Raw genomic sequence first — 54,722 nt, 5'->3', positions numbered from 1 at the left:
AGAGCTGCTGGCGCCGCAGGCGGTGCCGGTGGTGGAGGTGCCGGTGCAGGCCCCCACGCGCAGCAACATCGCCGTGGTGGAGGCCGACGGCACCACGAGCAAGTTCAACGAGCCCGGCCCGGAGCTCACCGCGGACGAGGTCGCGGCGATGGAGCGCACCGCCGCCGACCTGGCCGGACGGGCGGACTGGGTGGTGACCTGCGGGAGCCTGCCCGCCGGATGCCCGGACGACCTGCACGCCCGGATCGCCGCCGCCGCGCGGCGCGCCGGGGCGATGGTCGCCGTGGACACCTCGGGACGCCCCCTGGAACTGGCTTGCCAAGCCCGGCCGGACCTGGTCAAGCCGAACCTCGCCGAACTCGCCGAGCTGGCCGGTGGCCCGCTGCGCGACCTCGGCGACGTGCTGGCCGTCGCGCACCAGCTGCGGGCCGGCGGCGTGGCGACCGTGCTGGTGAGCCTCGGCCAGCTGGGCGCGGTGCTGGTCGCGGAGACCGGCACCTGGCACGCCACGAGCATCGCGACCGAGGTGCGCAGCACCGTCGGCGCGGGCGACGCGATGCTCGCCGGATTCCTGCGGGCGGGCGGCAAGGGCCCGACCGCCTTGCGAACCGCCGTCGCGTACGGAACGGCGGCGGTCGGGCTGGCGGGCAGCCGCATGCCCGGCCCGGACGACGTCCACCCGCTGCGGGTGCGAGTGGACACAGTGGACAAATCAGTGAGCCTCAGCGGAGTGGCGGCATGACAACCGAACTGATCACCTCGGACCTCGTGGAACTGGACCTGGCCGGCACCGGCCGGCAAGCCGTGGTGCGCGACCTCGCCGAGCGGCTGGTGGCCGCCGGCCGCGTCACGGACCTCGAGCGGTTCCTGGCCGACGTCGAAGCCCGCGAGCAGCAGATGCCCACCGGGCTGGAGGGCGGCATCGGCATCCCGCACTGCCGCTCCGCGGCGGTGACCGCGCCGTCGCTGGCCTTCGGCCGCAGCGCCGCCGGCGTCGACTTCGGCGCCGAAGACGGCCCGGCCAAGCTCATCTTCCTCATCGCCGCCCCGGAAGGCGGCGGCGCCGACCACATGACGGTGCTCGCCGCGCTGGCCCGGCGCCTGGTGCGCGCCGAGTTCAAGCAGACGCTGCTCGACGCCACCGACGCGGCGCAGCTCGCCAAGTACGTGCGTGCGGAGGTCACGCCGTGAAGTACGTAGCCGTCACCGCCTGCCCGACCGGCATCGCCCACACCTACATGGCCGCGGAAGCCCTGGAGCAGGCCGCCAAGGCAGCCGGCGACGAGGTGCTGGTCGAGACCCAGGGATCGGCGGGTTCGACGCCGCTGCCCGCGGCGGACATCGCCGCGGCCGACGCGGTGATCTTCGCCGCCGACGTCGGGGTGCGGGACCGGGAACGCTTCGCGGGCAAACCGGTCGTGGAGGCCTCCGTGAAGCAGGCCATCAACGACGCGGCGGGCCTGCTGGGCCGTGCCAAGGACGCGGCGGCGGAGCAACCGGCGGGTGCGCACGAACCCGCCGGCGCGTCCGAATCAGCCGCCGAAGAGCCGGAACTGGCCAGCAAGGTCGTCGCCGGCACCGGTTTCGGCACCCGGCTGCGGCAGTGGTTGATGACCGGCGTCAGCTACATGATCCCGTTCGTGGCCGCCGGCGGTCTGCTGATCGCGCTGAGCTTCGCGCTCGGCGGCTACCAGATCACCGACGCGCCGCCGGTCACCGACACCTTCGACGCCGCGAGCCTGGTCAGCTGGGCCGCCCTGTTCAACCAGATCGGCACGCTCGCCTTCGAGTTCCTGGTGCCGGTGCTGGCCGGGTTCATCGCCTTCGCCATCGCCGACCGGCCCGCGATCGCCCCCGGCTTCGTCGGCGGCGCGGTGGCGGTGACCGTCGGCGCGGGCTTCCTGGGCGGGCTCGTCGCCGGTCTGCTGGCCGGTGCCGTGATCGCCGGGCTGAAGCGGATCAAGGTGCCGCGCGGAGTCGCCGGGATCATGCCGGTGGTGGTGCTGCCGCTGCTCGGTTCGCTGGTGGTGGGCGCGCTGATGTTCGTCCTGATCGGCAAGCCGATCGCGCTGGCCATGACGGCGCTCACCGGCTGGCTGACCGGCCTGTCCGGGGCGAACGCGGCGCTGCTGGGCGCCCTGCTCGGCGCGATGATCGCCTTCGACATGGGCGGGCCGATCAACAAGGTCGCCTACACCTTCGCCGTCGGCGGGCTGAGCATCGGCGCCACGGCGTCGCTGGAGATCATGGCCGCCGTGATGGCCGCGGGCATGGTCCCGCCGCTGGCGCTGGCCCTGGCTTCGGCGGTGCGCGGCAAGCTGTTCACCCCGGCCGAGCGGGCCAGCGGCCGGGCCGCCTGGCTGCTCGGCGCGTCGTTCATCACCGAGGGAGCGATCCCGTTCGCGGCGGGCGATCCGCTGCGGGTCATCCCGTCGATCGTGATCGGCTCGGCGACGACCGGTGCGCTGTCGATGACCTTCGGCGCCACGCTGCGCGCCCCGCACGGCGGGATCTTCGTGACGCCGCTGGTGGGCAATCCGCTGGCCTACCTGGCGGCGATCGTCATCGGCGTCGTGGTCGCCGCGCTGGCGGTGCTGTTCGCCAAGCAGCTTGGCCGCCCGGCCGTCGAGCAGCCGGCTCCCGAAGCCGCGGCCGCCGTCCCGGCCTGAAACCCGGCTTCGCCAAACCACATTCGGAGGAACAAGCCATGCAACGTCGAGTCCGCATCGCCTCTTCGGTGGGCCTGCACGCCCGCCCGGCCGCACTGCTCGCGAAGGCCGCTGCCGCGCAGGCCGCAACCGTCACGATCGCCAAGGTCGTCGACGGCGTGGCCGGTGAGACGGTCGACGCGGGCAGCATGCTCGGCCTGATGTCCCTGGGCGCCCAGCACGGCGACGAGGTCGAGCTGTCCGGCAGCGACGAGGCGGCCCTGGACTACCTCGTCGCCCTGCTCGAACAGGACCTGGACAAGGCCCCGGCCTGACTCGGCGCCGCGTGCCGCGAACTGGACCAGCCGGGCGGCGGGTCGCCGCCCCGGGATTAGGCTTGGGCGCTATGGCTACCGTCTCGATTGAGCAGGATCCATCAGTGTTCGCGGCCCGGCTCACCAAAGCCGCCGAAACCGCTGCCGCGGCGGAACTCGACGCGCTGCTGATCACGCCCGGTTCTGATCTGCGCTACCTCCTCGGCGCGGGCGGGGAGTCGCACGAACGGCTGACCTGCCTGGTGCTGCCGGCCGACGGCCGGCCCGCGCTGGTGGTGCCGAAGCTGGAGGAGCCCGGTTTCGCCGACATCCCGCTGGCCGAGCTCGGCATCGACGTGGTGACGTGGGTCGACGGCCAGGACCCGCACGCGATGGTGGCCGACCTGGCCCGCCGCGGCGGGGCGCCCGCCCGGTTGGCCGTCGCCGACGTGATGCCCGCGCTGCACGTGCTCCCGCTGCGCGCCGCCCTGCCCGGCGCCGAACAGGTGCTGGCCGGGACCGTGCTGCGCGAATTGCGGATGCGCAAGGACACCGCCGAGATCGAGGCGCTGCGCAAGGCCGGGGCCGCCATCGACCGGGTGCACGCCCGGATGGCCGAGTTCCTCAAGCCGGGCCGGACCGAGGCCGAGGTCGGCGCCGACATCTCCGCCGCGATCCTCGAAGAGGGCCACACCGAGGTGGCGTTCGTCATCGTCGGCTCGGGGCCGAACGGCGCCAGCCCGCACCACGACGTGTCGAACCGGGTGATCGAGCGCGGCGACGTGGTCGTCATCGACATCGGCGGCCCGAACGCCGAGGGCTACAACTCCGACTGCACCCGCACCTACGCGATCGGTGAGCCCGCGCAGGCGGACGTCCGCGAGACCTATGCGGTGCTGGAGGCCGCGCAGGGTGCGGCCGGGCGCGACCGCCGAGTCGATCGACGCCGCCGCCCGCGAGCCGATCGCCGCCGCCGGGTTCGGCGAGTTCTTCGTGCACCGCACCGGGCACGGCATCGGGCTGGACGTGCACGAGGAGCCCTACATCGTCGGCGGCAATGCCCTGCCGCTGGAGGCGGGCATGGCGTTCAGCGTCGAGCCGGGCATCTACCAGCCGGGGCGCTGGGGCGCGCGGATCGAGGACATCGTCATCGTCACCGAAGACGGTGTGGAGAGCGTGAACAACCAGCCGCACGAGTTGGTTGTGCTGCCGGCGTGAGCGACAGGTCCGCGACGCCAGGCGTCCTGGAAACCACCGACCGGGCCATCTTGCGCGAACTCGCGCGGGACGGCCGGTGCAGCTTCACCGATCTGGCCGAACGCGTCGGGTTGAGCGTTTCCGCCGTGCACCAGCGGGTTCGCCGCCTGGAGCAGCGCGGTGCCCTGCAGGGTTACACGGCCAAAGTGGACGGTGATCAGATCGGGTTGCCGCTGACCGCGTTCATCTCGCTGACCCCGATCGACCCGGCCGCGCCGGACGACTACCCGCAGCGGCTGGAGCACCTGCCGCAGATCGAGTCGTGCTACTCGGTGGCCGGCGACGAGTCCTACATCCTGCAGGTGCGGGTGGCCTCGCCGCTGGGCCTGGAGGAGCTGCTCCGGCAGATCCGCGAGGCGGCGAAGGTCTCCACCCGAACGACGGTGGTGCTATCGACCCCGTTCGAAAACCGCCCCCCGGCGATCTAATCGCCGATTCCAGGCTCGTTTTGGGTAGCGGTGCGGCTAGCGAGGGGGGATCAAGGGTGGGCTTGGGCGGCCGCGACGTGTTCCGGGACCGGCTTCAGGTTGCCGCGCTCGTCCGGCAGGCACATCGCCGTCGGGGCATCGGTGGCCATGAACTCGCCGAGGCAGTGGCCCAGCTGCGCGTGCCCGGCGGCGTTGGCGTGGAACGATTCCTGCATCGCGTGCGGCGCGCGCCGCTCGTCCTGGAGACTCGGCCAGTCGACCGTCAGCCGGGTGAACCACTCGCCCTCTGCCGTGCGCGGGTTCCCGGTGCACGCCTCGTGCCCGGAGCCCGCCCGGGAAAGGTCCAGGAACCGGGCGTCCGCCTGCCGTGCGACGTCCCGCAGCCCGGCCGACAACTGCGGCACCCCGGCGTCCCGGATCCACTCCAGGTCGCCGGTCAGGAACGGGCAGCCGGACAGGTCCTGCAGCTCGGGCTTGACCCCGGGGCCGACCGGCGAGGCGTAGGACTGCACGATCAGGGAGTAGCTGCTCGGCGTGTAACCCGCGCTGTCCATCGCCGCCCGGATGTCGTGCAACGTGCCCAGCACCTTCGGCTTCATCCGCGCCACGCGCTGCGGCCAAGCGGTGCGTAGCTGCGCCGCGCAACCGTCCGGGGCCTGCCGCACCCAGGCCTCTACGCACTGGTTGACGACTTCGGTGAAGCCCGGGTCGTCGTTCGCGCCGACCTGCACCACAACGTCGGTGATCCGGTAGCGCCGCGCCAGCTCGGCCAGCCGCTGCGACTGGGAACCCTCGGCGTGGCCGGGTTCCGGGTTCGCGCCCACCAGATCGGCCCGCGCGCCCGAGCAGGCAAGGTTGATGCGGGTCACGGTGGGCGGCAGCCGCAGCTGGTTGACCGGCGCAGCGGCCGAGCGGTGGCACCAGTTGTCCTGCTCGCCGTTGGTGCCGGCCTCGTAGTTGCCGCCGCCTTCGCCGGACATCGTGCTGTCGCCGAGGGTCACCACCGCGGCCGGGAGCTGCTTTGGCTGCAGCGGCAATCCCGGCAGGTACTGGTCGCTGATCAACACCGCGAGCGCGAGCACGGTGCCGACCAGCAGCAGGATCAGTGGTTTCGACTTGTGCGCCAGCATCGCGTGGAAGTCTATGGGGCCGCCGCGCGGCGGCCTTCATCACCTCTGCGGGTTTTGGGAGCATTTGCGGGGTCTGGTTCGTTGAACCGGGTGACTGCCACCGACAGGAGGTCTCCGCGCCGTGCAGATCCTCGCCCTTCTCCTCGTCGCCGGTGTGGTCGAACTCGCCGTGCTGGTCGCCATCGGTCAGGCGATCGGGGTGCTGCCCACCATCGGCCTGCTGGTCGCCGCCGCCGTGCTGGGCGGCTGGCTGCTGCGCTGGCAGGGCCGCCGGACCCTGCGGGAGTTCCGCGAAGCCACGCGCCAGCGACGGCCTCCGGAGAAGGAGCTCTCCGACGGCGTGCTCATCGCCGCCGCGGGCATTCTGATCATCCTTCCGGGGTTCCTCAGCGACGTGGCCGGCCTGCTGTGCCTGCTGCCACCGGTCCGCGCAGTGCTGCGCAAGCGGATGCTGCGCGCGGCGGAGCGGCGGTCGAAGGCGATGCAGGACCAGATGTGGCTGCACACCCAGCAGGCCTACCGCCGGCAGGGCGCGACCGCGCCCGGCGGCGACGTCATCGACGGCGAGGTGGTTTCGGTCACCGAGGACGACGAGCCCGCCGCGCCCGGCCCGGAATTGCTTCCCCCGCAGCGGTCTGCGCAGGCAGAACGACCGGACGGGCGCCCGCGCCGGTGATCGGTCGCCGTCGGCGTCAGCTGGTGCCGGGGGGCGGGTAAGCTCGCCAGAACGATCGCGGCCGGGTTCGCGCTGGGGGCCGGTTCGATCGCGGGATCGTGCGTCGACACCTTCGACCGATCTCGACCTGCGCAGATGGAAAACCCGGAACGGGGAAGCACGAAGGACATGTCCGAGACCACGTTGTTGCTCGGCGGGCGGATCCACTCGCCCGCCGACGCCGGTGCCACCGCGATGGCCGTGACCGATGGCACCATCGCGTGGGTCGGCACCGACGAGGCCGGCCGTGCGCTGCATCCCGACGCCGAGGTCATCGACCTCGAAGGCGCGTTCGTGGCGCCTGCCTTCGTCGACGCGCACGTGCACGCGACCTCGACCGGCCTGCTGCTCAACGGCCTCGACCTGACCGGATGCGCGTCGCTGACGGAATTCCTGCACGCGCTTCGGGATCACGTGGCGAAGTACCCGGGCACGCTGGTGTGGGGCCACGGGTGGGACGAGACGTGGTGGCCGGAGCGGCGGCCCCCGACCCGCGACGAGATCGACGGCGCCGCGGACGGCGCGCCGGTGTACCTGTCCAGGATCGATGTGCATTCCGCGCTGGTGTCCACGGCGCTGGTGGACCGGGCGCCGCTGACCCGCGGGGCCGAAGGCTGGAGCGAGCAAGGACCGCTGACACGCGTCGCGCACCACCACGTCCGCCGCGCCGCACGAGAAGCCCTCGGTGCCGCGCAGCGCCAGGAAGCGCAGCTGGCCTTCCTGCGGCACGCGGCCTCGCGGGGCGTGGCGTGCGTGCACGAATGCGGCGGGCCGGACATCTCCGGGGCGGATGACCTGGCGGACCTGCTGGCGCTCGCGGCGCAGGGTGGCGTGCCGGAGGTCGTCGGCTACTGGGGCGAACTGGGCGCGGTAGACCGGGCCCGCGAGCTCGGTGTCCGCGGCCTAGCCGGTGATCTCTTCGTCGACGGTGCGGTCGGTTCGCGCACCGCAGCGCTGCGCGAGCCCTACTCGGACGACCGGACCACGGCGGGCGTGCTCTACCTCGACGCGCACGCGGTGGCCGAGCACCTGGTTGAGTGCACGCGCGCCGGGATCCAGGCGGGATTCCACGTGATCGGCGATGCCGGAGTGGCTGAGGTCTGCGACGGCTTCCGCAAGGCCGCCGAGATCGTGGGTGTTCCGGCGCTGGCGAGCCTGCACCACCGGCTCGAGCACCTGGAGATGGTTGACGAGCACCAGGCCGCTGAACTGGGCAGGTTCGGCGCGGTGGCGTCGGTCCAGCCGTCCTTCGACGCCGCCTGGGGCGGTTCCCACGACATGTACGCGCGGCGCCTGGGCGTCGGGCGCGGCACCCGGCTCAACCCGTTCTCGAAGCTCGCCGCCAACGGCGTGCTGCTGGCGTTCGGTTCGGACGCACCAGTCACGCAGGTCGACCCGTGGCGCGCGGTGCAGGCCGCGGTGCACCACCGCACCGCCGGTTTCGGTATCTCACCGCGTGCCGCGTTCACGGCGCACACCCGGGGCGGTTGGCGAGCCGCCGGGGTCGACGACGGCGTCACCGGCACGTTGGTTCCCGGTGCGCCCGCGACCTACGCGGTGTGGGAAGCCAGGAATCTCGTTGTGGCGGCACCTGATTCGCGGGTGCAGCGGTGGTCCACCGACCCGCAGGCGGGCGTGCCGGGCCTTCCGGACCTCTCCCCGGACGCCCCGTTGCCGCGCTGCCTGCGCACCGTCCTGCGCGGGGAAGCCATCTACACCCGAGCCGCCGAGGACGACGAACTCGTCTAGCGGGCGAGAAGATCGCCTTCTCCGGCAGCCGAGGTGGGATCGGCCCGCCTGACCAGGCCCCGGACAGCCTTCGAGGGGCGCCGTGGGGGGCGCCCCTCGAAGGTTCGTCGCTGCGATCAGGCTGTGGGGGTCACACCGACGTCACTGCTGTCCCGAGATGACCCCGGCCCAGGCGGTCCAAGGCTATTCCTCGCCATCTTGCTGCTGCGGCTGCTGTTCCTGCTGCTGCGGCTCCTGCTGCTGCGGCTGCTGTTCCTGCTGCGGCTGCTGTTGCTGCTGCGGCTGCTGCGAATCAAAGGCAGGCAGGATCTGGAAGTCCGATTCGGCGGCGGGGCTCTCTTCGAGCCAGGTGTTGACATTGCCCGGCAGCTGGAAGGTGGGTTCCTCGTCGGCGCTGGCAATGCCCTGGGCGCCGAGAAGGAGGCCGGTCGACGCCGCAGCGGCGAGGACGAGCTTGGCAGTCGTACGCATTTGCTTCTCCCGTTTGTGAAGGGGTTGGTGCGACTGGGAATCTGCCGTGCCTGCGGCTTTCCGGCAGCGCCGGGGCCACCAATGTGTGTCACCCCTAGCCGACGTGCTTCGCGCCGTGATCGTCGGTGACCCGTTCGGACTGCCTACTTTGTCCCCCGGCCGCTGATCAGGGGAAGCCCCGGCTGCCCGGTGATCCGGGGGCCTGAAGAATGGGCGACCATCAGCTCGTCGCAGCCGCGTGCCGGAAACACCTGATGGCGTCGGGTGTGCCGCCCGGGCGGTACCACATCGGTCTCGTGTTGCACAATGGTTTCGGCGGCGCATGTCCGACCGCTGCGGTCTCCAGCCGATACCACCACTCTCGGGGTGAGAATTGTGCCCAGTCACGCCACGTCCGGCAACGACGTCGCGCTCCACCGGCCGGTCGAGGGCCGACGTGCTTGCCCGGTTCCGAGCGACCTGATCGCGGTGCGGGGCCCGTGGGGCACCCGGCGACCGAGGCGGCCGCTCGGCTCGACCGGCATCGTCACCGCCGACGTCGTCCGGGTCTGACCCGGCCCGGCTACCAGCCCAACCCGCGGAAGCGGCAGGACCGACCGGCTGCGTGGCCATTCCGGGGTCATGGCTGCTGGTGTCCGTTGCCGCCGTGCTCCGGGATCACGCGCGTCTGAGTGTGGAGGGCGCGGATGACGGTGTTCGCCGTGGCGACCAGCGGCACGGCCAGGACCGCACCGCCCACACTGGCGAGGGTGAAACCGGCCGTCACGCTGAGCACGACGGCCAGCGGGTGCAGCCGCACGGCGTGCCCGAGCAACAGCGGTTGCAGCACGTGCCCTTCCAGCTGCATCACGCAGACGACCACGGCCAGCAGGATCAGCGCGTTGACCACGCCGTTTGCGGCCAAGGCGACCAACACCGCCAGGCTGCCCGTGACGACCGCGCCGATGTAGGGCACGAAGGCGCCGAGGAAGATCAGCACGGCGAGCACGAAGGGCAGCGGCACGCCGAGCACGGTGGCGCCGATGCCGATCACGGCGGCATCGATGAACGCCACCGCCGCGGTCGCGCGAACGTAGGCGACGAGTGTGATGAACCCCTGCCGACCCGCGTTGTGCACGCGGAAGCGGATCGTGCGCGGCATCGTGACCCGCACCAGGAACGACCAGATCGAGTCGCCGTCGCGGAGGAAGAAGAACAGCGTGAACAGGCCGAGCAGCACGCCGGCGAGGAACCGCAGCAGGGTTCCGGTGGTCGCCAGCGCGGTCGTCGGCAGGCCGCCCCGGTCGATCCGCAGGGCTTCCGAAAGCTGTTGGAAGACCTGGTTGAGCTCCTGCTGGCTCAGGCTCAACGGCCCCCGGATCAGCCAGTCGTGGATCTGCTGGAAGCTGGCCACCAGTTGTTCGCTCAGCCCGGACAGTCCCGCCACGAGCGTGTTGATCACCACGGCAAGCACGGCGCCGAGCGCGGCGAGCCCGCCGACGAGCACTAGTGTGGTCGCCAGCGTGCGGTTCAACCCCCTGCGGACCAGCCAGTGCACCGCCGGGGACATCAGCGCCGCCAGCAGCGCCGCCACCGCCACCGACATCACTTCGCCGTAGAGCAGGTTGAAAGCCTGCCACAGTACCCAGAGAACGGCGACCAGCACCAGCAGCCGCCACCCCACGGCGGCGGCGACCCGCAGGCTGCGAGGTACCGCCCCTGCGACATCGCCCCGGCCGCCGGAATCGTCCACGTCCCGTGGTTGGCCCGCAACGCTGATCACCAAACGTTCCCGGTTCACGGGTTTGACCCGGCGCGAACCGGGGTATTAGCCGCGATGATCATCCAATGAGGACGGACGTCAGGCGGCGATCGCGAACACCAGCGCCCCGGTGCAGGCGGCGAGCATGCCGGTGCAGTTCAGGAACAGGTTCCGGCCGAAGTCGCGGGCGCGGATGTGCGATGCCAACGCGATCAGGAAGTAGCAGACGAGTGCCGCGCTGGTCAGGATCGCCAACGGGCGGAACCAGATGCCGATGACCAGCCCGGCGGCGGCCGCGAACTTCAGCAGCGGCAGAAGCCGCCAGTACCGCTCGGGGAAGCCCACGTCGACGAGGCACTGGCGGACGAACCCCACGGGCTTGATGCACAGCAGCGCATCGCCGAAGTGGATGAGGGCCAGCACGGCCAGTGGCCACCACGGTTCGATCATGTTCGCACCTCGTTCGGTCGGGTGATCCTTTTTCCCAACAGGACGAGGTAGCGCGCCGAGATGTGACAGGCCGCGTTTCAGGCCGGCGGCGTCTCCGATCGCCATTCCGCGAGGTGGTCGTGGAGGCCGCGCAGGGCGTCGTGCGAGCTGCGGTACGCCGCGTACAGGGGCGTGAGGCGGTCGGCGCCGGGGGAGGGGGTGAAAACCCGGTCCACCGCGACGGTGGTGGCGGCAGCGGTCTCGACGTCGGGGTAGGCACCTGCGGCGACGGCGCCCAGCATGGCCGCGCCGAGCACCGCACTGTCGTGCACCCGCAGCCGCTCGATGGGGCGTTGCATGACGTCCGCGTGGATCTGCGTCCACAGGTCGCTTCGCGCGCCGCCGCCGGAGAAGGTCAAGGACGGCAACGGGATTCCGCACGCCCGCTCCACCGGCTCAAGTACGTGCCGACCGGACATGGCCACGCCTTGCAGCACCGCCAGGGACATGTCGGCCGTCGACGTCGCCGAGCTCAGCCCGAAGAAGCTGCCGCGGACGTCGGAATCCCACAGCGGCGCGCGCTCGCCCATCAGGTGCGGGGTGAAGACCACTCCCGGCACACCGGTCGCCGCCGAGGCGAGCACCTCCTCGATGCTCAGCCCCGCGACCCCGCACCACCAGCGCAGCGCGTCGCCCGCGGCCTGCGTCGGCCCCGCGTGCACGAAGAGCCCGTTCCTCGGCGGGAACGTGACGACTTCCCCGACCGGCAACGACTCCCGCGATGCGCCCGCGACCACCAGCGACGTCCCGCACGACACCATGCCGCGACCGGCCTCGGTCGTCCGGGTGCCGAAGACCGCGCCGAACGCGTCCATCGTGCCCACCGACACCTCGGCGGAGCCGAGCGCGGCGTCCTTCACCCGTTCCACCGGCGCCTCGGGTTCGAGGATTTCCGGCAGCTTCTCGGCGAGCCCGTCGACGAGCCCGACGGCTTCCGGGAGGTATCCGGCGGAACCGGCGACGCGCACCCCGGAGAGCTGGTCCGTCGCCAACCGGCCGGTGAGCCTGGCGACCACGAAGTCCTTCGGGCTGAGCACCCACCGGGTGCGCGCCCACTGCGCCGGTTCGGTGCGGGCGAACCACTCCGCCCGCGCCCCGACGAACGACGCGTCGAGCACGATCGGCCCGCCCCAGATCCGGGTCTTCTCCGCCGGGGTGAACCGCGCGTCGAGCTCGCGGGCGACCTCGGCGCAGCGCTGGTCCTGCCAGATGATCGCCGGTGCCAGCGGCTCCAGCCGCTCGTCGACGAACACGTGGGTGTTCACCTGGCTGACCACGCCGACCGATCGCACTGCGCTCGCGGGGAGTCCGGCGAGCACGGCGCGGATGCCGGCCTCGCACCCGTGCCACCAGTCGAGCGGGTCCTGCTCGGCCCAGCCCGGCCGGGGCCGGGCGATCGGGTAGCCCGTCGTGTGCGCGGCGACCGGTTCCCCGTCCAGGCTGAAGGCGGCGACCTTGACGGCCGTCGTCCCGACGTCGATCCCCAACATCAGCTCTGGTGCGTGCATGAGCAAGAAGTACCAGGAGCTGCCGCGCGCCCGGAAACCGGCGTTCACCGTTCGGCGCGGACAAAACGCGATTTGAGGGTTGCCGACCAGCGATCGGGCAATTCGAAGGCATTATCTCAGAAAATCCTCAAAGGGTAGTTCAATGAGAAACTTCAAGGACCGATGCCAGGAAGGTTCGAGGAGGTCACCTGGTGGACGCCACCGCCATGACGCGCTACATCGAGGAGAACTTCGACGGGGTCCGAGCCGTCGAGAACTCCGGGGACAAGTTCTTCAGCTACGACCCGGACGGGGATCTCCCCGACGACCGCTGGTTCCCGTTCGCGACGATCGTGACCGGCGACAACTACGACTCGGTCTCTGATCTGAGCCGTCAGGGGGCCTACCGGATCAACATCGGGTTGACCAAGAGCGCCTACACCGAGCGGTTCGGTGCCGCGCCCACGCGCCGGGACGGGCGAGGCGTGCTCGACACGGGCTTCGACTACTCGGTGCGGGACCAGGTGGTGCCCCACCCGCACTACGCCTCCCAGCACTGGGTGTGCGTGGTGAACCCGGGCCCGGAAACCACCGACGCGGTTCGGGGAATGCTCGACGACGCCTACGACTTCGCGGTCCGCAAGCACGAGAACCAGCAGGCCCGGAAGGCCGAGTCCTGACCGGCGGTCCGGGTGCTGGGCAATGCCGCACCAGCACCCGGGCCTGCGGCAGGAGCGGTGTCAGCGGGCGGCAATTGCGCTACGCGCCGCCGGATTCGCCGTCGACCGCGGCGGCGGACCCGGTGAGGTGGAGCTTGCGCTGGACGCGTTGGTAGAAGGTGGTCCGGCCGAGCCGCACGACCCGGGCGGCGGCGGGCTCGACCGTGATGTCGAGAACGGTCCCGGCCGATCGGTGCGCGACGAGCTGGCCGTCGACCTCCACGCCGAGCTCGCTGCTCGCGGGCAGGATCCGCAGCGCAAGCCTCTCCCCGTGGGAAAGGAAGATCGCGCGGTTGAAGACCGAGTGCGGTGCCACCGGCGTGACCAGCAGCCCCTCGACCCTGGGGGAGATGATCGGGCCGCCCGCAGAGAAGCTGTAGGCGGTGGACCCGGTGGGGGTCGCGACGACGACGGCGTCCGCCGCGTAGCTGACGAACGGGTGCCCCTCGACCTGCACCTCGACCTCGGCCATGCCCTGGCCGGGCACCCGCACCAAGACTATGTCGTTGAACGCGACCACCTCATGGTCGGCGGTGGTGATGTGCAGCCCGGAGCGCGTCTCGACCGTGAAGCCGTCCTCGTCGATGGCGCACAGCGCCCGGTCCAGCTCGGGAACGTCGATCTCGGCCAGGAATCCCAGCCGCCCGAGGTTCACCCCGAGGACCGGGGTCTGGTGCTCGCAGCCGAGCCGCAGCGCCCGCAGCATGGTGCCGTCACCGCCGAGGCTGACGAGGAGGTTGGCGCGGCGGGCCAGCTGCGCGGGCGCGAGTGCGGTGATCGACTGGGCGTAGGCGGCGATCTCCGGCGGCGCGCCTAGTACCTCGATGCCCCTGGCCCGCGCCCAGTCCACGACCGTCTCGATCACGTCGGGGCGGTGCCGCCCGGGGTGCAGCACCAGCCCGACCGCCTTGATCAATCCCATGACCAGCCGCCCTTCGGTCCGGGTGAGGTCCGTGCCGGATCTCGCGTCCACTGTAGAGGTTGACGGGTCGGTAATCAGGTCCGGCGGAGCAGGCTGCCGACCGCGCCGAGATCTCCACCAGGTATTGAGATTTTCACGTTCTGGGGCTTGATCCACTGCGGGCGTGCCCCGATGCTGAACATGCGTCACCGGACCGGATGGTTTGCCTCCCGTTCTCCCGGCGGCGTCGGACATCCGGACTGCGGCGGTGCGATGATCGGAATCGTCCCGGCCCGCGACTCCGCGGGCGTTTCCTCGTCGATCTCGGGGCCCCGGTGCCGAGCCGGATGGCACGTCAAATCCGCAACGGCCAGATCGATCAACATCCCGAGCCGGCCGCTCGCCGCGCAGAACGAACGGAGATCCCTGATGACTTCGCAACTCGATCTCGGATCATCGATACCCGCGGCCCGTACCGCGGTCGGCCAGCGGACCGCCACCTCGCGCGTCGTGCACCTGGTGGGCTCGCTGCCCAAAGACCTCGCCCCCGATCAGCGGACCAGGATGCAGTGGGTGCTCGATCGCTCCGGCGGCGCCCGGTTGAGCGCGGTGCCGTGCGACGACGATCCGTCCTGGATCATCGAATACCTGCGCTCCCGGGCGCAGGTGCCCGCGTTCGAGGTGGTGCGGGACGGCGAGTGCGCCGACTACGCCGACATACCGGTCTACCGGGTGCGCCAGGGGCATCGGCTCACGATCGAGGACGTCTCGCTGGGCCGACCGGAGGAGGTCTACCGGGCGGTCACCACCTGGCGCGAGCTGGGCGGGCCCGCGGCGCTTCCGCCGGTGCAGGCCAGCGTGCCGTCGCCGTTGGACCTCGCGATGTTCACGCTGGGCGACCCGCCGCGGGTCTTGCGGCACTTCCCGGTGTTCGAGCGGATGATCGCCACCGAGGTGGCCGAGATCGCGCACCGCCACGGGCCGGGCGAAGTGGTGCTCCAACTGGAGTCCCCGGTGGTTCTCTACCTGCTGCACCGCGCGCCCCGGCCGGCGAGGTCGGCGATCGCGCACCTGCTGGCGCACCAGCTCGCGCGGGTGATCGTTTCGGCACCGCGCAGCGCGCGGTGGACGCTGCACCTCTGCTACGGCGACCTGGGGCACGTTTCCCTGTTCGGCCCGGAAGATCTCGGTCCGGCGGTGCTGGTGGCCAACGCATTGGCGGCGCACCTGCGCACCTACGGCCGCCGGATGCCGACCGTCCACATCCCGATGGCCCACGGTGATCAACCACCGCTGGTGGATGCCGCCGCCTACGCCCCGCTCCACGGGCTCGCGCGCGGCATCGGCGTGATCGCCGGATGCGTCGACGAGCGGCAACCCGAGCTGTCGGCGAAAGCGCTGTCGTTCGCCGAAACCGCGCTCGGACAACGGGTCGTCGGAGTCGCAGCGGCCTGCGGGCACGGTCGCCGCACCCCGACCGAGGCGGCGTTCAACATCGAGCTGGCCCGCCTCCTCGCCGGCAGCTGACGATCCGGGCGCCGCCCCGGGAACGTAGGGCCAGGTCGGCTGTCGCGGCCGACCTGGCCCGAAACATGTTGCCGGGCAACGTTTCCCCGGTCGGTCATTCATCGGTCAGCTCATCTCTGCTGCGCGGGTGGCATTCGGGGCAGCGGTTCCGCGCGCGTCCCGCCCCGCACGCGAGGAATCCCGCGATCACCGCGAACACCAGCACCGGTAACACCTGCACCAGCAGCGGCGTGTTCGCGACGGCGCTGAGCAACGCGGAGATCGTGCCGATGTTCCCGGTGAACGTCAGGGCGACCGCCACGTTCCGCCTCCCGGGCACCCGCTCGTCGTGGCTTCGGTCGTGTCGGTGCATCTTCGCCCCTTTTCCGTGTGCAGCGCCGGGACTGGCCGACGCTGTCCGAGTGCGTTCACGGAAACGGCGAAGCGTCAGGCCAGCGCGGACAACTCCTTCGCTGCCACGGCGAAGCGGTTGCAGTCCTCGCACAGCTCGACGGCGCACCACTGCGGGATCAGGCCCTGCGCGACCAGGTCGGCGAGCCCGGCGCGGAGGGCCGCGTCGGGGGCGACGGGTTGGCGCCGGAGGGCGGCGACCAAGACGGCGACGACCCGCGCGTCGAATTCCGCGGAATCGTCGGCGACTTGCTCGGGGTCGTGCGCGGGCAGGTTCGCCGCGTCGCCGCACTCCGGGGTGGCGATCGGCTTGTCGGTGCGCCGCGGCCTGCGGCCCATCGGCCGCTCGATGTAGCGCTCCCACCAGGTCACCTTCTCCGGTTCCGCCGGGGTGCCCGCGTTGACGCGGGTGCCGGATCGGCAGTGCCGCTCGACGAGAGCGACACCGGCCGCGACTTGTGCGCGGTAGTGCTCCGCTGCGCCGCCGAACTCCGCGGCGCAGCGGGTGGCGAGCCGGCGCAGCAGTGCTTCCTGGCTATCCAGCGGGGCCATCACGCCCGCCTCGTCCGCGAGGTACTCCAGCAGGGCGCGGTGGAACTCGTCGGGTAGGCCGAGGGCCATCGCGGATTCCCGGATGCGGTCGACCCGGGCTTGCGCGCCGACCTCGGTCCGCCGCCGCCGGATCCAGTCGTGGGCCGCCTTCTTGCGCAGGTGCACGCGCGCGGCGCCCAGCGGGTTCACGAGCTCGCCAGCCCGGTCGGCCAGGTGCCGGTGGCACTCCACGAGCATGTCGACGAGGAAGTCGCGGCAGACGCAGTCGCCGTCGAGCAGGACCGTGTCGTTGCGCTGCCGGTTCCGGCTGGAAGTGCTGATCCGCAGGTCGCAGCGGGTGTCGGGCAGGGCCCGGTGGATCGCCGCGCGGCTCGCACGCGTCTCGTGCCAGATCACGTCGAGCAGCTCGGGCACGCCGACCGCCTGCTGCGACCGGTCGCCGGTGGGGCGAAGGCCTGGAAGCACTGTCGTCATAGCACGAAATTTTACGAGAGCACAAAAATGCTCGTCACGGTTTTTTTCGATAAAATCGCGAACCTACGATGTGCCGGTCGAATGGAGTCGAGGAGGGTGAATGGGCCTGCTGCCCGCCGAGGTGCCGGATATCCCGGAGGCCAGGTCCGAGATAGTCCCGGCGAGACTCGCGCGGAAGCTCGGGCCACTGTTCGGCGTGCCGTGGGAACGCGGCCCGTTCGGCCCGCAGACCTGGGTCTCCGACTACAACAAGATCACCTTGTCGGAGATCGCGCGCGGGGCACCGCTGCGGACCCGTGGCCGGGCCAAAGCACCGGTCGCGGACCCCGACACGTGGGCAATCGTCGACCGCATCGCGGTTACCGGCCCGGGTGGATCCCTGCCGAACGAGATCCCGAACGCCACGCTCAACCGGTTCGGACCCGACACGAAGGCGGCGGTCGTGCTGACCGCGACGAACCGGCTGCTGGTCCCGGTCGTCAACGCCGTTGAGTCCGCGATGGGGCTGTTCGTCGCGGCCGACGGGTCGGAGCTGCCGGTCCGGTCGCGCCTCGCCGCGTGGGCCGCGCTGGTCCTCGAGGCCTTCCGGACGCAACCTGCCCTGGTTGCCGCGGCGATCCGGGCCCGAACCATCCAGCGCGAGCTGCTCGTCGACTGGTACCTGCCGCTCGCCGGGGCGTCCGCCGAGCTGCCGCTGACGCGTTGCGAAGTGGGCGGGCCGCACGCCGACGGCGGCGCGGGCACCTCGTCGCGGCCCCGCGACCTCCAACTGGCCGACCACACGGTCCGGCTGCTCGGATCGGATGTGCCGGGCGAGGTGGTGGACCGGTTCCTGCGCGAGCTGATGGCGATCGGAACCCAGCGGAGTTCCAGCCACCTCTGGCTCAGCGAGCGCCGCCCCGGCCAGCTCGTCGTGGAGGCGCTCGTCCCGCCCACCGAACAGGTCGACCGCTACGTCGAGCAGGTGGCGCACCTGCTCGACCGGGACTCGTCCCCAACGGGAGTGCTGCCGCGCATCCCGAAAGCGTCCGAGCTGGGCGAGCTTCCGGTGCTCGCGCGGCGGGCGGTGCTGATCGGTCTGCTCACTGTGCTGCGGCAGGTGCAGTTCGACGCCGAGGGGCGCGAGCAGACCAGGGGCGCGATCGTGCCGCTGCTCGCGGAGGTGGCGACGGTCGCGAGGGAGTGCCTGGGAGACGGCGATCCGTTGACGGTTCTCGCGCGGTGCCGCGCGGCCGACATGACCGTGCACACGCTGCGCCATGATCGCCGCAACGACCTGGCCGGAGCGGTCGAGGAGCTGATGGCGCAGGTCGAGCGGTGCATCGAGCTTGCCGAGGAAGGCGTCGTGGACCGGGGCGCCGCCGCCGAAGCGGTCTCATCGGCCAACGTCGAGATCAACATCGTGCGCCGGACCAACGCCGCCGATCCGGAAGCCAAGTTGCCGCCGCCCGCGGAACTGGACGACTGGCTGCGCCGCACCTGGGACGCCTACCAGCGCATCCTGCAGATCACCCCGGACTGGCCGACCGACCCGGATTCGCGGCTGGCCGTCGGGCACCACCTGCACAACTACGCGTCGTACCTGGCCTCCCACCCGGACGACGAGTCCGACCTGCTCGCCGCCGTCGAGCTCTTCGCCAACACCGTCATCCCCGCCCGCGAGCTGTACTGGAAGCGGACGCAAAGCTTCCTGCCGCTGCGCCAGTCGTTGCAGGTGGCGACCCGGGCGACGACGACGTTGAGCAGGCTCGCCGCCGAAGCCGGGCAGCCGGCGCAGGCCGCCCGCTGGGCGGAGTGCGGGCACGGCTGGATCTGCCAGGCGCTCGACGACCGGGAGACCGCCGCGCTGCTGGCCCGGCCGACCGAACCGGCGGCGCACTTCTGCTTGCTCGCCGTGCCCGCACTGCTTGCGGCCGTCGACGCCGGGGTGGCGGGACCAGACGAGGTCGAGCGGTCCGAGCGGTTGCTGGCGGTGGCCGAGGACTGGGTGCGGCGGGTGCTGGCGGTGGCCGAGGACTGGGTGCGGCGGGTCACCGGCGGCAGCGAGGCCAGCTACAGCCACTACCACCTGATGGCCGACCTCCGCCGCCGCCTCGACGCGATCTGGACCTAAAAGCTGTTGCCCGGCAATGGATTACTGGTGCAGCAGCTCGGGCCAGGGGCCCTTGTACCGCTCCAGCTGTCGGCGTGCCGCGTCCGGCGCGATGCCTGCGGCGTCGCCCAGCGAACGGTAGTTGTCCACCAAGCCGGTCTCGCCCCACTGCCGGTGCGGGCAGATTTCGTCCGCCGCAACGGGTTCCCGGGGCGTGGCCTGGGCCGACCGGTCCGCTTCCGGGCAGCACGGTTCGCGCAGGGGCCTCGCGGATCGCTCCACGAACTGCATCGGTGCCCGCGTCCCGTGCCGGGCGATGAGCTTGGCCTTGACGAGGACCTTGGCCGCGCCGTCGGTGCTGTCCTTCCTGGCCGCCGGCGTCAGTTCCGCCACCAGGTAGCGGGTGAGGGCTTTGACGGCGGGTGCCCGATCTGACCACAGTGGACTCAGTGCGTTCAGGGTGAAGTGGTGGACGCCGACCAGCGTGCACCCCTCGACGGCGGACGGGTCGGCGGCCGCGGCCAGCTCCGCGATCAGGTCCTCGAACTGGCCCCGGGTGATTCCCGCCGGTCGAGGTGGCCGGGCGGTCGCGAGCTCGTCGGCCTGCGCCAGGCGGCCGAGCCGATCGGTGGCCACCCGCAGCCTGCGCACCAGCACCGGCAAGTCCTTGGTCTTCGGGTATTCGCCGGGCTTGCTGCGCAGCCATGTCAGCAGCGGGTTCCGCGCGGCGGAATCCGCGTCCGCGAAGAGCTTCGCGACGAACCAGCCGGCCAGCTGCTCGACGTCGGAGAGCCGCTCGCCGTGGTCCGGTGCGCCGGATGACGGCTTCTGGTCGAGGTCGTCGACCGGCAACTGGTCCGGGCGTTCATCGAGGTGGAGCCGGTGGTTCAGCACGCGGTGCACGGCGTTGACGCGCTTGCCCGCCGCGCCGCCCCCGGGCGCGGCGCTCCCGAGGTGGACCGCGAACTGGTCGATTGCCACCGCCACATCGGATTCGTCGGGACCGCGCCGCATCCAGGAACCGGCCGGGCGCGTCATCGCCCTGTTCAGGATGCCCGCGAGCTCGGGCACGGACTTCGCCAGCTCGTCGAGCGGATCGTCCCCGGCCAGGCCACGGCGCTCCGCGATGGCGACGCGGTAGGCGGCGAGCCGGACCAGGAAGTCGGCGTTGCCGGTGACCGGGAGCGGATTGGCCGCGCTCGGGGTGGACAGCCCGGCCGCCCGGTACTCGGCCGTGAGCCGGGCGCCGCGCTCCAGCACGTCGAGGACGACGTCAGCCGCGTCGGCGTCGGAAACCGCCGGTTGCCCGGGGATTTCCACGAGCGCCTCGACGATCGCCGGTACCACCACGTTGAGCAGCAACTCCGGCTCGCCGACCGGGCGGGCCCCGGTCACCAGTCGCCGGATGCGCACGGTGCGGGCCAGCAGGGCGATGGTGCGGTCGTCATCGTCGGAGTCGACCCGGCCGACCCGGACCAGGACGTCGAGCGGGAGACCGGGGAACCGGCGGTAGCGACCGAATTTCGCCGCGGCGTTGCCGGTGTTGCGCTGCACACCGGAATGCCAGCGACCCCACGTCAGGCACGCCGCGACGAGTACGCCGCACTCGTCCGGCTTGACCGGCGCCTCGGCTTTCGCCAGCTTGGCAACCACTTTCCCCGCCCGCTCGACGACGACGTCCCGCAGCGCCCCCAGCGATCCGAGCTTGTGGACCAGCGCGTGCAGGTCGTCCGCGTAGATGCTGCCGAACAGCTCGTCCGCGGCCGCCGCCAGTTCGTCGCTTGAAGTCATGCCGGCCTCCGGCTCTCGGAGCGGAACCGCACGCCGACCGGATCGCCGGCGGCGACCAGCCGCGCGCGCAGGACACCGGAGGGATCCGGCTCGAACGTTTCCCAGTGCTGCGAGCCGTCGTCCGGGCCCGCCTGGAGCACGGCGTTCGCCGCAGCTCCGGCGGGCCGAACGGCCAGGTCGATTTCGACCGCACCCCCAGCCAGCGGTCGAATCGTCCACGTCACTTCGGGTGCCACCCCGACCGCGGCGGCGAGCTCGTCGGGCAACCGCCAGATCTCCTGCGCCGCAGGCGGATCCGGTTCCCGCTCGCCGGATTCCCCGGATCTGAAACGCAGTTCCGGGCCCCGCAGGGCATCGGCCCAGCCCGCCAGGTCCAGCCGCGTCCACAGCTCGCCCGCCCAGGCGCCCAGCGTGCCCCGGGGTGCTGGGACCGCCGGGTCCAGCGCCACCGCCCGGTACGGTGCCCAGGCCTCGGCGAGGCCGTCGACCTCGCCGAGGTCGAGTTCGAGCCAACCCCCTGGATCGCCCGCGGCTATCGCGTCGGCGACGGCCGCCGCCACGCGCGGGCCCAGCAATTCGGCCACGTCGTCCGGAATCCCGTTGTCGCGCAGCGCTACCGAGACGAACGTCGGCGGCCCATCCGGATCGGAGGTCACGAATCCGGCGACGAGACCGCTGCGCAACTGCACCTCCAGGGTCGGTTCCGCGGTCAGCAGCGTGACGGCGACCGTGCCGCGGTCCGGGAGGTGGTCGATCCGCAGGTGACCGTCCCAGGTGATGACGCCCATGAGCCTCCTCCGCGCTCACCGGATGTCCGCCGCACCGCGACGGCTCGCCATCCGGTCGTCCGGCCCCGGAAGGCCGATCCAGGCCCCACCCGAGGTCCGTGCCGGACCGATCGGAAGGAGAGCCGCCATGCTAGGTGGTTCTGACGACAACCCCTGACGGACGACCGGAACGGGCGGCGCCTTCGACCGCGGCGGACGCGCCCCCCGAGCGGTGGTCATCGTGCCGCGCGATGCCGGGCCCTCCCTCGTCCGTCAGTGCATGATCGCAAGCCCTCGCAGATGCGGATCGCAGATCATCGGAAGGCAGCCATGACCGACCCGACCCGCCGACGGTGGCGCATGGCTGTCACCGGGTGGCTGATCGTGCTCACGCTGCTGGTGGCCGACGCCTGCTCCTGGCCGGGCTCCGGGGAGCCGGGCGAGGAGGACGCCCACCTCGTTTCGTACTCCAAGGCCGCGTCCTGGCTGGCCGGGCTCGATCCGGCCGAGGCCGAGGAGCAGATCCGCGACTGGGCCAGGCTCGCGCTGGCGTCGTCGCTGGGCGTGGAACAGGACCGCATCGTCGATGCCCTGCACGACACGATGCCGCTGCGGGATCCGTTGTTCGACGGGCTCGTCGAGCAGCCCGTAGGTCCCGGCCGGTCGCTGTTCGACGGCCGCACGCTGCACCTGCTGGTGCCGGAGAACGACCCGCACCCGTCCCGCACCCTCGGTCGGCTCCTCGACCAGCACCGCGTCGATGCGGGCTCCGACCCGGTCGACGTGCAGGTGCACCGGTACCGGATGCGCCCGGAGAACCAGAAGGTTGAGCTGTACGCCCAACCCAAGACTCCCGCTGCGGAGTTCCGCGCGGCCAACGGCTACCGCGAGGCGCCGCTTGACCAGCAAGCGGACCTGGAAGGGTTCCTCGCGGACACCAATCACCTCTCGCGGCTGGAACTGCGGAACGGGCAGGTCTGGGCGGCCGGGTGGAACTGGCCGGACCTGCCCGATGGCAACGTCCGGCCGGAGGACGTTTCCGTGCTCCAGCGCGGCTACCGCCAGCATGGTGAACCGGGGCCGGGATTCTCCTTGGACCCCAAGCCGATTTCGAGCCCGGACGAGATCCGGGCCGCCATTCCAGACCTGGCACCCGAGCTCGTCGGCCGGGTCGCCAGCGGGAACTGGGATGCCGAGCTCACCGCCCTCATCGAGGGGCACCTGTTCCGCGGCGACCCGCCCGCCGATGCGCTGCGCGCCCGGGGCCTGCCTGCGGACCGGACCCAGTTGTGGGCGCTCCACAACCTGCTCAGCGGGCTCCCGGCGGTCAACGAGGCCCGCTACGAAGGCGAAACTGCCGGCACCGAGGTCGGCATGACCGCCTTCTACACCGACCTGGTGATGAAGGACTGGGTGGCCGGAGTGGGCGCGGGGGTTCCTTCCGGCGGAAGGGTTTCCGGGTTCGTGCCGAACCCGGAAGCCCCCACCCCAGCCGGGCTTTGCCCGCCGGCGGGGGAGCGGTCGCCGCCCGCGGAATCGGCGCGGCTGTGGCTGGGCCAGGCCGACGGCGCGTTCGACTACCGACCGGACGGCGTCGACATCGGCGCCCAGGCGACCCGGCTGTTCGTGCGCTCGCAGGGGCCCGGCGGGCAGGAGCTCGAAGCCACCTACCGCATGGGGCGCGCATCGGCCTGGTGGGATCGCCACTACGCGGACATCGCCGATTACGAATCCGAGTTCTGGCGCCTCGAGGAGCTGATGCGCTGGTCCGGGGCCCTCGAATGGCTCGCCGGGAGTGGGCAATCCCTGCCGCAGCTGCCGGACGACGAGATCAGGTCCGACCTGCGGTTCGCAGACTGGCACGAGCAGCACAGCGAGCTGCGCGAGCGCGCGCGCCCGGTCTCGGCGTCCCTGCCCGGACGGGCGGAGTCCGTGCTTACCGTTCCCTCGCCCGCGTTCTCCGACTGCGGTTTGTCCTATGTGTACGGTGGTGTCACGCTCGGCGATTCCCTGGCGCGGCATGGCGGTACACCCGCCGAAAACCCGCTCCCGCCCGGGATGCGGCGGGCCAAGCCGGTCGATCCCGCCGCCACCAACGTCGACCAGTCCACCGGAACGGCCCAGATCAGGCAGCTCGGCGACGCGGGGTCGCCGGAGGGCCTGACCCGGGGTGTCCGGCGCGGCCCGGATGGTGCGTCGGTGGTGACCGAAGGCGCGCCGCGCAGGGAGATCCCGTTCGGCGAGGCGCGATTCCGGGGCGAGGACGGACGCCTGGTCGAGATGGCGATGCGTTCCGGCGAGCACGGCATCTCCGCCGGTGTCCAGGCCCAGGGGCAGCCGTTCGGGACGGTGGCCGCGCTGCGCCCGGAGGCCAGCGGGGTGCGGCAGACCGACATCGTCGTGAATCTCGGTCTGCTCGGCCGGTTCCGGGATCTGGTCAAGCGGGATCGGCAGGACCCGGCGCACGGGTTGGAGAACGCGCCCGGCTTCCTCTACAGCTACCCCGAAGCGGGTGGGACTGGCTACCGCTTCGCCGATGGCTGGGTCCGGAAAACAATCGGTCAGGCGCCGAACCAGGCGGGCTTCGTCGCGGAGGTGGTGCCCGGCGAGTCCTACCTCAGCGTCCAGCGGCCCGCGCAGCTGCCAGGCATCGAGATGTCCAGGCTTCAGGAGATCTCGGAGCCGTTCACCACGACGTACGGCGAACTGCTCCGCCAGGTGCCCGCCACCGCCTCCGTCTACGTCCTGGCCGATCGGTCGACGCACCTGCCGCGGCCGATCGAGCGCAACGCTCGGGTGCGCGTCAGGATCGCGGAGCCGGTGGTGGTCCTCGGTCCGGGTGTCAGCCCGATCTCCGCGGAAGGGCAGGTCTGGTCGCTGCTCGACACGGGCACCGTCAGCGCCCTCGCCGCCCCCGACCAGGACATCGTGTTCGGTCGGCCGTTCGGTGGCGGGCCGGGCGGTGACTGGGGATCCGGGCCGTTCGGGGTTCCCCTGCCCGTCAGCCCCAGCAACCAGGTCGTGCTCGTGCAGCAGTGCCAGCCGAGCGACGGCCTGAATCCGCCGACGCGGGACGAGGAATGCGGCTCATGACCGGACCAGCGGAGTTCGCAGTGGACGCGGGGACGCCGCTGGCCGTGGCGCTCGGCGCGGCCTGGGAAGCGTTCGAACGGGAGGACGTGCCAGCGATGGACCGGTTGTACGGGCAGTCGGTTCGCCTCGCCTCCGGCAGTCCGGCGCTGGCCGCCGCGCTCGCCGCGGAGCACGTGAGCCGGCTCCGGGCCCTCGACGACAGCACGACCGCGTTGGCCCGTTGCGAGGAATACCTGGACAACGACGGGGAAAACCTCCAGCTGCGGCTGCTGCGCGCCGAGACACGCCTGGCGATGGGGGACAACTCCCGGATCGCCGCCGAACTCGACGAGATCGATCGGATCGCCGCCGGAGGGCACCTGCGGCGCGAGGACGAAGCCCACCTGGACCGGCTCCGGGGCCTCGCTGCCGCTCTGCGCGGGGATACCGGTCAAGCTCTGCGCCACCTCCGCGAGGTGCGGTTGGTATTCGCCGAGCTGGGAGACGAAGCCGCAGCGTCCAAAGTGGACCTTGACATCAGGGCGGTCGAAGGACGACGCGGCGACGCGTCGAAGGCGGTGCGCGGCGATGACGATTCGCCGCAGGCCAGGATGGTCCGGGCGGAAGAGCTGCGGATGGACGGGTGGTACGAGAAGGCCCTCGCCGAGCTGGCGCCGGCGCTCGCCGGGAAGCTGGATCCGGCCATCCGGTTCCAGTTCCTCTTCGCGAAGATCCGCCTGCTGCGCCTGTTGCACTCGACCCAGGCCGACGAGCTGCTGCCGGAGCTCTACGCGGCGGCAGAGCAGTCCCCGCAACCGGAGGAGAACCGCCTCGTCGCAGGGCGGCTGGATCCCAGCGCCGACAGCTTCAGCGTGGTGGGCATGGGTGGGCATCTGCTGCAAGCAGCCCGCGCCTACGCCGAAGCCGCGATGCGGCTCGCCGAGCCCGGACAACCCGACGAGGCCGAGCGGCGCGTCCTGGCCAAGCAGCGGGTCGACGAAGCGGAACGGCTCTTGCTCACCGAGCAAGCCCCACCCGAGACCACCGGTTGGCACGTCGCCGAATGGCACCTAGCCGCGGGCGAAATCGCCCTGGCGATCGCCAAGCTGGAACATGATCCGACCACCGCTGCGCAGGCGGTCCACCACCTGGAGGTGAGCGCAGCGACCGAGGATTCGCCGGTAGTCAACCGGATCACCGCACTGCGACGCCTCGGCGACGCCCACGAGCGGCTCCGCGAGCTGGGTGGCAGCGTCGACGGCCTGGCGAAAGCGGCGGAAGCCTGGGCCGAAGCGCACCGGCTCGAGGAGCACTTGGCGTCGCGGCAGGACGACGACGAGAACCGCATCCGGATGCTGCTGGCGAATCCGACGGAGTTCGACAAGCGGATCGAGGCGGCGGCCCGGGCGATCGAGCGCGGTGAGAAGCACGCGGCGGTCGCCGCCGTCGTCGCGATGGAAGCCGCCAGGGGTTCCGCGATCCTGCCGCGGATCCTGCCCGACGAGCAGCCGTTGGTGCGCGATCTGCCCGGACTCGGCGATCTCGCCGGCGCGCGGCGGTGGATTCGCCAGGCCGCGCGCGGTCTCCCGCGCAAGCAGCTGATCTGGATGCTGCACGCCACCCCGGACGGGGTCCACCACGCGTTCGTCTGGCGTAGGGGGCCATTCGGGGTGCACGTGCGGCACGCATCGGTGCGCGGCGCACCTGGCAGCACCAAGATCGACCTCGCGGAGGCGATCGGCGAACTGAAGGACTGCTGGGCGAACGGCGTCCGGCTCGAAGGGCGGCTGCGGAAGCCCAGGAACTCCGAGACGTGCCACTTCGATCAGAAGCTGCACGCGGTCGTACGCAGGTTGGGGATCGGTCGGCTCTGGAAGCTGCCCGGGCACATCGAGCGGATCGCTGTGGTCGCCGGGGGTGACCTCGCGGAGATCCCGTTCGCGCTGCTGCCCTGCCCGGGGCCGTCGGGCGAGCTGCTCGGCGGCAAGTACGCGCTGTCCGATCTCCCGTGCCTGTCCATCAGGCGACCGCTGCGCCGACGAGCCCGCGGGCAGCGGGGAACGTTGGGGGAGCAGATGTTGCTGGTGCAACCGGAAGCCGTGGCACCGGAGGCCGCCGGCGCCGCCGCCGACGAGGAGGAGGCGCTCGAGGCTGCCACGGAGGTGGTCGGCCGCAAGGTGCTGAGCAGGGCCGCGGCTACCCCCGCAGCCTTGCGCGAGGAGTTGGCGTCCGGGCAGTTCCGCCTGGTCCGCGTCGACGGGCACGGTGAGTTCCAGCCGGCTTCCGCCCCGGAATCGATCCTCTTCCTCGCGCCGAAGGGGGAATCCGGGCACCTGAGCGCACGCGAGTTCCAGGAGATGAACCTGCGCCGCACCGGCACGCTGATGCTGGGCTCGTGCGAATCCGGGATGGCCGAACGCATCGGCCGCGACGAGCGCACCGGTTTCGTCCGCGCCGCGTTCCTGGCCGGAGCTTCGTCGGTGGTGGCCGCCCGGTGGGACGCGCTCGACGTCGTCGCCGCCCGGGTGCTGGACGGCTTCGAGAAGAACCTGCGCCGCCACCCGCGCGACGTCGCGCTTTTCCGGGCGCTGCGCGAGGAACACGTGCAGCACCACGCGGACGGCCATCCGGCGCGCTGGGCGTTGTGGACGCTCTACGGCGACGTCGGGCACCAGAACTTCTGGTACGAGCCGCTTTCCCGGTGGTGGGGTGCGGTGCGTCGACGCTCCGGGGGAAGGGATGCGTGAATTGCGATCGGCAACCGGGCGGTGGGCCGCCAGGACCGCAGCGCTGCTGCTGGCCGGCGTGGTGCCGCTGACCGCGCTGCCACCAGCGTCGGCGCAGGACGCGCCGCCCGCGCTGCAGCCGGTGCAGATCGTGCTGCTGGTCGACCAGTCCGGGAGCCTGACCGAGCAGGACGTAGCCGCCGAGCGCGACGCCGCGCGGGTGATCGTCCAGGGCGAGCCGGCCCGGGATTCCACCGTGTCGGTGCTGGGTTTCGGCAGCGCGAACGCGCCTGGCCGGTCGGCGGTCGACCCGGTCTGCCCGCCGACGAAACCGGATTCGCCGCAGAGCCGGCAGTTCCTCGGCGACTGCGTCGGCGGCATCCACCGGCGCGCCCCGGCCGAGGGCGACGGCACGGACCACGTCCAGGCCCTGCGCCAGGCGCTGAGCTACCTCAGCCAGCCGAGCGCCGAGGGACAGCCCAAGATCGTCTTCTTGTTGACCGATGGCATGCTGGACGTGCGCGACAGCCCCGAGTACGGCAGGACCGCCGATGAGCGCAACGCCACCGCGCGGTTCCGGCTCTCCGGCGTGCTGGACGAGCTGAACCACGCCGGCGTCAGCGTCTGGCCGCTGGGATTCGGCCAGGCAGACCAGAAGCAGCTCGACGAGTTCGCCACCGGTGCCGCGCAGGACCGTTGCGGGCTGCGCACCGCGCCGCCGAGCGCGACGGTGATCAAGGAGTCCGCCGACCTTTGGGGGGCCATCGGCCGGGCGTCCAGCTCGGCCCGCTGCACGAGCGTCGGGGAGCCCGTGCCCGGCCAGCTGCCCTCCGGCGGGACGGTCGAGCTGCCCGTGGAAGTCCCGGCCATCGCCAGCGAAGGCACGATCCTGGTGTTCAAGCGCGACCCGCGGATCCTGGTCAGCTACCTCGACCCGAACGGCGGGAAGGTCCCGGCCAACGGCGACTTCGGCGGCTCCCACTTCGAGCTGGGCGGCCAGGACACCGAGGCCGAGGCGATGCGGATCCTCAACCCGACACCGGGCCGCTGGACCGTGCTGCTGGAGTCCCGGCCGGGAGTGCCGCCGCAAGAAGTCGGGGCCATGACGGTCTTCCAGGGGGCGGTCCGCGCGCTCCCGTACATCGCGCCGCAGACCCCGGCCCCGGGATCTGCGGTGCAGTTCTTCATGCGGGTGCGCGGCGCCAGGACGGCGATCAAGGACCCGGAGCAGCTGAAAGGCCTGACGTTGACCGCGGAACTGCGCGGGGACGGGTTCGCCCCGGTCCCGCCGGTCGAGCTGTCGGACGAGGACGGCGACGGCGAGTACCAGGGCCGGATCGTCGTGCCCGAGACCGCGACGGGGCGGCTGGACTTCGTCGGCGGCATCACCGGGGTCGGCGTGAGCGGCGACCACCAGATCTTGCCCACCCGGATCTCGTCCGGAGCGGGAGGAGTGCAGAGCGTGCTGAACCTCGATGACGCGGAAGCCGAAGTCGTCGCCGGAACCTCGCTGAACGGCAGCATCGACGTCAACAACGCGACCGGTCAGCCCAGGACCATCCGGATCGAGCTGACCGATCTCAGCCAGGGAGCGCTGGTGACGGCCTCGCCGGAGAAGCTGGTGGTCCCGCCGGCGGCGGGCTCGCAGCGGCTGGGTTTCACCCTCACCTTTGACCCGGCGACCGCGCTGGGATCGAACCAGGGCCGCATCCGACTGGTGGACGAGGCCACCGGTGCGGTGCTGCGCGATCCGGTGTTCGAGCGCGAAGTCGTGGCGCCGCCGTCGTGGTACGAATCCCTTTGGTGGCTTTGGGTCCTGCTCTTCGCCGCGGCCACCGCGGCGGTCGGCGCGGTCCTGCTGCGGAGGCGGCGGCGCAACGCCGAGCGCGACGTCCGCGGGATCCGGGTCGAGCTGCGCCGCCACGGACAGCCCACCGGCAACTCGGTCAAGGCACACCAGCACGGGGTGGAGTTCCGCTTCGGCGTCCACCGCGGCGAAAGCGCCGCCGACACCCGCATCACCGCGGGCTCCGGCGGGGATCGCTACCGGGTGCAGCGGGCAGCGGGCGGGCCGGTGTTGACCGGGCCGTCCGGCGAACCGCTCGGCCTGGCCCCGGGCGGGGTGCTCGAACTGGCCGACGGAGTGGAACTGGTCATCCACGACCGGCCAGCCCGGCGGCGCGCGGCGAAACCCGCCCGCGGCAAGGAAGTCCGAAGTGGACGAACGACGAAACCGAAGCGGTCGTACGACCCCTACGACCTCTGAAGTGAGGACCCCACCATGAAGATCCACCAGCCGATGCTGTTCCTCGGCCTCGGGGGCACCGGATGCCGCGTCGGCCGCGAGCTGGAGCGAGTGCTACGCGAGTCGCTCTGCGGCCCCGACGGCACCGAGCTCATCGCGCGCATGCACGGGCACGACTACCTGCCCTACCAGCTGCCGTCCTGCCTTCAGTTCGTGTACGCGGACCTCAGCATCGACGAGCTGAGCAAGGTGCTGCCGAACGTGGTGCCCAGCTCCGACCACCACGTCGCCGCACAGCACACCACGCACCTCATCGCGAACCTCGTCCCGCCGAACCACCACAACAGCGCGCAACTGGCCCAGGCGATGCGGATCACCCTGGACGAGCCCATCGGCTGGCTGCCCGGGCCGGAGACCGATCCCCGGGTGGCGCCGCTGAGCGCGGGCGCCGGCCAGCTCCCGACGGTCGGCCGGGCGGTGCTGTTCGAGACGATGCGCCAGGGCCACGGACCCGGCGCCGTGCTGCACGGCGTGACCGCGGCGATGCAGCGGATCAAGGCCTCCGGGGCGGTGCTGCACGAGCTCGGCGGGAAGCTGGGCAACGCCGTCGACGTGTTCGTCGCCTTCTCGGTGGCCGGCGGCACCGGCAGCGGCATCTTCTACGACTACCTGCACCTGATCGGCGAGCACCTGCGGCAGGCCGGGACGGAGGCCCGGATCTACCCGCTGGTGCTGATGCCCTCGGCGTTCAAGGAAGGCATGGGCGGCGGCCGGGCCGCCGTGCTCAACTCGGCCACCGCGCTCGTCGACCTGTTCCGCCTGATCGACGACCAGAACGCCCAGGGGGCCGGGGACGAGGTCGGCGGTGCCCAGGACGTGGGCCCGCTGTCGGTCTGGTTCCCCGGCGAACCGCGCCCGACCAGCCTGCGGCCCGCCACCGTGCAGACCGCCTTCCTGTTCGGCCGGCCGAAGGACGGGGTCAGCGGCGATGACCTGGTCCGCTCGATGGTCTCGCTGGTCACCACCCTGATCGGCGCCGGCTCCGAGGGCGATCAGTCCTTCGCCGACCGCTTCATCAACGACACGGCCAGCCGCTCGGCGTTCGCCGACACCGGCATCGGCCGGCGGGGCGTGTCGACGTCCGCGGTCGCCTCGCTGACCATCCCGCTCGCGGTGCTCGCGGACGTGGTCAGCTCGCGGCTGCTGGCCGAGGCGGTGCGGGTCATGCGGCAGGCACCGACCGGGGCCGGGGTGCGCAACCGCGACCTCATCGAGCGCTTCGACGTCGCCGCCGGGCTGGAGGGCTTCCTGACCTGCGCGCCGCTGGAGCCCTTCGCCGACGTCGAGGACGTCCCCGTCGGCTACGACTCGATCATCCAGGCGCTGAGCGCCCGGGCGCGGACCATGCAGGAGAGCCTGGACCGCAACGAGCGCCTGCTGGGCCCGCACCTCGGCCGGTTGGCCCGGGACTTCGACCCGGCCAAGGCCGCGGAGGAGCTGTCGCGCACGATCGACCCGTTCCGGCTGCGGCGGGTTCTGCGCGGCGATCCGGCCTATCCCGAGAAGCTCGACCGGGGCGGGTACGAGAAGATCCTCAACGACCGCAAGGAATCCCGGCGGGCGCCGGGCGAGTTCGGACTGCACCCGCCGCAGCCCGAGACCGTGCAGCGGCGGCGCACGTTGCGGCGGCTGCGCTGGCCGGACCAGGGCGTCCAGGAGGCGGTCGAGGACCAGGACGCCTGGTACCAGTGGCGGGTCCGGCGGCAGTGGCACGAGGCGTGGCGCAATAACGAGCGGGTCTGGGAGCCGCGCTGGCGCTCGTTCTGCGACCGGCTCACCGCCATCACCGACGAATTCGCGGATCACATCGCCGCAGACGACCGGCAGTTCTCCGAACGCGCCGCGCAGCTCTACGCGCCCCGGCTCGGGGTGTCCTACCTGCTGCCACCCGGACAAGGCGGGCTGGAGGGCTTCTACTCGCGGGTGCGCGAGGCCCTGGTGGAGCGGTTCCGCGACCGGCTCGGCACGAATTACACGGCGGCCGACATCGTCGGCCTGATCCTCGGCGAGGACGGCTGGTCCGGCGCCTACCGAGTCGGCCGGCAGCAGCCCGAAGCGGCGGTTCACCTGGTGCGCCAACGGATTCGCGGCGCCGTCTCGGAGTGCTTCCGGCCCGGCGGCGGCGAGCGGGCCCTCGTCCCGTCGATCCGGGACCTGCTCGCGGCGACCGTCGGCCGGGCCGACACGGCCATCGACGACGCCGACATCACGCACTTCCGCAAGCAGCTGGCCGGGCTGGTCCCCGGTGGGTACGCGCCCGCCGGCGAGGGAGACCTGAAGGTGCTCATCTCCTACCCCGGCAGCGCGCCCGACAACGCCGTGGAGACGTTCCTGCGGCGAGAACTGCTGCCGTCCGAGCACGCGCCGTCGATCGTGTTCCGGCCGAACGAGTCCGATTCGCTCGTCGTCGTCTTCTTCCGCACCGGCATGGGCATCACCCAGGTGCCCGAGATGCGCGAGGCCGTCCAGCTCGCGGCGGACGCCCGGCGGTACGAGCGGGCCGACGACCGGCTGTCGTGGCGCCAGCGGCTCGGCAGGGCACCGGGCTACCTGATCTCCACCCCGACCGACCGCGCGCTGATCCTGCAGAGCTTCCTCAACGCGATGTGGAACGGCCTCGTGGAGGTGGACCCGCCCGGACACGACCGCAGCCCGCAGCGGATCCGGGTGCACACCGGCCACACCGACGCCCCGCCGCTGGTCCTGGACCTCACCCCGTTCCGGGAGCTCTCCTCGTGGGGCAGCCTGCTGCAGGCCTACGAGGAGTGGGTGATCAGCAACGGCAGCGGCACCAATCGCGACCTCGCCGCGGAGCTGATCTCGATCAAGCCGCGCAACGTGGACCGCGATCCCGAGCCGCCGTCGCCGCTCTACACCACGCTCCACCAGCTCCCGGCGAAGGAAGCGCAGTTGCTCGACGAGATCCGCGACCGGCCTGGAATCGGCGCGGGCGAACAGCTCGACCTGATCGAGGAGTTCTGGACCCGGACCCTGCCCGCCGCGCTGGAACTGCCCTTCCGGGGCGTGCAGGCACCGTTCGCGAACCTGCGGGACATGACTAACTACTTCGACTATCGGTCCCCGGCGGTCGACCGGTGACCGCCCGCCGCGACGACCCCGTCCTCGTCGTCGACCTGCGCAATGGCGAGTGCGATGCCGAGCAGGCCGCAGGCGCGGTCCTGGTGCTCGACGACGCGGAGAAGGCCGCCGAGCACGACGACGTTTACCAAGCGCTGCTCGGGAATCCCGCGGTCTCCGGGGTGCTCTGCGTCGCCGTCGACGGCGGGCACGCCGACGGCGCGGTGCGGATCCGGCCCGCGCCGTCGCTGGCGCCCGTCGAGCGGGCGGCGACCGTCTGGATCGGCCACTCCGACGGGATCCGGTGGCGACCGGCCGAGCCGCTGGTGCGAGCGGTCGCGCGAGCCGCGGTCTCCGGCCTGGGACAGCTGGTCGACGCCCTCACCGATCCGGCGGTCTTCGCCGCCGTGGTGAAGGCCGTCAACACCCTGCCCTACAGCACGGCCAGCGCGGGCCTGGTCCTGGAGCGGACCAGCCTGCACGAGGTCGAGCTGCGCCGGGCGCAGGAGGAAGCCATCGCGTGGTTCACCGACCCGGACGCGGGCCGGGGCGGGGCGCAGGAACTGCCCCGGGACGAATTCCGGGCCGCTGTCCGGGAAACCATCGAGGTCGACTCCGCCGAGGACGTCCTGCTCCCCGGCGCGGAGCTGGCGGAGGCCCACACCCGCGCCGTCACGGCGCTCAACGCGGCCGACCACGCGCTCACCCGCGTCGACCACTTCCTCGCCCCGCTCCCGAAGCGGCCCCCGAGACCGGCCGTGGGGCCGGTCCTCGCCGAGGCGCGGGCGGCGGTGCGGGACTTCCACGACAAGGCCACCCAGCAGTTGCACCGCATCGACGAGAACCTGCGGGGACAGCGCGTCGGCAGGGACGTCGTCGTGCGACTCGGGGTGCGTGGCCCGGTTCCGGCGCGGCCGCGGGACATCCGCGACCGCTCGCGCCGGCTCGTCGAGGAGTGGCTCGGGCGGTACCGGTCGGTGGCGTGCCTGCTCCCCGACCTCGACGCGGAACGGGTCGGCCAGGAGCCGCAAGGTTGCTCGGCGGCCATCGCCGAGCTGGAGGGGCTGGCGCCGCCAGCCGGACCGGCACCGCGGCTCCCGACGTGGCCGCCGCCTTCGCTGGCGGTGCCGCTAGCGGCGGTGGCCGGTGGTCTCGCGGCGCTTGGAACCCACGCACTGGGCATCGCCACCGCGTTCTTCTTGCCCCTGCTGGTCTTGGCGTGGTTCGCCGCTGGTCTGGTGCTGCAGGCGCGGGAACCGACCGCGACCGGCGAGCAGGGCTTCGCCGAGGCCGCGCCGCCCACCGCGTTGTTCTGGGGATTGCCGGTGTTCGGCGGCTGGCTGCTGGTCTTCCTCGTTGTCGGTGCGGGAATTCCGGACTTGCTGGGCGCGGTCGCGGTTCTGCTCGCGGTGGTGCTGTCCGCCTGGACGATTGGGGTCGGCTGGCGGAGTTCGGTGCGGCAGTGGCGGCGCAAGCTCGACTTCGACGGGCTCCGGGACCGGTTGGCCGGGTCCGCGCAGCTGGTGGACGGGGTGATCCGGGCCGAGTGGCGGCCCTCGGCCCGGCGCGCGATGTTCGCGGAGGGGCTGCGCCAGGTGTCGATCGGCTTGACCGCCGTCCGGGAAGTGCTCGCCGGGCGCGCGGCCAACCTGCTCGGTTCTCCCGAGCAGCACGATGGAAACCACCCGTACGACCCACCGGACCGGGACGTCCACCAGGAGGTGTGTGAGGTCGTCGTCACCGACCTAGTCGACCTGACGATCGCCGCCCTCCGCCCGTGCTGGGCCGGGATCGACGCCGATCGGCCTGCGGCGCGTGAAGAACACGCGCGGGAGGCCGAGCGGCTGCTCACCGCCTACCGCGAACACCTCGGGCAGTACGGATTGCTCGTGCCACCGCCCTTCGCCCGCGAACGCGCCCATCGCGCCGAACTCGCCGCCCGGCTGTGGGACGACTCTCAGGTCGGCGACGCGCTCCGGTGCGACGTCGAAGCCGAGATGACGCAACTGTGCCACGCCCGGCAGCTCGGTGCCGTCAGCGGCATGGCCGACCGCGCACAACTCGTGCGGTTCGCACCCGTGTCGGTACGCGGCGGTCGGTGCGGGGATCTGTCGGGCGTCACCTGGACCGGCGAAGCCGAGATCGCGGGCACCGTGCGGCTCGTCCCGCTCAGGGAGGGGGTGTTCCAATGACGACCGAAGTGCGGTGCCGCGCGATCGACGGCACGCCGCGCACGATCCGGCTGGCGGTCGCCGGCGACGTCGGTGTCTCCGGTGGCGGCCTGCCGACCCGCCTGGTGTCGGTGGACGACGGCCCGCAGCTGCTGCAGAAATGGGTTCCCCGCGCCGATTCCGGTGGTCCGGGGCTGCTTCGCCCGCTGGACCGCGAGATCCGGGCCCTGCACCGCTTCGCGTGGGCGTTCCCGCACGACAGCTACCCGCCCGAGCTGCCGAGGCTGCGGTACTACGACGTGGACGGCGACGAGCCGTTCGTCCTCGTCGAGCCGTACCGGGGCGAACCCGTCGAGGGGCTGCTGCCGGAACTCGGGGCGCAGCACCGCTACCGGCTTCAGGTAGGCGTGCTGCGCGCCCTGCACCTCGCCGCCGTCGCCGGCGTGACCCACGGCCGGGTGGAGCTCGGGGCACTGCGGTGGGATTCCGGGAGCAGGACCGTGCAGCTCGTCGACTTCGAGCGGGCCGCCGGGATCGGCGAGCCGCGAGAGACGCCCGACGGCCGGCGAGCCGACGTCCGCGACGACGTCTGGGACGCGGGCCTGGCGCTCTGGCGCACGGTGCACCCGCACACCGGGCGCGGCGCGCCGGACCTCACGGTGGACGGCGGCGCGCTGAGCACGCTGCTCGACGGGGTTTTCGCCAACCCGCCGGAGGTCCGCCCGACTCCGGCGGACCTGCTGACCAGGCTCCGCGAGCCAACGGAAGTGCCGGTCCTCGTTCCCGGCAGCGCGCTGGTCCCGGGCGTCGAGGCCTACATGAACCTGTTGCGGCGCAAGCGGGGAAACGCGGCGGCGCAGGCGGTGCAGAGCGCCCCGTCGCGGTCCTGGCTGCCCTGGCGGCGCGCCTCGAAGTCCGAAGTGGACGAACAGCCCGCGCTGGTCCGCTGCCCGGTGTGCTTGGACTCCTATCCGCGTCCGCTGCCAGACGACGAGCTGTGGCGTCACGACGACGGGAAGTTCGTCGAGGACGACTCGTCCTCGCAGGACCCGCAGAAGCGGCAGTTTCGCAGCCTCAGCGGCTACCGCCGGTGCCCCAACCCGTCGGACGACGTCGCCGAGCATTTCCTGCCCGCGACGTACCACGACCACGGCCCGCCGCTGGTCGTGGCGATGATCGGCCGCCCATCGGCGGGGAAGACCCACCTGCTCGCCGCGATGGTCCGCGAGGTGGTCGATCGCGGCGGCCTGACGCCCTACGGGCTGACGGCGACCGCGCTGGACCTGCACCGCCACGACCGCTACCGGAAGCAGACCCTCGAACCGGCCCAACGCGGTGCGCAACTGCCGGCCACCCCCGAAGGCCTGACCGACCCGGCGGAGATCCTGCTGCTCAGCGGGCCGGGCGGAATCCGGCCACTGGTGTTCTTCGACGTGGCGGGCGAGGACCTGCAGGCGGTCGGCGACGCCCGGCTCGCGCGCTTCCTGATCGGCACCGGCTCCGTGATCTTCGTGCACGGGCTGGAAGCCGCGCCCGAGCGCGTCGGCAACCAGGCGTTCGAGATGTCCCTGGCCCGGCTCCGGGCGGTGCCGGATTTCGAACGACTGCCCGCGGCGATCGTCGCGACCAAGTCCGACCGGCTGCGATACCTCCCGCCGATCGACCGCTGGCTGCGGCACCGCAACGATGCTCTCGCGACGATCGATCCCGCGCTCCTGCACATGGAGAGCAGTTCGGTCTTCGCGTTCCTGCAGAACCGTGGGGAGCACGCCGCGCTGGCCCCGTTCAGCGTCTTCGACCGGTGCACCCTGCACTTCGTGTCGGCCAGCGGCAGCGAAGCCGCGCCGGGGCAGGAGCGGTTCCCGCGCGGGTTCGAGCCGGTCCGGGCGCTGGAGCCGCTCGTCGCCATCCTCGCGATGGCCGGGATGATCGAGGCGGACCGAGTCGGCACCTGAGCCGAGATCGATCAGGCAGTTGACCTCGATCTGGATCCGGCCATCCTGCTGACCCTCCCGCCGTCTACTCCGATCGGGCTACTGCGGACGAAAACTACCCAGTCGAGTGACAAGGCCCGGCTGTGCAGGGCCAACGCCGGTCGCCGCCGCCAAGCGGGCATCGAGGGTGCCTGGCGGCCGGAGCGGGATCCCGGGCGGCGTGCTGAGTGGCGCTCGATCAATTCGAGCAGCTCAGCGCGCTGCACGGGGGAGTGCCGGCGGCCGCATCCGACCGGGAAACGCCCCACCCGGGCTAAGGGGCGCTCCCCGGGCGGTGCCACGCGGGCCGCACGCCTGAGCGCGCATCGCTCGGCGCACGGGCATACCTTGGCCCGGAGTGATCGTGGACCTCCCCCAACACAGCCGCGGTACCGCGATCGCCCGCCCGTGGCCTGCTTCTTCGGCCTCCCCCCAAAATCCCTCCGAAGAAGCAGGCCACCTCATTGCCTCCCCGGCAACACGGCGATGGTTGCTCGGACAATATGGACCCGCAACCGCGCACCGCATGGGCATCACCCCACCGCTGCTCGGGGGTCAGCCCGAACCGGCCGCCGGCGACGTCGGGGAAGAAGTCCCGCGCGGCGGCCTCACCCAGGTATGCGGCGGTCGTGCCGGTCACATCTGTGCCATTCCGGTCCAAGCCACCGAGCGGGCGCTCGCTGCGGGTATCGGCTCCGCGGACCTTCGCGGTCAAATTGTGACTGCATTTCACGTAGTCATGATGGTAAATTTCCAACATATCTCCGAACGGGGGAGGCGATTGTTGGCGCTGCGAGATATGATTCAGACACGTGCGCACGAAATAGCCGATCGGCCGTCCTCGATCCGATTCGAGGACACGCAAAAAATGGGGGCGAGAGGTCGGGGGCCCGCTGCAACGCGAGTCCCCGGTCCCTCGATGGCCACGGAGTGGTCTCAAATGGATCTGTTCACGAGGTGCAGCGACCTCCCGTACGAGCAGTTGTGCGAGGAGATCAGGATTGCTGGGCGGGCGCGTAAGGAAGCTCTGGGGAGGGGTGCGACCGCCGACGTGGAAACGGCAGAGTCGGTGCTGAACTGGTTCCTGGAGGAACTGGCGGACCGGCTGAGGCAGGGGGTGCGCCGCGACGAACAGCCGCGGGGTGAGTCGGTTCCGCAGTGAATCGGACACGCGTCGTGGCGTCGGCCACGCGCGTGCCCGGCTTCCGCTTCCGGGACGTTTCAGCCGGTGTTGCGGGAGTTCAGCCGGGATCCGGGAGCTGCTAGTTGGCCGCGGGCGGTCACCAGGGCGGTTCGCGCGTCGTCGCGGGCGCCCTCGGCCAGGCGGTCGGCGGCGGTGCGGACCGCGGACGCGGCGTCGTCGGAGATTTCGATGTGCGGGTGCTGGTCCAGGAGGCCGACCGCGCGGGTCAACGCCTGGTGCGCTCGGTCGCCGGGATTGTGCTGCGCGGTGAGCAAGTCGATGAGTGCTGTGTCCACCGCGTCGCGCAGGGCTGCCTCGGTCGAGGTGTGCGGTACTGCAGTCACGGGGCGGAAGTCTATGCGCTGCAACGTATCTTCAGCGCCCTCGGGCATCACCCACATGGGTGGTCCTTGGCTAACTGAGTGCGTCGTCAGCACCCGTGTTCTGGATCTTCCGGCCTCGGGTGCGGTCAAGCGGCGTCGGGAAGCGGCAGCATCACCGCGTCTGAACCGCAGGGACTTTCGTCCCTAGAACTGCTCCGCAGCGGTGGTACTCAGAAGATGAGGCCGGATGGACGTAGGCGAGGAGGCGCTGACATGGATGGTGTCGTGAGCAACTCGCTGGATGCGTGGCTGTCCGACGCGGACACGCGTCGGCTGCTCCCGGTCGCGAACCGACCCTGGGTGCGCAACGAGGCGGAAGCCGAGCGCGATGCCCGGTCCCGCAGAACGACGGTGAACCTGGCGGTGCTGAGAGCTCCGCTCAACGGCGTGGACCTGGACAGCGAGGACCACGCGATGCTGACTTGGCTCGCCGATCGCGACGCCGACGTCGTGGCGGGCGTGCGCAGCCTCCTGGACCGCGCTCGCGCGGCCACGCCGATCCCCGAAGCGGAACGGGAATCCCTCTGACATCAGCGGGAGATCCGCGCCGCGGCGGGTGCAGCTCGCCGCGTATCCGCTGGCGTATCCGCTGGCGTATCCGCTGGTGCGCGGGTGCAGCTGACGGGGTCGGGCGTTTTTACCGGCCCGGTAAACGATTTACCGGCGAACAGCAGGTGTTGTTCTGGCTCTACACCACCGATGATGCACAGGCAGGCGTAGCGACGTTCCTGGAGAGAAGATCGGCGGTGTTCCGTGACGACTGAACTCGAATTGCGAAACGACCACCTGGCGGTGCAGTTGACGCCCGACCGGGGCGCGGACATCACCGCGCTGACCGATGCCCGGACCGGCGCGCAGCTGCTCTATCGCACGCCGTGGGCGGATTCGGCCCAGCCCGGGCCGTGGGCGCCGGAATCCCGCCAGTCCTGGCAGGCCTTGTACCAGGGTGGTTGGCAGCTGCTGTGCCCGAATGCCGGCGATGCGTCGAACGTTGCGGGCGGCACCTGGGGTTTTCACGGCGAAGCCTGCCTGCTGCGCTGGACGGTCGAGGAGTCCACTTCGGACTCTGCGACCCTTTCGGTGCGGTTGAGCCAGGCTCCGCTGCGGATTCGGCGGCAGGTGGTGCTGGACGGATCGGTGCTGAAGGTGGAGGACACGTTCCGCAACGAGAGTCCCGACCCGGTTTCGGTGGCGATCGTGCATCACCCGGCCTTCGGAGCACCCTTGGTGACGCCGGGGGCACGGATCGCATCGGGTGCGCAGAAGCTCACGGTGGACCCGACGTCCGGTCCTGTAGTGGAAGCCGGTGCGACGCTCGCGTGGCCGGTCTCGGAGCTGTCGACGCTGCCGCCCGGCGGCCCCGGTCAGGCCACGCTCGCGTACTTCGGGGATTTCACCGAACACTGGGTATCGATCACCAGCGCCGACGGCGACCTGGGCGTGGTCATGGCGTGGAACGGCGACGTGCTGCCGAACGCCTGGCTGTGGTTCGAAGGCAACGCGACACCCGGATTGCCCTGGTACCGAACGGAATACGTCTTCGCGGCTGAGCCCGCGTCGACGATCCCCGCGGGCGGCGTCGAGCAGGCGAGGGCAAACGGCGGGAACCTCGTCGAAATCGCCCCGCGCGGTTCGGTGTCCACTGCGGTGTGCCTTGCGGTGCACCACGATTCCCGGCCGGTCACCGGCATGGACCTGACCGGCCGGATCACCTTCGAACGAGACAACCGCTGACGTTCGAGTAACAATGACGCCCCGGTGCCACGCACCGGGGCGTCATACATTCAGCGGTCGAAACGACCCTGCTGCACCGCACGAACGAACGTGCTCACGTCAACAGCCAACGTCGCACCGTCCTGGTCCTTCGAATCGCGGATTGCGTCTAATGTGGTGGCGACTTCGACGCATTCACCGTTAACGTTACTGTATGAACTTTTGCGCCAGCGAATCTCGGTCATGACTACCGTGCTCCTCTACCATAATCTTCGCGATCAATTTTGCCGAGTCAGCAAAATTAATCGCATAACTACACATCGTATCGATCGCTTTGCGATACGTATCGATGTCGCCGGATTCAGTTACAAATACTTCTCCGCTGAAATGTTCAAAGTGTACGAACGGAGGTCCGTCTGGAAACTCGTAAATGGTAAATGGTCCTGCCGTGCCCGGGTGAAACGGCGAACGAATCGGCACCACCCTCAGCGTGATGTAAACATTCAGGTGCCTGAGTTGATCTCGGATTCTCTCCGCCGTGGCGGACTCGATGAACGTCTTCGCACCGCCAGCACCGTCAGGGCCGGCAGCAACCGCTGCCCATACAGGATTGCCCGCCCACCGTCTCCAGAGCCCGCCAGAGTCCGTCCACACGACCCCGCGAGGACTCGACTGTGAGGGTGAGCCGGTCAAGCACAACCCGAATCAGGCAAGTCAAGAACACGAGAGCGCGGCTCCTGGATAGACCGTCACGGCTTGGACAACCCGATGATCTCCCACCGGAAACCACGCCCTCGTCTCGCCTGGACAGAAACCCGCCGCAACCCTCAGATCAACCTTGCACACGCCCTGGAGCTCAACACCACAGGTGTGGGGCATCGTCAGCACCGACGCCCCACACCGACACACCCCGCACCACCACGGCAACGGCAACGGCAACGGTACGAATGTTGTCAGCTGTGCGTCATGAGACGATTGTTTACTTCTGTTTGTCCACACCGGACAGTCGAGGGGTGCCGCGAGGTAGGGTCGCCGGGTTAGTAGCCCGTTTCAATTGAAACTGCACACCCACGGGTCACAGGTGGGCGAGCAGCGATGCCACGAGGGCTGCTCGTTCGGGTAGGGAGGCCGCGACGATCTGCGCGGGGGAGCGGTGCTGACCCCGGCGGCGTGATCAGGGCTTGCGGCCGACGCCGGCGAGGCCGGTGAACCGCTCGGGGTGCTCGGCGACGTCGGCCGCGGCGACCGGACGCCACAGCGGCAGGGTCACGACACCCGGATCGATCAGTTCGAACCCGTCGAAGAACTCGGTGACTGCGGCGCGCGTGCGCATGGTCAACGGCGTGGCGGTGCGCTGCCGGTAGAGGTCGGCGTGCGACGGCGCCACATCGGGTCGCCCATCGGCGCTGGCGTGCGAGAGGATGAGGAAGCTGCCCGGCGCGAGCGCTTCGCGGTACCTGGCGACGATCTCGTTGGGCCGGGCCTCGTCACCGACGAAGTGCAGGACCGCGACCATCATCAGCGCCACCGGTCGGCTCAGGTCCAGCAGCTCCGCGACCTCGGGGGAGTCGAGCACCTGGTCCGGCTTCCGGAGGTCGGCGCGGACGATCGTCGCGTTCGGGTTGTCCCGCAACAGGTTCTTGCTGTAGGCGACCGCGACCGGATCGGTGTCCACGTAGATCACGCGGGAGTCCGGCGCCGCGACCTGTGCGACCTCGTGCACGTTGCCGACGGTCGGGATGCCCGAGCCGAGGTCGAGGAACTGGCGGATGCCCTGCTCGGCGCAGAACTGCACGGCCCGCCGCAGGAAGGCGCGGTTGGCCTGCATGATCAGCGGTAGCTCCGGCCACATCCGGATGGCCTCTTCGGCCATCTGGCGGTCGATCGCGAAGTTGTGGTTGCCGCCGAGGTAATAGTCGTAAACCCGGGCCGCGTTGGGCTTGTCGAGGTCGATGCTCTCCGGCTCGGTCGGCAGCTCCGACATCCATTCCTCCTCACGGCTGGGCGACGCGTCCCGCCGCCCAGCCGTGATGTTAACCCCGCCCGTTATGCCCTGTCTCCGGCCATCGGTCCCAAGGCGGGCTCGACGCTGCGGCCGAGCTTGACCACCACGCCGAGGGCGAGCAGGGCGACCGCCGCGCCGCCGGTCATGGTGATCGCCATCGCGGGGCCGTCGTTGCCGAGGAGCCCGACCAGCGGCGCGATCAGCGCGCCGAGGCCGAACTGCCCGGCGCCGAGCAGCGCGGCAGCCGTCCCGGCGGCCTCGCCGTGCCGGGACAGCGCGAGCGCTGGGGCGTTCGGCAGCACGAAGCCCATCGCGCCCAGCACCAGCCACAGCGGCACGATGAACCCGAACAGTCCGCCCGTCCCGGTGGTGGTCAGGGCCGTTAGCACCAGTCCGGCGGCGGTCGCCGCGATCAGCGCGCCGGTGACGATCTGCTTGGGCGTGTACCGGTTGAGCAGCACGACGTTGAACTGCGACGCCCCGATGAGCGCCACCGCGCCGACGCCGAAGACCAGGCCGAACGCCTGCTGGTTGAGGCCGAACTGCTCCTGCAGCACGAACGACGAGCCGGAGATGTAGGAGAACAGCGCCGACATCGCCAGCGCCGCCACGATCGCCAGCAGCACGAAGTCGCGGTCGGTCAGCAGGGACCGGTAGGTGCGCAGCACCGGGCGGAACTCCGCGGTCTGGCGGCGCTCCGGCGGCAGCGTCTCCTTCAGCGCGAAGATGGCGACGACCAGCAGGATCGCACCCAGGATCGCCAGCGCGCCGAACACGCCGCGCCACGAGCCGGCCAGCAGGATGGCGCCGCCCAGCGTCGGCGCGAGGATCGGTGCCACGCCCATCACCAGCATCAGCCGGGACAGGGCGGTGGCCGCCGCGCGCCCGCTGAACAGGTCGCGCACCACGGCCATCGCGACGACCATAGTCGCGGCCGCGCCGACGCCCTGCAGCGCGCGCAGCGTGCCCAGCACCGCGACGTTCGGCGCGAAGAGGCACGCCATCGACGCCAGGATGTGCACGGCGGTGCCCGCGATCAGCGGAGTCCGCCGGCCGACGATGTCGGAGAACGGGCCGATCAGCAGCTGGCCCAGGCCGAGCCCGAGCAGCGTGCCGGTGAGGGTCAGCTGCACGGCGGATGCGGAGGCCTGCAGGTCGTTGCCGATCGCTGGCAGCGCCGGCAGGTACATGTCGATGGTCAGGGGGCCGAGGGCGATGAGCGCCCCCAGCACGAGGATCACCCGGAACCGCTCGAATCCGGTTGGCTCACCGGCCACCGGTTGCGCACGGTGTGCCTCCGGTGGGCTGTGCACCGCAACGTTGTCCATCGTTACCTTTCGAATTCACCGCGGGTGGACTTGGGAAATCTGACTCGGGCTTCAGCGATCGGGGCGATCTCTTTGTTCCCGGTGCCGCGACGAATTCGCTGTGATGCGGGCTACATCGGCCGCGATCGGCCGGAAATCCGTTGAGCAGCGCCGGATTTCGACCGATTTATCTTAACGTTGCTAAATATCCATTGTGGACTGAAGTGGTGTTCGGGAAATGTCAACTGAATTTCCCGGTTCGAAACGGTGTCGCAACACCGGGTCGATCACCCGCCACTTCTCCCTCGGCGCCAGGACGTCCGGCCGCTGGCGATGAGATCCCGCCGCTCGCGCTCGCCCAGGCCGCCCCAGACGCCGTATGGCTCGCGGGCCTTCAGCGCATGGGCTCGGCACTGCTGCATGACCGGGCACTTCCGGCAGATGCTCTTCGCCCGGCGCTCGCGGTTGTCGCGGGCGTTGCCGCGCTCGTTCTCCGGGTGGAAGAACCGGCTCACGTTGACGTCGCGGCAGGCCGCTTGGAGCTGCCAGTGCCAGGCTTCGGTGACCGGTTTGGGCAACCGAGCTGTTGCGGTCACTGCTACCACCTCCGGTGATCTTGCGTTGGCGGGCACCCAGTCGCCTTACCCGCCGTGGTGCCCCGGTACACCTGCTGCCGCGAAACGAACCGGGGTTGATCGAGCAAGATTCACTTGTTGGGCCGCGCGCTCGGCCAACGGGTCGGGTGTCCACAGCGGACAGTGCTCGTCGATCCGGCCGCCCCGCTACCGGCCGGGGGTACCCTTTAGCCCGGACCGGCGGCGATGGGAGCGGAGATGCACGGATACACCCAGGACAAGGACAACTACCTGAAGCGCTTGGCGCGCATCGAGGGGCAGGTCCGCGGGTTGGCCCGGATGATCGAGGAGGACAAGTACTGCATCGACATCCTGACCCAGATCTCCGCGGCCACCAAGGGCCTGCAGGCGGTGTCCCTGCGGCTGCTCGACGAGCACCTCAAGCACTGCGTCGCCGAGGCGCTGTCCGAGGGTGGGAAGAACGCCGACGAGAAGGTGCGCGAGGCCAGCGAGGCGATCGCGCGGCTGGTCAAGTCCTGACCTGCGCCGGCGCCGTGCCGAAGTCGAGTGGTTGAGGGGCACCCGCGACCTGGATCGCGGGTGCCCCTCGCTCAGGAGCTGGTCAGCCCTGGGAGAGCAGGCCCCGCATGGTTTCGATCTCGGCTCGCTGGGTGTCGATGATCTGCTGTGCCATCTGCTTCGCCGCCGGGAACTGTCCGCTGGCGAGCTCGGTCTGCGACATGGCGACCGCGCCCTCGTGGTGCTTGATCATCAATGTCAGGAACTGCCGGTCGAACTCCGCGCCGCGAGCCTGTTCGAGCTGCTGCATCTCGGTGTCCGACATCATGCCGTCCATGTGGCCGTGCCCGACGGCGCCGTGGTCCATGCCGGGCATGGACGCCGGGGCGCCCCAGTCTCGCAGCCAGCCGGTGAGCGTCTGGATCTCCGGGCCCTGCGCGGCCTCGATCTGCCGAGCCAGGTTCTTGACCTCCTCGGACTGGGCCCGCTCCGGCGCCAGCCGGGACATCTCGATCGCCTGCTCGTGGTGCGGGATCATGCCCTGCGCGAACGTGACGTCGGCCGCGTTGTTCGCCGCCTGCTGGGTGGCGCCGGGCTGGCTCGCGCTGGTCGGTGCCCCGTGGCCGGGCATGTTGCTCATGTCGTCACCCCCGCCGCAACCGGCCAGGACGGCCGCTGCTGCGACCGCGCCGATGGCGGCGGTGAGCACGCGCGTGCGTTTCATGTGTTGTCCTCGTCTTTCGTGAGCTGAATCGGGCATGCGGAAGCAGGCCACGGGTTCCGTGGCCGCTTGGCTGCCGATCAGCGCCGAAGCACGCATAACACCGCTAACCGCCGGGGTACCGGGGTGGGCGGTCGGAAGTGGGTGAACGCCGTTATCGCGAGCGGCTTCGGGGACTCGGCCAAGGCGCTGGCGATGCGGTGCAGGAGGGGGAGCAGGAGCGCGATGAACCCGGCGGCGATCGCCAGGCACAGGTGCAGCAGGCCGTGGTCCGGCGCTGCGGGTGGTTCGCCGTGCCCCGCCGGCATCCCGGCGTGGTGCATGGCGACCGCAGCGGGCGGGTGGGACTCGTGGTGCTGCGCGGGCACGTGGTGCATCAGCACCACGCCGAGCGCGAGGACCACCAGGAGTCCCCACCGCACGAGCCTCGAACGCGCTTGCACGACACCGACCATACCGGGGCTGGGTTCAGGACTTGACGAGCCGGGCAATCGCGTCGCTGGCCTCGCGGATCTTCTCGTCGGCCTGCCCGCCGCCCTCGGCCACCGCCTCGGACACGCAGTGCTTGAGGTGCTCGTCCAGCAGGCCGAGGGCCACCGCCTGCAGGGCCTTGGTCGTCGCCGAGACCTGGGTCAGCACGTCGATGCAATACTCGTCGTTGTCGATCATCCGCGCCAGGCCGCGCACCTGGCCCTCGATGCGGCGCAGTCGCTTGGCGTAGTCGTCCTTGTTCTGGGTGTAGCCGTGCATCGCGGCCTCCTCGGGTACTCCGGCAACACCTCCGTTATACCCCCAGGGGGTAATGCGGGCAAGGTGGCCTCAGAGGAAGCCGTCCGGCCTGACCGGCTCCTTCGCGGACTCCGGGGCGTTGCGCTCGGTGCGCCGCAGCCACAGCACGCCGCCGAGCTGCACCAGCGCGGCGGCGCCGGTCAGCACTGCCGCGATGACCGAGAACGACGGCCAGTCGTAGATGATGCCCAGCACCACGGCGGCGACGAAGAAAAGTGCCGTGCGCACCAGCAGCACGGTGAGCCGACTCTTGTTGATCACTCCGGGCACCTTCCTGCAGACGTTCGCCACCGCGAGTGTAGGCGGCGCGAACCGCCAGCCGCGCTCCGCGCCAGATCAAGAAGTGCCTGCTGAGCCCGATGAACGACGTCGATGGCGGGTGGTTCACCCGGTGGTTGCGCCTCCCGCTACCGTGATCAGCGGACGTCTGGTGCGGCGGAGGTGGATAGAGGTTGCGTTTCCGCGGATTCCGCGGGAGATGTTCGTCTTCACTACCACCGAACGCGCCGACCTGCACACCGCCGCGCTTTACGCGTTCGGCGAAGCCAATGAGCGGCTTGAAACCGCGCTGACCTTCGACGACGTGCACACCAGGCTGAGGTCGGTCGGCTGGTTCGAGCCGGTCTCAGACGAGGAATTCGATGCCACGTTGTCCCGGCTGCGGCAGTGGGGCCTGGTCGATGTGGTGCAGAACCACGCCGCGCACTACACCACCGCCGAGGATTACGAGCGCAAGAACCTCCAGTACCTGCTCACCAAGCGCGGCGAGGCAGCGTTCGAAGGCGTTCAGCATGCGCTAACCGTCCTCGCTTCGAGCGGGGCGTTGCAGACCGCCGTGCTGGACGCGATCGCGGAGCGGCTCGGGGAGTTGCACAGCCTTATGACCGCAGCGGTCTCGTCCGATCGCCGCATCTACACCACGCTGATGGAGCTGGAAGGTCACCTCGACGCGCTGCGCACCAACACCAAGCAGTTCAACGGCGAACTGCAGCGGCTGCTGCGCGCGGATCAGCCGGACATGGCGACCTTCCAGGAAGTCAAGAGCGCCACCGTCGGGTATCTGCAGGAGTTCGTGACGAACCTGGACCAGCGGCGCCACACCATCCGGGAGGCAGTCGGCCTGGTCGAGGCGCTGGGCGTCGATGCGCTGCACCGACGCGCGGTGTTGGGCGCCGAGCTGCCGAAGCTCAACGCCTCGGATCCCGCAGCGGAATGGTTGCGGCACCGCGTCGCGAAATGGGCCGGGCTGCGCGGCTGGTTCCGGCCCGTCGATGGTGCCTCGCCACGGGTGGATGAACTGCAGGACATTGCCCGGCGCGCGATCGTGCAGCTGCTGCGCGCACTGGACCGGATGAGCGATGTGCGCCGCCGATCCACCAGCGCAGCGGCCGACTTCCGCGCCCTGGCGAAGTGGTTCGCCGCCAGCGGCAGCGAAGCCGAGGCGCACCGGTTGTTCAACGCCGCATTCGGGATGTGGCCGGCCCGGCATGCGCACCTCGCGCACGAGGACGGCGAGCTGATCTCCAGCGCCGAAAGCTGGGCGCAGGCACCTCCGGTGCCGATCTCGCCGCTGCTGCGCAACAGCGGCCGCACCGAGCGGATCGCCCGCACCGGCAAGGTCCGCGACGTCGACGAGGTGCGTCGGCTCCGGCGCGAGCAGGCCCGGCAGGAGCGCGCCGAGCTGGAGGCCGCCTGGCAGCAGCTGGCCACCCCGGGCCCGATGCGGCTGTCCGGGATAGGCGAGTTGGACCACGACAGCTTCCACCGGCTGCTGGAGTTGATCGGCCGCGCCGTGGCCGCCAGCGAGGACAGCACCGACGTTCGGCGGGCGATGACCTCCGACGGGCGCGTGGAGATCCTGCTGCGCAGCCCGCACGACGAGGCCACGGCCACGGTGCGGACGCCGCGCGGGGTGTTCAACGGGCCGGACTTCGTCATCGACATCCGCACCACCGGCTCGCGGTCGCGGGCCGAGGAGGCTCAATGAGCAACCTCAACAACCAGCTGGTCAGGCAGGAAACCGAGGAAGTCGCCCGGGGCATCCGGCTGCTGCTGGCCAAGCCGCTGCTCACCGCCGCCGCCGACGACGATGGTTTCGAGCTGGTGCGCCGTCGGCGCGATCCGATCGTGAAGTGGTTCGACTACTACTGCGGCTGGCGAGCGCATGTCGAGCCCCGGCTCGGCTACGCGCGGCTCAGCAAGGTCACCGACCACCCGGATCCGAGCCGCCCCGCGCGCAGGCTGCGCTCCTCGCGGGCGCCGTTCGACCGCCGCCGCTACACGCTGCTGTGCGTCGCCGCAGCGGAACTGCTGGCCGCCCCGGTGACCACGATCGGGCTGCTCGCGGACCGGATGGTGCAGGCCACCGCCGCAGAGCCGGAACTGCCGACGTTCGACCCCACTCGCCGCGACGAGCGATCGGCCTACGTGGACTCTTTGAAGTGGCTGGAGCGCTGCGGGGCGATCCGCCCGGTGGACGGAAGCACCGAAAGCTACCTGGACCACGCCGACGCCAAGGTGCTGTACCAGATCGACACCACGCTGCTGGTGCGGTTGCTGGCCGCACCGGTGCCACCGTCCAGATTGGACGAACAGGAAGTCGCTGCGCTGCTGGCCGAAAGCCGCTACGGCGACGCGTCGAACCCGGACGCGGCCGTGTCTGACAACCAGCGCAACCTGTGGTTGCGGCACTCGGTCATGCGCCGGCTGGTCGACGATCCGGTGGTGTACCGGGCGGACCTGACACCCGCGCAGCTCGGCTACCTCGCCTCGCCAACCGGTCGGCGAATCATCGCCCGCGGCATCCAGCAGGCCGGGTGCACCCTCGAGGAACGCTCCGACGGCTACCTGGTGATCGACCCAGACACGATCGCCACCGACACCAAGTTCCCGGACGACGGCTCACACCCCAAGGTCGCGGCGCTGCTGCTGCTGGACAAGCTCAACGAGGCCGAAGACTGGCTGCCGGCCGGCCAACTGGTGTTCGCCGCCACCGAACTGCTTGACCGATTCCGCTCCTGGGGCAAGGCATATCGATCCGACGGAGGCGCGCAGCGGCTCGCCCACGACGCGGTGGAGATTCTCTGCGCCTTCGGCCTGGCCGAGCGGCGCGATGACGGCGCGACCTGCGCGCGACCGGCGGCGGCCCGCTACGCCGTCGAGCGCATCCGGACCGACGAAGCAGGACACCGATGACCGTCACCGAACTCAACGCCAACCGCGATCAGCAGCAGCGCTGGCGGCCGACCCGCGCCGGGATCGTCAACATCTGGCGTTACTACGGGGAAACCTTCGAGTTCCACCGGGGGAGACTGCTGCTGCGCGGCCCCAACGGCACCGGCAAGTCCAAGGCGCTCGAACTGCTGCTGCCGTACTTGTTCGACGCCAGCCTGCGGCCGCACCGGCTGTCCACGTTCGGCAGCGGCGACCGGACGATGCACTGGAACCTGATGGGGGAGGGCAACACCGGCAGCACCCGGGTCGGCTACGTGTGGCTGGAATTCGGCCGCGTCATCGACGGCGAACCGGCCTGGTTCGGTTGCGGTGCCCGGCTGCAGGCAACCGCCAACACCAAGAACGTGACATCCACGTACTTCACCACCGCGCGACGCATCGGCTTGCCGGGTGGCGTGCGACTGGTCAACGACGCAGGCAGGCCGCTGATCAAGAACGATCTCGTGGCCGAGATCGGGGACACCGGCGAGGTGTACGGCTCGCCGGCCGACTACCGACGCGCGGTCCGGCAGACGCTCTTCCCCGGCGTGAGCGAACAGCGCTACGACGCGTTGATCACCGCGCTGCTGCAGCTGCGCACGCCGAAATTGTCCGAGCGGCTGGACCCCAGTGTGCTGTCCACGCTGCTCTCCAAGGCCCTGCCGCCACTGGACCACACCGACATCGCCGAAATCGCCGAAGGATTCGAACGCCTCGACCGACAGCGCGAAGAACTCAAAGCAATCGACGACGAGGTGATCGAGGCCGGAAAACTCGCCGTCCGGCAGAAGACCTACGCCCAGCGGGTCCTGCGGTCCACGGCGGCCGGACTGATCACCGCCACGTCGAAGATGACCGAGGTCACCCGCGCGGCCCGGGAAAGCCGCGAAGAACACACCAAAGCGCAGGCCGAACTCGCGACGGTGACCGAGCGGGACAAGAACCTCGCAGCGGAGAAGAGCCGGACCGACACCCGCATCGAAGGGATCGTCGACTCGCCCGCCTACCGAGAAGGCAGCCGACTGCCCCAACTGCGGCAGTCCGTAGCGGCGGCCGAGCGCCACGCCGCCGAGGCCGCCAGGCACGCGGCGAACCTGCATGAGCAGGCCGAGCGGGATGCCGAACGAGCGGCGGAGCTCGCTCGCGCGGCGCAGCAGGCCGAGCAGGAGACGGACCGGAGGGCCAGCGACGCCCGGCAAGCCTCGGAGCGAGTCAGCATGCCAGCGGTGTTCGAGGAGATCGCGCGAAGCGCGGACACCGCGAGCGGCCGAAGGCTGCTGCGAGCCGCCGTGGACAGCAAGGGGGAGCAAGTCACGCAGGTGCGGCGCGCAGCGAGCGCGCACCGCGCAGCGGTGGAGCGCCGCAGCACCGCGGAGCGGTGGGAGGAGGCGACGCGTGAGCAGCTCGCCGTGGCGGAAAGAGCCGCGGCAGCGGCTCGGCAGGCGCGGCAGCGGCGGTTCGAAGAGCTGGCGGCGGAGCTCGCGCGATGGGCGAAGGCGTGCCGGCAGCTGGAGATGCGCGAACCCGACCGGCTCGCCGAACTGGTTACCGACCGCGCTGCCGTGCTCGGGATCGTTCGCGACGCAGAGACCGTTGTGCGCGAACGCTTTTCCAGCACTGAGACCGAGCTGCGCGCCACCCGGGACGGGCTGTTGGCCGAGATAACCGGGCACGCGGCGGAGCGCGGCGAGCTGGAGCGGCACGTTGATCGCCCACCGCCCGCTCCGCGCACTCGCGACATGGATCGGGCGAGCGCCGACGGCGCTTCGCTGTGGCGACTGCTGGAGTTCCGATCGGAGGTGCCGGAGGATGTGCGCACTGCCGTGGAGGCCGGGTTGGAGGCCGCCGGGCTGCTCGACGCCTGGGTGCTGCCCAAGGGCACGCTCAGCGCTCCTGACCGGGACACCTTCGCCGAGACGCTGTTCTCGGTGGCCGCGCCCGGCCGTTCCCTGGCCGATCTGCTCGTCGTGGACGAGAACTCCCCAGTAGGCGCGGACCGCGTCCACCGGCTGCTGGCCGGGATCGCCTTCGGTGACACCGCACCGAACCACCCCGCGGCCATCGGCGGCGACGGCACCTGGCGGCTGGCCAGCGCGCACGGTCGCTGGCACAAGCCGGAAGCGGAGTACATCGGCGCGGCCGCCCGGGAACGCGCCCGCCGTCGACGCATCGCGGAGCTGGACGAGCTGATCGAGGTCCTTCGGGACAGCGTCGACGACGTCGGCGACCGGCTGCGGAGCGTCACGCAGCAACGCGAAGCGCTCGCCGCGGAGCTCGCGCAGCGGCCCGGCTTCGACGGAGTCGATGCCGCAGCGGACGAGCTCGCCAAGGCAGAACTGCTCTGGGCGGACCGCGCCGACGCGGTATCGGCCGCCGAGCATGACCGGCAGTCCCGGGAGGCAGAAGTCGCGGCGGCGTGGCAAGAGCTGGTCAGCGAAGCAGCCACGCACGGCTTGCCGACCGCCGAGGACAAGCTCGACGACGTCGACGCCGCGGTCCGGAACCTGCGTGCAGCAGCCGACCATTGGCTGGACATCCGCGCTGAGTCCCGCACTGCGGCAGACCGGGCGCGGGACGCGAGGCATCGGGCGGACGAGACCTCGGGCAACGCCGCAGCAGCGCAGGAAACCGCCGACGAGCGAGGCCAGGAAGCCGAGAACGCCGCGATCAAGCTGCGTACCATTGAGGAATCGGTCGGCACCGAGTTCCGGAAGCTGGACGAAGACCTCGCCGGGCTCCGGGGCCGGAGCTCGGAGATCGCCGTGGAGCAGCAGCGGTTGCGCGAATCCGAACGGCGGTTGGTCGAGCAGATCGGTGCGCTGGCCGAACGACAGCGCGAAGATGAGTCAAGGATGGCAGCTGCGACCGGGGCGCGGGACGGCGCAGAGGAGCGGTTCCGCGAACAGGTCGCGGGGTGCCTGCCGGAAGACGCGCGCGTCGAGCTCGACCCCGGGCCGCTCAACGGCAAGCGGTCCACGCTGGACGCGGCGCGCAAACTCGCCGAGCAGCTGTCCGGCGTGCTCCACGAGCCGAAGAACGTGCGCGAGGCTGAAGGACGGCTTGCCCAGGCCGTGCACGACGCCCAGCCGTTGCTGGTCGGCCGCGCCGATCTGGAACTAGAGCAGGGCGAGGAGATCAGCCTGTTCACCGCGACGGTGGACGGCGTGCGGCACGGCGCTGTGGCGCTGCTCAAGCTGCTGCGGGCCGACCAGGAGCGCACCGCCGAGCAGATCACCGCCGCCGAACGGGAGCTGTTCGACCAGACGTTGACCGGGGACACCCGGCGGCACATCGCCGAACGCATCCGGACCGCGAACGAGCTCGTCGACACCATGAACCACCGGCTGGAACGCGTGCGCACCGCCTCCAACGTGCGCGTCCGCCTGGTCTGGCAGGTCGATCCGCAGCTGCCGGCCGGTACCCGGGAGGCGCGCGAGCTACTGCTGCGCAACCCGGCGACGTTGGCGGAGCCGGAACGCGATGCGCTGCACCGGTTCTTCCGCGAGCGGGTGGACGAGGCTCGATCCGCCGACACCGCGACGGGCTGGGAGCAGCAACTGCTCCAGGTGCTGGATTACACGGCGTGGCACCAGTTCGTGGTGAAGGTGGAGCGTGGCCGGGGCGACGGTTGGCAGCCGGTCACCAAGCGCCTGCACGGCGCGCTCAGTGGCGGGGAGAAGGCGATCGTGCTGCACCTGCCGCTGTTCGCGGCGGCTGCCGCGCACTACCAGTCCACGCCGGTCGCGCCGAGGCTGATCCTGCTGGACGAGGTGTTCGTCGGGGTCGACAGCACCAACCGCGGACAACTCCTGGAGCTGCTGGTGGGCTTCGACCTGGACCTGGTGCTGACGTCCGACCACGAGTGGTGCGACTACCAGGAGCTGACCGGCATTGCCATCCACCAGCTCGTCACCAGCACCGACGACGACGCGGTGACGACCGTCCGGTTCACCTGGGACGGCCACGAGCTGCGCGCCGACGACGAGGAGCGGCTCGATGGCTGATGCGCGGGCCCGCTACGACATCCCGGAACTCGCGCCGCTGTGGCGTGCGCTGTGGGAACGGCTCTCCTCGGGCCGAGCAGTCAGCAGCGTGCGGTTGCGCGGTCTGGCTCCGGACCAGCGCGCCGCGCTCGCCGACCTCCTCGGGCTCGACCGGCTGCCGGAAGCGGATGCGTCAGCGTCGTTGCGGGTGTTGGACGAGGCGCTTGGATCGGCCATCGGGTTGACGGCTCGGGAAGTCGTCGAACTCGTTGTCGGCCGATTGGAGAACCGGGCGGAAATGCGGCTCGCGGCAACCCGCGCCCGGGCCGAGCTCTGGGCGTGGCTCGACGAGCATCCTGTCGTGCGCGCCGAGCCCGCGTTGGCCGGATGGGCGACCGGAATCAGGCGTGGTGGCTTGATCGACGGATCGACGGACAAGACCCGGGAGGTGGTCGCGCAAAGCCTTGTCCGTGCTGGTGGCGTTGCCTTCTGACGGACGCCCACTGTCCACATTGGCTGGTGATGTCTGCGATGACACGCACGCGCTCGACGACGGAACCCGGGCGTCCGCCCTGGTCCTCAAGGCGTTGGCGGCGATCCACGACGAGGACCCGCCGCAGAACGCTGAGGAACGACGAGCGTGCTGGGAGCGCGCGGGAGTCGAGTGCGACGCGCTGTCCACCTCCGTGCTCACCGCCGGTTTCCGGCCCGGCGGAACCGATCCGCTCTCGGCCACGCTGCGAACGTGGACCGACGCGGGTCACGCGGCGGTCGTGACGCTGGCCCAGCTCCGCGACTACGGCCCGCCGCGGGGCGCGACGGTGGTGCACGCGGTGGAGAACCCCTCGATAGTCGCGATGGCGACCGCCCGCTTCGGGCCGAGTTGCCCCGCGCTCGTCACGACGTCGGGCTGGCCGAACAGCGCTGTCACGCACCTGCTGCGCCAGTTGACCGAATCGGGCGCGCAGGTGCGCTATCACGGCGACTTTGACGGCGAAGGTCTCCGCATCGCAGCGCACGTCATCGCCCGCACCGGTGCGCAACCGTGGGCCATGTTGGCGGCTGACTACCTCGCGGCGGTTCGCCCCGGACGCCCGGAGCCCGGCAACATCACCGACGTCCCCTGGGATCCGGCACTGTCGACAGCCCTGCGCGAGCACCGCGCAACGGTGTCGGAAGAACACGTCGCCGAACAGCTCCTGGCAGATCTGGCCGCGTTCTGCGGGCTGGCCAGGCCCCGCGCGTACTTCGGGCCAGCAGACCAAAGCACGCACGGGCCACTGCCGGGCTAGACGAGTAAGTCTGAATACGGTCAGTGATCGTAGGCGGTGAGTGAGCGAGTGACTGGCTGGCCGGTGCGGAAG

General features: G+C 71.0%; 44 protein-coding genes and 2 pseudogenes. 26 read left to right on the top strand and 20 right to left on the bottom strand.

Annotation, left to right across the window (positions count from 1 at the left end):
* From SSPN_RS45745 to SSPN_RS0125305, 6 genes and pseudogenes are all read left to right on the top strand, one after another.
* Positions 1 to 742: 1-phosphofructokinase family hexose kinase (locus tag SSPN_RS45745; RefSeq protein ID WP_010310492.1), on the top strand; the 742-nt coding region annotated here is incomplete at its 5' end.
* The gene (locus tag SSPN_RS0125325) at positions 739 to 1,191 is read left to right on the top strand and encodes a PTS sugar transporter subunit IIA (protein ID WP_010310491.1); all 453 of its coding nucleotides are present in this window, start codon (positions 739 to 741) and stop codon (positions 1,189 to 1,191) included. The genes SSPN_RS45745 and SSPN_RS0125325, both read left to right, overlap by 4 nt.
* Positions 1,188 to 2,669, top strand: a complete 1,482-nt coding sequence (locus SSPN_RS0125320) for a PTS fructose transporter subunit IIC (protein WP_010310490.1) — start codon at positions 1,188 to 1,190, stop codon at positions 2,667 to 2,669. The genes SSPN_RS0125325 and SSPN_RS0125320 overlap by 4 nt, the downstream gene beginning before the upstream one ends.
* A 38-nt stretch (positions 2,670 to 2,707) precedes the next feature.
* Positions 2,708 to 2,983: an HPr family phosphocarrier protein gene (locus tag SSPN_RS0125315; RefSeq protein WP_010310489.1), complete on the top strand. Its 276-nt coding sequence runs from the start codon at positions 2,708 to 2,710 to the stop codon at positions 2,981 to 2,983.
* 164 nt (positions 2,984 to 3,147) lie between these two features.
* Positions 3,148 to 4,180, top strand: a pseudogene (locus SSPN_RS45740) (M24 family metallopeptidase).
* A gap of 26 nt (positions 4,181 to 4,206) precedes the next feature.
* A complete protein-coding gene (locus SSPN_RS0125305; RefSeq protein ID WP_101377415.1) occupies positions 4,207 to 4,647 on the top strand; it encodes an Lrp/AsnC family transcriptional regulator in 441 nt (146 codons plus the stop codon).
* 50 nt (positions 4,648 to 4,697) lie between these two features.
* Here the strand turns inward: SSPN_RS0125305 and SSPN_RS0125300 are convergent, their stop codons facing one another.
* Positions 4,698 to 5,777, bottom strand: a complete 1,080-nt coding sequence (locus tag SSPN_RS0125300) for a GDSL-type esterase/lipase family protein (RefSeq protein ID WP_010310486.1) — start codon at positions 5,775 to 5,777, stop codon at positions 4,698 to 4,700.
* 121 nt (positions 5,778 to 5,898) lie between these two features.
* Between SSPN_RS0125300 and SSPN_RS0125295 the strand changes: the two genes are divergently transcribed.
* Positions 5,899 to 6,453: an FxsA family protein gene (locus SSPN_RS0125295; protein WP_010310484.1), complete on the top strand. Its 555-nt coding sequence runs from the start codon at positions 5,899 to 5,901 to the stop codon at positions 6,451 to 6,453.
* A 168-nt stretch (positions 6,454 to 6,621) separates the two neighbouring features.
* A complete protein-coding gene (locus SSPN_RS0125290) occupies positions 6,622 to 8,241 on the top strand; it encodes an amidohydrolase (protein ID WP_029535708.1) in 1,620 nt (539 codons plus the stop codon).
* Between the two features lie 183 nt (positions 8,242 to 8,424).
* On the opposite strand, the gene SSPN_RS57830 is transcribed toward SSPN_RS0125290, so the two are convergent.
* Complete coding sequence (locus SSPN_RS57830; RefSeq protein WP_010310480.1) at positions 8,425 to 8,712, bottom strand: hypothetical protein; 288 nt, start codon at positions 8,710 to 8,712, stop codon at positions 8,425 to 8,427.
* Positions 8,713 to 9,087: 375 nt separating this feature from the next.
* Between SSPN_RS57830 and SSPN_RS57030 the strand changes: the two genes are divergently transcribed.
* On the top strand, positions 9,088 to 9,264 hold the full coding sequence (locus tag SSPN_RS57030; protein WP_010310478.1) for a hypothetical protein: 177 nt from the start codon (positions 9,088 to 9,090) through the stop codon (positions 9,262 to 9,264).
* A 67-nt stretch (positions 9,265 to 9,331) separates the two neighbouring features.
* On the opposite strand, the gene SSPN_RS45730 is transcribed toward SSPN_RS57030, so the two are convergent.
* From SSPN_RS45730 to SSPN_RS0125265, 3 genes are all read right to left on the bottom strand, one after another.
* Positions 9,332 to 10,474 (bottom strand): AI-2E family transporter, encoded by a 1,143-nt coding sequence (locus SSPN_RS45730; RefSeq protein ID WP_158309644.1) that lies wholly within the window; start codon positions 10,472 to 10,474, stop codon positions 9,332 to 9,334.
* Positions 10,475 to 10,552: 78 nt separating this feature from the next.
* Entirely contained in the window at positions 10,553 to 10,903 is a 351-nt protein-coding gene (locus tag SSPN_RS0125270; protein ID WP_010310475.1) for a DoxX family protein, read from the bottom strand.
* Between the two features lie 77 nt (positions 10,904 to 10,980).
* Positions 10,981 to 12,498, bottom strand: a complete 1,518-nt coding sequence (locus SSPN_RS0125265; protein WP_010310473.1) for a xylulokinase — start codon at positions 12,496 to 12,498, stop codon at positions 10,981 to 10,983.
* A 143-nt stretch (positions 12,499 to 12,641) separates the two neighbouring features.
* Here SSPN_RS0125265 and SSPN_RS0125260 point away from each other — a divergent pair, with 143 nt between their 5' ends.
* Positions 12,642 to 13,109 carry a DUF6194 family protein gene (locus SSPN_RS0125260; RefSeq protein WP_010310471.1) on the top strand — a complete coding sequence of 156 codons (468 nt, stop codon included), beginning with the start codon at positions 12,642 to 12,644 and terminating at the stop codon, positions 13,107 to 13,109.
* A gap of 79 nt (positions 13,110 to 13,188) precedes the next feature.
* On the opposite strand, the gene SSPN_RS0125255 is transcribed toward SSPN_RS0125260, so the two are convergent.
* Positions 13,189 to 14,070: an NAD(+)/NADH kinase gene (locus SSPN_RS0125255; RefSeq protein ID WP_101377414.1), complete on the bottom strand. Its 882-nt coding sequence runs from the start codon at positions 14,068 to 14,070 to the stop codon at positions 13,189 to 13,191.
* A gap of 408 nt (positions 14,071 to 14,478) precedes the next feature.
* On the opposite strand from SSPN_RS0125255, the gene SSPN_RS0125250 reads away from it, so the two are divergent.
* Positions 14,479 to 15,576, top strand: a complete 1,098-nt coding sequence (locus tag SSPN_RS0125250) for a hypothetical protein (RefSeq protein WP_143539726.1) — start codon at positions 14,479 to 14,481, stop codon at positions 15,574 to 15,576.
* 94 nt (positions 15,577 to 15,670) lie between these two features.
* On the opposite strand, the gene SSPN_RS0125245 is transcribed toward SSPN_RS0125250, so the two are convergent.
* Together SSPN_RS0125245 and SSPN_RS0125240 are read right to left on the bottom strand one after the other, a co-directional pair.
* Complete coding sequence (locus tag SSPN_RS0125245; RefSeq protein WP_010310466.1) at positions 15,671 to 15,928, bottom strand: hypothetical protein; 258 nt, start codon at positions 15,926 to 15,928, stop codon at positions 15,671 to 15,673.
* A gap of 74 nt (positions 15,929 to 16,002) precedes the next feature.
* Complete coding sequence (locus tag SSPN_RS0125240) at positions 16,003 to 16,992, bottom strand: hypothetical protein (RefSeq protein ID WP_029535706.1); 990 nt, start codon at positions 16,990 to 16,992, stop codon at positions 16,003 to 16,005.
* 100 nt (positions 16,993 to 17,092) lie between these two features.
* Here SSPN_RS0125240 and SSPN_RS45725 point away from each other — a divergent pair, with 100 nt between their 5' ends.
* A complete protein-coding gene (locus tag SSPN_RS45725; RefSeq protein WP_010310464.1) occupies positions 17,093 to 19,105 on the top strand; it encodes a hypothetical protein in 2,013 nt (670 codons plus the stop codon).
* Positions 19,106 to 19,126: 21 nt separating this feature from the next.
* Here SSPN_RS45725 and SSPN_RS0125230 read toward each other — a convergent pair whose 3' ends face one another.
* Complete coding sequence (locus SSPN_RS0125230; RefSeq protein ID WP_010310462.1) at positions 19,127 to 20,875, bottom strand: hypothetical protein; 1,749 nt, start codon at positions 20,873 to 20,875, stop codon at positions 19,127 to 19,129.
* Positions 20,872 to 21,663: a hypothetical protein gene (locus tag SSPN_RS57025; protein WP_010310461.1), complete on the bottom strand. Its 792-nt coding sequence runs from the start codon at positions 21,661 to 21,663 to the stop codon at positions 20,872 to 20,874. The genes SSPN_RS0125230 and SSPN_RS57025 overlap by 4 nt, the downstream gene beginning before the upstream one ends.
* A gap of 339 nt (positions 21,664 to 22,002) precedes the next feature.
* Between SSPN_RS57025 and SSPN_RS0125220 the strand changes: the two genes are divergently transcribed.
* The 7 genes from SSPN_RS0125220 to SSPN_RS55365 all read left to right on the top strand — a co-directional run bounded on the left by SSPN_RS0125220 (position 22,003) and on the right by SSPN_RS55365 (position 38,129).
* Positions 22,003 to 24,735, top strand: coding sequence for a hypothetical protein (locus tag SSPN_RS0125220; RefSeq protein WP_148272036.1), 2,733 nt, complete (start codon positions 22,003 to 22,005; stop codon positions 24,733 to 24,735).
* Positions 24,732 to 27,461, top strand: coding sequence for a CHAT domain-containing protein (locus tag SSPN_RS0125215; RefSeq protein ID WP_029535704.1), 2,730 nt, complete (start codon positions 24,732 to 24,734; stop codon positions 27,459 to 27,461). The genes SSPN_RS0125220 and SSPN_RS0125215 overlap by 4 nt, the downstream gene beginning before the upstream one ends.
* A gap of 1 nt (position 27,462) precedes the next feature.
* Entirely contained in the window at positions 27,463 to 29,706 is a 2,244-nt protein-coding gene (locus tag SSPN_RS0125210) for a vWA domain-containing protein (RefSeq protein WP_158309643.1), read from the top strand.
* A 15-nt stretch (positions 29,707 to 29,721) separates the two neighbouring features.
* The gene (locus SSPN_RS0125205; RefSeq protein ID WP_010310457.1) at positions 29,722 to 32,844 is read left to right on the top strand and encodes a tubulin-like doman-containing protein; all 3,123 of its coding nucleotides are present in this window, start codon (positions 29,722 to 29,724) and stop codon (positions 32,842 to 32,844) included.
* The gene (locus tag SSPN_RS0125200; protein WP_010310455.1) at positions 32,841 to 35,015 is read left to right on the top strand and encodes a hypothetical protein; all 2,175 of its coding nucleotides are present in this window, start codon (positions 32,841 to 32,843) and stop codon (positions 35,013 to 35,015) included. Before SSPN_RS0125205 ends, SSPN_RS0125200 begins: the two co-directional genes overlap by 4 nt.
* A complete protein-coding gene (locus SSPN_RS49265; RefSeq protein ID WP_010310453.1) occupies positions 35,012 to 36,949 on the top strand; it encodes a hypothetical protein in 1,938 nt (645 codons plus the stop codon). The genes SSPN_RS0125200 and SSPN_RS49265 overlap by 4 nt, the downstream gene beginning before the upstream one ends.
* Positions 36,950 to 37,907: 958 nt before the next feature.
* Positions 37,908 to 38,129, top strand: a complete 222-nt coding sequence (locus tag SSPN_RS55365) for a hypothetical protein (RefSeq protein WP_101376953.1) — start codon at positions 37,908 to 37,910, stop codon at positions 38,127 to 38,129.
* Between the two features lie 59 nt (positions 38,130 to 38,188).
* Here SSPN_RS55365 and SSPN_RS0125185 read toward each other — a convergent pair whose 3' ends face one another.
* A complete protein-coding gene (locus SSPN_RS0125185) occupies positions 38,189 to 38,551 on the bottom strand; it encodes a hypothetical protein (RefSeq protein WP_010310449.1) in 363 nt (120 codons plus the stop codon).
* A gap of 207 nt (positions 38,552 to 38,758) precedes the next feature.
* Between SSPN_RS0125185 and SSPN_RS45715 the strand changes: the two genes are divergently transcribed.
* Entirely contained in the window at positions 38,759 to 39,061 is a 303-nt protein-coding gene (locus tag SSPN_RS45715) for a hypothetical protein (protein ID WP_148272034.1), read from the top strand.
* A 225-nt stretch (positions 39,062 to 39,286) separates the two neighbouring features.
* Positions 39,287 to 40,267 carry a DUF4432 family protein gene (locus tag SSPN_RS0125175; protein ID WP_010310445.1) on the top strand — a complete coding sequence of 327 codons (981 nt, stop codon included), beginning with the start codon at positions 39,287 to 39,289 and terminating at the stop codon, positions 40,265 to 40,267.
* 50 nt (positions 40,268 to 40,317) lie between these two features.
* Here SSPN_RS0125175 and SSPN_RS51900 read toward each other — a convergent pair whose 3' ends face one another.
* From SSPN_RS51900 to SSPN_RS0125155, 5 genes are all read right to left on the bottom strand, one after another.
* Positions 40,318 to 40,491 carry a DUF397 domain-containing protein gene (locus SSPN_RS51900; protein WP_010310442.1) on the bottom strand — a complete coding sequence of 58 codons (174 nt, stop codon included), beginning with the start codon at positions 40,489 to 40,491 and terminating at the stop codon, positions 40,318 to 40,320.
* A complete protein-coding gene (locus SSPN_RS62920) occupies positions 40,454 to 40,726 on the bottom strand; it encodes a Scr1 family TA system antitoxin-like transcriptional regulator (RefSeq protein ID WP_420188303.1) in 273 nt (90 codons plus the stop codon). The genes SSPN_RS51900 and SSPN_RS62920 overlap by 38 nt, the downstream gene beginning before the upstream one ends.
* Before the next feature lie 694 nt (positions 40,727 to 41,420).
* Entirely contained in the window at positions 41,421 to 42,230 is an 810-nt protein-coding gene (locus SSPN_RS0125165) for an SAM-dependent methyltransferase (RefSeq protein WP_010310440.1), read from the bottom strand.
* Positions 42,231 to 42,292: 62 nt separating this feature from the next.
* Positions 42,293 to 43,579: a multidrug effflux MFS transporter gene (locus SSPN_RS45710; RefSeq protein WP_010310438.1), complete on the bottom strand. Its 1,287-nt coding sequence runs from the start codon at positions 43,577 to 43,579 to the stop codon at positions 42,293 to 42,295.
* A gap of 266 nt (positions 43,580 to 43,845) precedes the next feature.
* On the bottom strand, positions 43,846 to 44,154 hold the full coding sequence (locus SSPN_RS0125155; RefSeq protein ID WP_010310436.1) for a WhiB family transcriptional regulator: 309 nt from the start codon (positions 44,152 to 44,154) through the stop codon (positions 43,846 to 43,848).
* A gap of 237 nt (positions 44,155 to 44,391) precedes the next feature.
* Between SSPN_RS0125155 and SSPN_RS0125150 the strand changes: the two genes are divergently transcribed.
* Positions 44,392 to 44,673, top strand: coding sequence for a metal-sensitive transcriptional regulator (locus tag SSPN_RS0125150; RefSeq protein ID WP_010310435.1), 282 nt, complete (start codon positions 44,392 to 44,394; stop codon positions 44,671 to 44,673).
* Between the two features lie 82 nt (positions 44,674 to 44,755).
* Here SSPN_RS0125150 and SSPN_RS0125145 read toward each other — a convergent pair whose 3' ends face one another.
* From SSPN_RS0125145 to SSPN_RS45700, 4 genes are all read right to left on the bottom strand, one after another.
* A complete protein-coding gene (locus tag SSPN_RS0125145; RefSeq protein ID WP_010310434.1) occupies positions 44,756 to 45,376 on the bottom strand; it encodes a DUF305 domain-containing protein in 621 nt (206 codons plus the stop codon).
* Between the two features lie 77 nt (positions 45,377 to 45,453).
* Positions 45,454 to 45,795 carry a hypothetical protein gene (locus SSPN_RS45705; RefSeq protein ID WP_143539721.1) on the bottom strand — a complete coding sequence of 114 codons (342 nt, stop codon included), beginning with the start codon at positions 45,793 to 45,795 and terminating at the stop codon, positions 45,454 to 45,456.
* A gap of 46 nt (positions 45,796 to 45,841) precedes the next feature.
* Positions 45,842 to 46,123, bottom strand: a complete 282-nt coding sequence (locus SSPN_RS0125135; protein ID WP_010310432.1) for a metal-sensitive transcriptional regulator — start codon at positions 46,121 to 46,123, stop codon at positions 45,842 to 45,844.
* A gap of 69 nt (positions 46,124 to 46,192) precedes the next feature.
* A complete protein-coding gene (locus SSPN_RS45700) occupies positions 46,193 to 46,423 on the bottom strand; it encodes a hypothetical protein (RefSeq protein WP_010310430.1) in 231 nt (76 codons plus the stop codon).
* 217 nt (positions 46,424 to 46,640) lie between these two features.
* Here SSPN_RS45700 and SSPN_RS0125125 point away from each other — a divergent pair, with 217 nt between their 5' ends.
* The 4 genes and pseudogenes from SSPN_RS0125125 to SSPN_RS62915 all read left to right on the top strand — a co-directional run bounded on the left by SSPN_RS0125125 (position 46,641) and on the right by SSPN_RS62915 (position 54,650).
* The gene (locus SSPN_RS0125125) at positions 46,641 to 48,149 is read left to right on the top strand and encodes a TIGR02677 family protein (RefSeq protein ID WP_010310429.1); all 1,509 of its coding nucleotides are present in this window, start codon (positions 46,641 to 46,643) and stop codon (positions 48,147 to 48,149) included.
* Positions 48,146 to 49,357 carry a TIGR02678 family protein gene (locus SSPN_RS0125120; protein WP_010310428.1) on the top strand — a complete coding sequence of 404 codons (1,212 nt, stop codon included), beginning with the start codon at positions 48,146 to 48,148 and terminating at the stop codon, positions 49,355 to 49,357. The genes SSPN_RS0125125 and SSPN_RS0125120 overlap by 4 nt, the downstream gene beginning before the upstream one ends.
* Complete coding sequence (locus SSPN_RS0125115) at positions 49,354 to 53,379, top strand: TIGR02680 family protein (RefSeq protein WP_010310426.1); 4,026 nt, start codon at positions 49,354 to 49,356, stop codon at positions 53,377 to 53,379. Before SSPN_RS0125120 ends, SSPN_RS0125115 begins: the two co-directional genes overlap by 4 nt.
* Positions 53,372 to 54,650, top strand: a pseudogene (locus SSPN_RS62915) (TIGR02679 family protein). The gene SSPN_RS0125115 and the pseudogene SSPN_RS62915 overlap by 8 nt, the downstream one beginning before the upstream one ends.
* Positions 54,651 to 54,722: the final 72 nt, after the last annotated feature.

Origin of the sequence: Saccharopolyspora spinosa NRRL 18395 (genome assembly GCF_000194155.1) — a bacterium.
Classification (GTDB): Bacteria; Actinomycetota; Actinomycetes; order Mycobacteriales; family Pseudonocardiaceae; genus Saccharopolyspora; species Saccharopolyspora spinosa.
Note: the sequence above shows the minus strand (reverse complement) of the source record. Positions and strands in the feature narration are given on the sequence as shown.

Coding starts and splice junctions, on each gene's coding strand:
- SSPN_RS0125325 (WP_010310491.1), top strand. CDS start 739: ATGACAACCGAACTGATCACCTCGGACCTCGTGGAACTGGACCTGGCC.
- SSPN_RS0125315 (WP_010310489.1), top strand. CDS start 2,708: ATGCAACGTCGAGTCCGCATCGCCTCTTCGGTGGGCCTGCACGCCCGC.
- SSPN_RS0125300 (WP_010310486.1), bottom strand. CDS start 5,777: ATGCTGGCGCACAAGTCGAAACCACTGATCCTGCTGCTGGTCGGCACC.
- SSPN_RS0125290 (WP_029535708.1), top strand. CDS start 6,622: ATGTCCGAGACCACGTTGTTGCTCGGCGGGCGGATCCACTCGCCCGCC.
- SSPN_RS57830 (WP_010310480.1), bottom strand. CDS start 8,712: ATGCGTACGACTGCCAAGCTCGTCCTCGCCGCTGCGGCGTCGACCGGC.
- SSPN_RS0125270 (WP_010310475.1), bottom strand. CDS start 10,903: ATGATCGAACCGTGGTGGCCACTGGCCGTGCTGGCCCTCATCCACTTC.
- SSPN_RS0125255 (WP_101377414.1), bottom strand. CDS start 14,070: ATGGGATTGATCAAGGCGGTCGGGCTGGTGCTGCACCCCGGGCGGCAC.
- SSPN_RS0125250 (WP_143539726.1), top strand. CDS start 14,479: ATGACTTCGCAACTCGATCTCGGATCATCGATACCCGCGGCCCGTACC.
- SSPN_RS0125245 (WP_010310466.1), bottom strand. CDS start 15,928: ATGCACCGACACGACCGAAGCCACGACGAGCGGGTGCCCGGGAGGCGG.
- SSPN_RS0125240 (WP_029535706.1), bottom strand. CDS start 16,992: ATGACGACAGTGCTTCCAGGCCTTCGCCCCACCGGCGACCGGTCGCAG.
- SSPN_RS45725 (WP_010310464.1), top strand. CDS start 17,093: ATGGGCCTGCTGCCCGCCGAGGTGCCGGATATCCCGGAGGCCAGGTCC.
- SSPN_RS0125230 (WP_010310462.1), bottom strand. CDS start 20,875: ATGACTTCAAGCGACGAACTGGCGGCGGCCGCGGACGAGCTGTTCGGC.
- SSPN_RS57025 (WP_010310461.1), bottom strand. CDS start 21,663: ATGGGCGTCATCACCTGGGACGGTCACCTGCGGATCGACCACCTCCCG.
- SSPN_RS0125220 (WP_148272036.1), top strand. CDS start 22,003: ATGGCTGTCACCGGGTGGCTGATCGTGCTCACGCTGCTGGTGGCCGAC.
- SSPN_RS0125215 (WP_029535704.1), top strand. CDS start 24,732: ATGACCGGACCAGCGGAGTTCGCAGTGGACGCGGGGACGCCGCTGGCC.
- SSPN_RS0125205 (WP_010310457.1), top strand. CDS start 29,722: ATGAAGATCCACCAGCCGATGCTGTTCCTCGGCCTCGGGGGCACCGGA.
- SSPN_RS49265 (WP_010310453.1), top strand. CDS start 35,012: ATGACGACCGAAGTGCGGTGCCGCGCGATCGACGGCACGCCGCGCACG.
- SSPN_RS55365 (WP_101376953.1), top strand. CDS start 37,908: ATGGATCTGTTCACGAGGTGCAGCGACCTCCCGTACGAGCAGTTGTGC.
- SSPN_RS0125185 (WP_010310449.1), bottom strand. CDS start 38,551: ATGTGGGTGATGCCCGAGGGCGCTGAAGATACGTTGCAGCGCATAGAC.
- SSPN_RS51900 (WP_010310442.1), bottom strand. CDS start 40,491: ATGACCGAGATTCGCTGGCGCAAAAGTTCATACAGTAACGTTAACGGT.
- SSPN_RS0125165 (WP_010310440.1), bottom strand. CDS start 42,230: ATGTCGGAGCTGCCGACCGAGCCGGAGAGCATCGACCTCGACAAGCCC.
- SSPN_RS45710 (WP_010310438.1), bottom strand. CDS start 43,579: ATGGACAACGTTGCGGTGCACAGCCCACCGGAGGCACACCGTGCGCAA.
- SSPN_RS0125150 (WP_010310435.1), top strand. CDS start 44,392: ATGCACGGATACACCCAGGACAAGGACAACTACCTGAAGCGCTTGGCG.
- SSPN_RS0125145 (WP_010310434.1), bottom strand. CDS start 45,376: ATGAAACGCACGCGCGTGCTCACCGCCGCCATCGGCGCGGTCGCAGCA.
- SSPN_RS0125135 (WP_010310432.1), bottom strand. CDS start 46,123: ATGCACGGCTACACCCAGAACAAGGACGACTACGCCAAGCGACTGCGC.
- SSPN_RS0125125 (WP_010310429.1), top strand. CDS start 46,641: ATGTTCGTCTTCACTACCACCGAACGCGCCGACCTGCACACCGCCGCG.
- SSPN_RS0125120 (WP_010310428.1), top strand. CDS start 48,146: ATGAGCAACCTCAACAACCAGCTGGTCAGGCAGGAAACCGAGGAAGTC.
- SSPN_RS0125115 (WP_010310426.1), top strand. CDS start 49,354: ATGACCGTCACCGAACTCAACGCCAACCGCGATCAGCAGCAGCGCTGG.